The 57,671-nt window shown below is 37.7% G+C and carries 48 protein-coding genes (1 of these 48 running past the window's edge); 18 read left to right on the top strand and 30 right to left on the bottom strand.

From position 1 onward, the window contains the following. On the bottom strand, positions 1-587 hold the 5' portion of the coding sequence (locus Q0794_RS13030; protein ID WP_298942583.1) for a CoA-acylating methylmalonate-semialdehyde dehydrogenase. The gene continues 922 nt to the left of window position 1, outside the view; 587 of the gene's 1,509 nt are visible here — the first part of the coding sequence; the start codon lies at positions 585-587; the stop codon falls past the left edge of the window. Positions 588-722: 135 nt separating this feature from the next. After that, a complete protein-coding gene (gene iolC / locus Q0794_RS13025; RefSeq protein WP_298942581.1) occupies positions 723-2,660 on the bottom strand; it encodes a 5-dehydro-2-deoxygluconokinase in 1,938 nt (645 codons plus the stop codon). Positions 2,661-3,093: 433 nt separating this feature from the next. On the opposite strand from iolC, the gene Q0794_RS13020 reads away from it, so the two are divergent. Then, positions 3,094-3,930 carry a MurR/RpiR family transcriptional regulator gene (locus Q0794_RS13020; RefSeq protein WP_298942580.1) on the top strand — a complete coding sequence of 279 codons (837 nt, stop codon included), beginning with the start codon at positions 3,094-3,096 and terminating at the stop codon, positions 3,928-3,930. Between the two features lie 185 nt (positions 3,931-4,115). Here the strand turns inward: Q0794_RS13020 and Q0794_RS13015 are convergent, their stop codons facing one another. After that, on the bottom strand, positions 4,116-4,757 hold the full coding sequence (locus Q0794_RS13015; RefSeq protein WP_298942578.1) for an RpiB/LacA/LacB family sugar-phosphate isomerase: 642 nt from the start codon (positions 4,755-4,757) through the stop codon (positions 4,116-4,118). A gap of 302 nt (positions 4,758-5,059) precedes the next feature. Between Q0794_RS13015 and kdgR the strand changes: the two genes are divergently transcribed. Continuing rightward, positions 5,060-5,845, top strand: coding sequence for a DNA-binding transcriptional regulator KdgR (gene kdgR, locus Q0794_RS13010; protein ID WP_298942576.1), 786 nt, complete (start codon positions 5,060-5,062; stop codon positions 5,843-5,845). Between the two features lie 114 nt (positions 5,846-5,959). Here kdgR and Q0794_RS13005 read toward each other — a convergent pair whose 3' ends face one another. After that, entirely contained in the window at positions 5,960-7,120 is a 1,161-nt protein-coding gene (locus Q0794_RS13005; protein WP_298942574.1) for a zinc ABC transporter substrate-binding protein, read from the bottom strand. Positions 7,121-7,259: 139 nt separating this feature from the next. Here Q0794_RS13005 and znuC point away from each other — a divergent pair, with 139 nt between their 5' ends. Both znuC and Q0794_RS12995 read left to right on the top strand, forming a co-directional pair. After that, positions 7,260-8,051 (top strand): zinc ABC transporter ATP-binding protein ZnuC, encoded by a 792-nt coding sequence (znuC, locus tag Q0794_RS13000; RefSeq protein WP_298942572.1) that lies wholly within the window; start codon positions 7,260-7,262, stop codon positions 8,049-8,051. Beyond that, a complete protein-coding gene (locus Q0794_RS12995) occupies positions 8,044-8,829 on the top strand; it encodes an iron chelate uptake ABC transporter family permease subunit (protein WP_298942570.1) in 786 nt (261 codons plus the stop codon). Before znuC ends, Q0794_RS12995 begins: the two co-directional genes overlap by 8 nt. A 116-nt stretch (positions 8,830-8,945) precedes the next feature. On the opposite strand, the gene Q0794_RS12990 is transcribed toward Q0794_RS12995, so the two are convergent. The 7 genes from Q0794_RS12990 to Q0794_RS12960 form a co-directional block, all read right to left on the bottom strand. Continuing rightward, the gene (locus Q0794_RS12990) at positions 8,946-9,668 is read right to left on the bottom strand and encodes a sulfite exporter TauE/SafE family protein (protein ID WP_298942569.1); all 723 of its coding nucleotides are present in this window, start codon (positions 9,666-9,668) and stop codon (positions 8,946-8,948) included. A gap of 173 nt (positions 9,669-9,841) precedes the next feature. Next, on the bottom strand, positions 9,842-10,507 hold the full coding sequence (locus Q0794_RS12985; RefSeq protein WP_298942567.1) for an HAD family hydrolase: 666 nt from the start codon (positions 10,505-10,507) through the stop codon (positions 9,842-9,844). Position 10,508: 1 nt separating this feature from the next. Beyond that, entirely contained in the window at positions 10,509-11,528 is a 1,020-nt protein-coding gene (locus tag Q0794_RS12980; protein WP_298942565.1) for an ABC transporter ATP-binding protein, read from the bottom strand. Then, positions 11,528-12,313, bottom strand: coding sequence for an ABC transporter permease (locus tag Q0794_RS12975; RefSeq protein ID WP_298942563.1), 786 nt, complete (start codon positions 12,311-12,313; stop codon positions 11,528-11,530). The genes Q0794_RS12980 and Q0794_RS12975 overlap by 1 nt, the downstream gene beginning before the upstream one ends. Continuing rightward, complete coding sequence (locus tag Q0794_RS12970) at positions 12,306-13,229, bottom strand: ABC transporter permease subunit (protein WP_298942561.1); 924 nt, start codon at positions 13,227-13,229, stop codon at positions 12,306-12,308. The genes Q0794_RS12975 and Q0794_RS12970 overlap by 8 nt, the downstream gene beginning before the upstream one ends. 14 nt (positions 13,230-13,243) lie before the next feature. Next, entirely contained in the window at positions 13,244-14,047 is an 804-nt protein-coding gene (locus tag Q0794_RS12965) for an alkaline phosphatase family protein (RefSeq protein ID WP_298942559.1), read from the bottom strand. 11 nt (positions 14,048-14,058) lie between these two features. Further along, positions 14,059-15,114, bottom strand: coding sequence for an ABC transporter substrate-binding protein (locus Q0794_RS12960; protein WP_298942557.1), 1,056 nt, complete (start codon positions 15,112-15,114; stop codon positions 14,059-14,061). A 203-nt stretch (positions 15,115-15,317) separates the two neighbouring features. On the opposite strand from Q0794_RS12960, the gene Q0794_RS12955 reads away from it, so the two are divergent. Further along, positions 15,318-16,034, top strand: coding sequence for a UTRA domain-containing protein (locus tag Q0794_RS12955; RefSeq protein ID WP_298942555.1), 717 nt, complete (start codon positions 15,318-15,320; stop codon positions 16,032-16,034). 117 nt (positions 16,035-16,151) lie between these two features. Here the strand turns inward: Q0794_RS12955 and Q0794_RS12950 are convergent, their stop codons facing one another. The 4 genes from Q0794_RS12950 to Q0794_RS12935 are packed head-to-tail and all read right to left on the bottom strand — an operon-like array spanning position 16,152 to position 22,982. Next, a complete protein-coding gene (locus Q0794_RS12950) occupies positions 16,152-17,192 on the bottom strand; it encodes a zinc-binding dehydrogenase (RefSeq protein WP_298942533.1) in 1,041 nt (346 codons plus the stop codon). Positions 17,193-17,207: 15 nt separating this feature from the next. Continuing rightward, positions 17,208-18,611 (bottom strand): TolC family protein, encoded by a 1,404-nt coding sequence (locus tag Q0794_RS12945; protein WP_298942531.1) that lies wholly within the window; start codon positions 18,609-18,611, stop codon positions 17,208-17,210. Further along, positions 18,604-21,807 carry a multidrug efflux RND transporter permease subunit gene (locus Q0794_RS12940; protein WP_298942529.1) on the bottom strand — a complete coding sequence of 1,068 codons (3,204 nt, stop codon included), beginning with the start codon at positions 21,805-21,807 and terminating at the stop codon, positions 18,604-18,606. Before Q0794_RS12940 ends, Q0794_RS12945 begins: the two co-directional genes overlap by 8 nt. Before the next feature lie 2 nt (positions 21,808-21,809). Then, a complete protein-coding gene (locus tag Q0794_RS12935; protein WP_298942527.1) occupies positions 21,810-22,982 on the bottom strand; it encodes an efflux RND transporter periplasmic adaptor subunit in 1,173 nt (390 codons plus the stop codon). 162 nt (positions 22,983-23,144) lie between these two features. Between Q0794_RS12935 and Q0794_RS12930 the strand changes: the two genes are divergently transcribed. The 7 genes from Q0794_RS12930 (at position 23,145) to Q0794_RS12900 (ending at position 29,483) form a co-directional block, all read left to right on the top strand. Next, the gene (locus tag Q0794_RS12930) at positions 23,145-24,116 is read left to right on the top strand and encodes a LysR family transcriptional regulator (protein ID WP_298942525.1); all 972 of its coding nucleotides are present in this window, start codon (positions 23,145-23,147) and stop codon (positions 24,114-24,116) included. Positions 24,117-24,480: 364 nt separating this feature from the next. After that, positions 24,481-25,035 carry a BON domain-containing protein gene (locus Q0794_RS12925; RefSeq protein ID WP_298942523.1) on the top strand — a complete coding sequence of 185 codons (555 nt, stop codon included), beginning with the start codon at positions 24,481-24,483 and terminating at the stop codon, positions 25,033-25,035. Positions 25,036-25,105: 70 nt separating this feature from the next. Beyond that, a complete protein-coding gene (locus tag Q0794_RS12920) occupies positions 25,106-25,267 on the top strand; it encodes a DUF1328 family protein (RefSeq protein ID WP_298942521.1) in 162 nt (53 codons plus the stop codon). Positions 25,268-25,285: 18 nt separating this feature from the next. Beyond that, positions 25,286-25,480 (top strand): hypothetical protein, encoded by a 195-nt coding sequence (locus Q0794_RS12915; protein ID WP_298942519.1) that lies wholly within the window; start codon positions 25,286-25,288, stop codon positions 25,478-25,480. A 123-nt stretch (positions 25,481-25,603) separates the two neighbouring features. Further along, positions 25,604-26,035, top strand: a complete 432-nt coding sequence (locus Q0794_RS12910; protein ID WP_298942518.1) for a hemerythrin domain-containing protein — start codon at positions 25,604-25,606, stop codon at positions 26,033-26,035. A 111-nt stretch (positions 26,036-26,146) separates the two neighbouring features. After that, complete coding sequence (locus Q0794_RS12905; protein ID WP_298942516.1) at positions 26,147-27,766, top strand: diacylglycerol kinase family protein; 1,620 nt, start codon at positions 26,147-26,149, stop codon at positions 27,764-27,766. Between the two features lie 370 nt (positions 27,767-28,136). Then, entirely contained in the window at positions 28,137-29,483 is a 1,347-nt protein-coding gene (locus tag Q0794_RS12900; RefSeq protein WP_298942514.1) for a sigma-54 dependent transcriptional regulator, read from the top strand. A 187-nt stretch (positions 29,484-29,670) separates the two neighbouring features. Here the strand turns inward: Q0794_RS12900 and Q0794_RS12895 are convergent, their stop codons facing one another. From Q0794_RS12895 to Q0794_RS12855, 9 genes are all read right to left on the bottom strand, one after another. Further along, positions 29,671-30,870 (bottom strand): AI-2E family transporter, encoded by a 1,200-nt coding sequence (locus Q0794_RS12895; RefSeq protein WP_298942513.1) that lies wholly within the window; start codon positions 30,868-30,870, stop codon positions 29,671-29,673. A gap of 163 nt (positions 30,871-31,033) precedes the next feature. Further along, positions 31,034-31,318 carry a hypothetical protein gene (locus Q0794_RS12890; protein WP_298942511.1) on the bottom strand — a complete coding sequence of 95 codons (285 nt, stop codon included), beginning with the start codon at positions 31,316-31,318 and terminating at the stop codon, positions 31,034-31,036. Continuing rightward, positions 31,284-31,871 (bottom strand): phage holin family protein, encoded by a 588-nt coding sequence (locus Q0794_RS12885; RefSeq protein WP_298942509.1) that lies wholly within the window; start codon positions 31,869-31,871, stop codon positions 31,284-31,286. The genes Q0794_RS12890 and Q0794_RS12885 overlap by 35 nt, the downstream gene beginning before the upstream one ends. 25 nt (positions 31,872-31,896) lie before the next feature. After that, a complete protein-coding gene (locus Q0794_RS12880; protein WP_298942507.1) occupies positions 31,897-32,145 on the bottom strand; it encodes a hypothetical protein in 249 nt (82 codons plus the stop codon). A gap of 583 nt (positions 32,146-32,728) precedes the next feature. Then, a complete protein-coding gene (locus Q0794_RS12875) occupies positions 32,729-33,667 on the bottom strand; it encodes an alpha-E domain-containing protein (protein WP_298942505.1) in 939 nt (312 codons plus the stop codon). A gap of 1 nt (position 33,668) precedes the next feature. Then, positions 33,669-35,123: a circularly permuted type 2 ATP-grasp protein gene (locus Q0794_RS12870; protein WP_298942503.1), complete on the bottom strand. Its 1,455-nt coding sequence runs from the start codon at positions 35,121-35,123 to the stop codon at positions 33,669-33,671. 54 nt (positions 35,124-35,177) lie between these two features. Beyond that, positions 35,178-36,056, bottom strand: coding sequence for a transglutaminase family protein (locus Q0794_RS12865; RefSeq protein ID WP_298942502.1), 879 nt, complete (start codon positions 36,054-36,056; stop codon positions 35,178-35,180). Beyond that, positions 36,053-38,581, bottom strand: a complete 2,529-nt coding sequence (locus Q0794_RS12860) for a circularly permuted type 2 ATP-grasp protein (RefSeq protein ID WP_298942500.1) — start codon at positions 38,579-38,581, stop codon at positions 36,053-36,055. Before Q0794_RS12860 ends, Q0794_RS12865 begins: the two co-directional genes overlap by 4 nt. Positions 38,582-38,689: 108 nt before the next feature. Continuing rightward, positions 38,690-42,001 carry a transglutaminase family protein gene (locus tag Q0794_RS12855; RefSeq protein ID WP_298942498.1) on the bottom strand — a complete coding sequence of 1,104 codons (3,312 nt, stop codon included), beginning with the start codon at positions 41,999-42,001 and terminating at the stop codon, positions 38,690-38,692. A gap of 885 nt (positions 42,002-42,886) precedes the next feature. On the opposite strand from Q0794_RS12855, the gene Q0794_RS12850 reads away from it, so the two are divergent. Together Q0794_RS12850 and Q0794_RS12845 are read left to right on the top strand one after the other, a co-directional pair. Then, positions 42,887-43,702 carry an SHOCT domain-containing protein gene (locus Q0794_RS12850; RefSeq protein WP_298942496.1) on the top strand — a complete coding sequence of 272 codons (816 nt, stop codon included), beginning with the start codon at positions 42,887-42,889 and terminating at the stop codon, positions 43,700-43,702. A 267-nt stretch (positions 43,703-43,969) separates the two neighbouring features. Next, entirely contained in the window at positions 43,970-45,166 is a 1,197-nt protein-coding gene (locus tag Q0794_RS12845; protein WP_298942494.1) for a putative zinc-binding metallopeptidase, read from the top strand. A 96-nt stretch (positions 45,167-45,262) separates the two neighbouring features. On the opposite strand, the gene Q0794_RS12840 is transcribed toward Q0794_RS12845, so the two are convergent. The 4 genes from Q0794_RS12840 to Q0794_RS12825 form a co-directional block, all read right to left on the bottom strand. Further along, complete coding sequence (locus Q0794_RS12840) at positions 45,263-46,069, bottom strand: HAD-IIB family hydrolase (protein ID WP_298942492.1); 807 nt, start codon at positions 46,067-46,069, stop codon at positions 45,263-45,265. 15 nt (positions 46,070-46,084) lie between these two features. Further along, positions 46,085-47,368, bottom strand: coding sequence for a TRAP transporter large permease (locus Q0794_RS12835; RefSeq protein WP_298942489.1), 1,284 nt, complete (start codon positions 47,366-47,368; stop codon positions 46,085-46,087). An 8-nt stretch (positions 47,369-47,376) separates the two neighbouring features. Next, complete coding sequence (locus Q0794_RS12830; RefSeq protein WP_298942487.1) at positions 47,377-47,853, bottom strand: TRAP transporter small permease; 477 nt, start codon at positions 47,851-47,853, stop codon at positions 47,377-47,379. 271 nt (positions 47,854-48,124) lie between these two features. Continuing rightward, on the bottom strand, positions 48,125-49,153 hold the full coding sequence (locus tag Q0794_RS12825) for a C4-dicarboxylate TRAP transporter substrate-binding protein (RefSeq protein ID WP_298942485.1): 1,029 nt from the start codon (positions 49,151-49,153) through the stop codon (positions 48,125-48,127). A gap of 324 nt (positions 49,154-49,477) precedes the next feature. Between Q0794_RS12825 and Q0794_RS12820 the strand changes: the two genes are divergently transcribed. Beyond that, positions 49,478-50,191 (top strand): glycerophosphodiester phosphodiesterase family protein, encoded by a 714-nt coding sequence (locus tag Q0794_RS12820; RefSeq protein ID WP_298942483.1) that lies wholly within the window; start codon positions 49,478-49,480, stop codon positions 50,189-50,191. Further along, positions 50,188-50,919: a DeoR/GlpR family DNA-binding transcription regulator gene (locus tag Q0794_RS12815; RefSeq protein ID WP_298942481.1), complete on the top strand. Its 732-nt coding sequence runs from the start codon at positions 50,188-50,190 to the stop codon at positions 50,917-50,919. Before Q0794_RS12820 ends, Q0794_RS12815 begins: the two co-directional genes overlap by 4 nt. Positions 50,920-51,275: 356 nt before the next feature. Here the strand turns inward: Q0794_RS12815 and Q0794_RS12810 are convergent, their stop codons facing one another. Then, a complete protein-coding gene (locus Q0794_RS12810; RefSeq protein ID WP_298942479.1) occupies positions 51,276-52,895 on the bottom strand; it encodes an FAD-dependent oxidoreductase in 1,620 nt (539 codons plus the stop codon). 705 nt (positions 52,896-53,600) lie between these two features. Continuing rightward, the gene (locus tag Q0794_RS12805) at positions 53,601-54,527 is read right to left on the bottom strand and encodes a LysR family transcriptional regulator (RefSeq protein ID WP_298942477.1); all 927 of its coding nucleotides are present in this window, start codon (positions 54,525-54,527) and stop codon (positions 53,601-53,603) included. A gap of 167 nt (positions 54,528-54,694) precedes the next feature. On the opposite strand from Q0794_RS12805, the gene Q0794_RS12800 reads away from it, so the two are divergent. After that, positions 54,695-56,152 carry an NAD-dependent succinate-semialdehyde dehydrogenase gene (locus tag Q0794_RS12800; protein WP_298942475.1) on the top strand — a complete coding sequence of 486 codons (1,458 nt, stop codon included), beginning with the start codon at positions 54,695-54,697 and terminating at the stop codon, positions 56,150-56,152. Positions 56,153-56,241: 89 nt separating this feature from the next. Further along, positions 56,242-57,531 carry a 4-aminobutyrate--2-oxoglutarate transaminase gene (gene gabT / locus Q0794_RS12795; protein WP_298942473.1) on the top strand — a complete coding sequence of 430 codons (1,290 nt, stop codon included), beginning with the start codon at positions 56,242-56,244 and terminating at the stop codon, positions 57,529-57,531. Positions 57,532-57,671 lie beyond the last annotated feature (140 nt).

The raw sequence follows: 57,671 nt of genomic DNA, 5'->3' as shown, positions 1-57,671 counted from the left end.
TCAGGTAACCCTGCTTCTTTGAGCATTGCTGCAAGTTGTAATGCTAAAGAAGGATCTTTCTCTGAAGGTTTAAGCACAAAAGTATTGCCCGTTGCGATAGCAATAGGAAACATCCACATTGGTACCATCGCAGGGAAGTTAAAAGGCGTTATACCGACACAAACCCCTAACGGTTGCATCAATGAGTGACTGTCTACACCTGTGCCGACATTCGCTGAATGTTCACCTTTTTGTAGATGAGGAATACCACAAGCATATTCGACCACTTCTAATCCACGTGTAATTTCGCCAATGGCATCCGAAAAAACCTTACCGTGTTCATTGGAAATTAAGCGCGCTAATGTATCTTTATTCGCTTCCAATAAGGCTTTGAAAGCAAACATCACACGTGAGCGCTTTAATGGCGATGTTTTTGCCCAGCGAGGAAAAGCAAGTTCAGCCGCTGTAATGGCAGATGCAGTTTCTAATTCGTCACTCAATACCACTTGTCCTGTTTGTTGACCCGTTGCAGGGTTGAATATCGGACTAAAACGTTGGCTATTACTTTCAGTGATTTGGCCATTAATAAAATTTTGAACGGTTTCCATGACTTACTTCCTTACAGACTTAATGGTGAATAATATTGCGTACTCTTACAATGAGTACCTGTGGCAACATTGACTTTATAGTTGCTGAACACGCTATTTGTGGCATGACTTTTCTTTTGTTGAACAGCATTGTTATTAAACGGCCTTACTTAACTGCTTTTTTGCTAAGCTACGCTGCTGCCAAAATTGAATCATGTTGCAGTAATTACTTTTAATTTGTTGAATTAGCATGTCATCATCAATTTTATTGGCTAACCATAGACGCGATGGCTCAGAAAATATGGTTCTTCCTACAGCAAAACCTTTTACCCATTTGCATGTTGACGCTACATTAAAACCTTCTTTTAATTGCTCAGCAGGTGCATTTAATCCGAGTAATACAACACCACGACAATGCGGATCATTCGCTTCAATTAAGGTACTCACTTGCACCCATGAAATGCTATTTAGTGGCGGTAATTTCCACCAATCGGGTTTGATATTCAAACTATAGAAACGTGCTAATAATTGAACATAATGCACATCACTATGAGGGAGCTCTTTCGGTAAAATCACTTCTAAAAGCAACTCATGCCCGGACAGACAACACGCTTCGTACACTTCTTTAATGGTTTTTTCTTGTGCCGCTTGCATTGCAGGGTCGTCATCTGGATGACAAAACACTAAACATTTAACAATATGCTCTAACGGCCAAGTGACTAACTGTGAACCAATATTGCCATGCTCTAATAATAAAGGGCGAGATCCGGGTTGCTCTATCGGACGGGCAATCCAACAATCGTTTCCAGTGGCTTGATTGAGCACTGATTGTCCGAAACGGCTATCGCATAATATGCCTGTTTTACCGATTAAATTAAGCTCTTTTGAAACCGCTTGGCTGGCATTAAAAATCAATTCTTTTAAGAGTGGAATTCGCCCAAGATCCGTACCGAACTCCTCTGCCATCTCAACTAACTGACTACGATGGTCAAAGGCTAAAATACACAAATCATCCCATTGCTTTCTGCGCGTTGTCACACGATGTAAATGATTTAATTCAGGATCTAAATCTGGGCGAGGTACTTGACCCGCTCGACTTAAGTAGTTATCTAGCTCTTCTTTTGAAGGCATAGCAGGGGCACAACCATGACGAGATACCACTAACGCTCCACATGCATTTGCATAGGCACATGATTTCTCCCAACCTTCACCATTTAAATAACCACGTAATAAGCCAGACATAAAGGCATCGCCAGCACCCAGCACATTTAACACATCAACGCGTACACCTTCAATGGTGATGCCTTGATCAAGTGAATTCGGGATGCTATCGGAAAAAACAGAACAGCCTAACGGACCGCGTTTACATACCAATTCTGCTTGACTCACTTCACGAACATGACGAAGAGCTGACAATGTATCGGTTGAACCACCTGCAATATGGAACTCTTCTTCTGTTCCCACCACTAAATCAAATAAATGCAGCACCTCTTTAAGTTGCTCCGTTACAGGGTCTGAGGCGATAAAGCGTGTTTCACCATCCCCTAAAGAAGTCAGCCCCCATAAAATAGGACGATAATCGATATCGAGTGCGGTCTTCACACCATGTCGACGGGCATATTTTAATGCAGTGAGTACCGCTTCTCTCGTTTGAGGATTAGATAAGTGAGTGCCAGTGATCGCCAAACAACGCGCCGAAGCAATATATTCTTCATTGACATCTTCAGCGGTGATCGCCATGTCTGCACAATTATCACGGTAGAAAATCAATGGAAAAGTTTCAGTGTCTTTAATACCTAATACTACTAATGCGGTTAATCGTTCTTTATCTTTAATCAGGTAACTAGTATCGACTCCCACAATATCTAGTTCTTCTTTTAAAAATCGTCCCATATGTTCATCACCAACACGCGCTAGCATTGAAGACTTCAAACCTTGTCGAGCAGTACCATAAGCAACATTACCTGATGAGCCGCCTAAGTATTTTGAAAATGACCCCATATCTTCAAGCCGAGCACCAATTTGCTGGCCATAAAAATCGACGGCTACACGTCCCATACAAATTAGATCAAGTTTCTTGTTTTTAGCTTGCATTATGTTGTGCTCCATTATTTTTCAACTTTTTAATTCACTAACATATTGATAATAAAAATCAGCGGCCCTGCTGTTAGTGACTCAAAATATGTTCTTTTCTTAACCATGAAAGCATCATATGAAATAAACGTTTCATTTTCAATGAAAATGAAAACTTTATTTCATTCTAGTTAAAGAAAATGTGATGTACATTTAAATTAGCTATATAAACCATAAAAATAAACAACCAAAAACCAGCAATAACAAGGCGATAACAAAGAAAAACCTTTAAAAATAAAAGTGAACTATTTATTTCATTTAGCATGAAAATTGAAATAATATATTCATCCTCTAGGTATCTGGGCTCATTATCCCTATAATCAGGTGAATAATTAGGTTAATGAATACGCCAATATGAAATGAATGTTAATAAAGTGAAACAAAGGAAAGTAAGATGTCAGTAGCCACTAATATTATCCAACTACAGCAGCAAATTCGTTTTCGCTATAATGATTTGAGTAAACGACTACAACAAGTCGCATCTTATGTTTTAGACAATAACAACAGCTTAGCTTTTGATACGATAGCCGTCATCGCGAGACAAGCTGATGTACCGCCTTCTACTTTAATTCGCTTTGCAAAAGCCTTTGAGTTCAGTGGATTTAATGAAATAAAACAGTTGTTTAGAAGAGACTTAATCGAAGAAACAGCAAGTTATACCGATCGCGCTAGATTATTGAAAGAACATGAACCCGAGCAGACCGGTCGCGGTAAACCATTACATATTTTACAACAGTTTGCGCAAGTGAACTCTCAAGCAATGCATCAATTAGCAACTCAAACATCACAACTGCAACTAGAAATGGCCGTTGATATGCTTAGTAAGGCTGACAATATTTATATTATTGGCTTGAGGCGATCTTTCAGTATCGCAACTTATCTAACCTATGCATTACGCCATGCAGAGCGTCGTGCATTTTTAATCGATGGGTTAGGCGGTATGTTTAGTGAACAGTTATCGATGGTCAGCAAAAATGATCTTGTCCTCTCGATTAGCTTTAGTCCATATGCAGAAGAAACCGTCATGCTGAGTGAAGTAGCAGCCAAAGCAGGCGCGCAGCAAATCATTATTACTGACAGTCAAATTAGTCCACTAGCGGATTATAGTGACGTCTGTTTTGTCGTAAATGAAGGGAAAGTAGATGAATTTAGATCTCAATCAGCTTCGTTATGTTTAGTACAATCTTTAGCCGTTGCGTTAGCGTTTAAACAAGAAAATACACATCAATAAATAAAGCCGACACGCTACTGCATAATTTGCATTAGCATATCGGCTTTGAGCTATGTCATTAAAATTAACAAGAACAAACAATCAGGTGAAAACCGATACTAATTAAAATAGCGTTAATAAAACACTACTAATAAAACTACATTAATAGCTGTGCTGAAAACTACACTAATAATTATGCTGAAAAGCTATGCTAACAATGATTCCACGTATTGTTTAATCTCAGTATCTTGGCAATGTTCAAAAAAGCATTGTTGAAAACGCTCACCTGATACAGCCGTTTTAACTAGCGTTTGATCAATCGATTTTAACGTATCTAAATAATTATCTTTCATCACCGCTGCTTTAACATCATTCAAAATACTGGCATTACTTTGTTGCGGAGCTGCACGTTCTAATGGGTAACCTTGTCCACGCTCGCCTGTCGTGAACGCTTTTTCAAAAATATAACGTACATTTAATTCAGCTCCCCAACCAAACCCTTTAGCAAAAGCTAACGCCAATGCATTACCGTTGTTAATTTGATTAAATAAATACGCATCGGAAGGTTCTAGACAATAACCACAAACGACACCAGGATGGATATTTAACGACATCATCGCACCTTGCCCAGTACCACAACCCGCCACTACAAAATCAACGGCTTTAGCGTTAATCAAAATACTCGCCATGATCCCTAAATGTATATAGGTTAAATGGTGATCATTTTCATCACTCATTCCGACGTTATAAACAAGATGGTTAAGTGGATCTACAACGGTTTTTAGCTCATTTAACACCGATGCATTTTTTCCTGCTTGGCTGTTCTCCATCATTAACGCTATTTTCATTTGTATCTCCTGCAGCGACGCTGCTATTAATTCAGTTAAAGATCATTATTTTTGTCACAATTAACACCAATATACCTAGAAAAAAATCGCTTGCAATAATTTATGAAACATCGGTTTATAAATTTATATGTATATCAAAGATATTCTTCATCAAGAGCGGGCACTTTCAAATGTTATTGCCTCAAATATTATTCTTTTCACAGGTTAATGTTTTCAAATTTTTAAAAAGGCTTTTTAAAAATACTGCACTGGCAATTAACTCAGGTTATGATGTGCGTAAATAAAAATGATAAGGAAAGGCAATGGATAAACCAACTCAACCAGAATCAGTCTCATCAGTATTAAAAGTATTTAGTATTTTACAAGCACTAGGTGAGCAAAAGAACATTGGTGTTTCAGAGCTTTCACAACGTTTAATGATGTCTAAAGCAACTACCTATCGTTTCCTACAGACAATGAAAACATTAGGTTATGTCACGCAAGAAAATGAAGCTGACAAATACTCACTAACACTTAAGTTATTTGAATTAGGCGCTAGATCTTTAGAATATGTAGATTTAATTAGTTTGGCTGATAAAGAGATGCGTTTGATATCAGAGCAAACGAATGAAGCATTACATTTAGGGGCATTAGACGATAATTCAATTATTTATATTCATAAAATTGACTCTAATTACAGCTTAAGAATGCAATCAAAAATTGGTCGTCGCAATCCTCTTTATAGTACGGCAATTGGCAAAGTCTTATTGGCAGGTCGAGATGAAGCTTTTGTTCGTGAGACGTTATCCGATGTAAAATTTATTAAACACACTGAAAAAACATTAGAAAATACGAACCAATTGTTATCTGAATTAAAAGTGGTTCAAGAACAACATTACGCAGAAGATAACCAAGAACAAGAACCTGGTTTAAGATGTATTGCAGCACCAATATTTGATCGATTTGGGTGTGTGATCGCCGGTATCTCGATTTCCTTTCCGACCATTCGTTTCGATGAACAGCGCATGTCGCATTATGTAACGCTATTACAAAAAGCAGGTAAGAACATTTCATCTGAATTAGGTTATAAAAACTATCCAATTAAATAGTTTTTAATTTTCTAAAAGAAAAAAGGCCTAGTTAATTACTAGGCCTTTTTAAATAATCCAAAAATAATATTCAGATTTTAAAATATTACTTTAAAACCGATTACTTAAAACCAGTTACTTTAAACCAATCACTAGGTTATTAGCTAGATTATTCAATAAGATAAAGTATGCATCAGGTCCTTGCTCTAAGTCTGAACCAAGTGGATCTAGTACGCCTGTTGTTGCGCCAGTTCCTTCGATAATTGTTTCGACTAGGCTTGATTCAAATTGTGGCTCACTGAATACCGCACGAGCACCTGTATTTTTAACTCTTTCACGTATCTCGCTGATACCTTTTGCACCAGGTTTTCTATCTGGGTCAATCGTAACAGAACCAACTGCATTTAAATCATAAGCGACTTCAAAGTATTGGTAAGCTGAATGAAAGGCAAGATAAGGCGTCTCTTTCACTGGTGCTAATTTTTGTTTTAATGAGGCATCAAGTGCGACTAGTTTTGTCGTTACTTTAGCTGAGTTAGCTTGATATTGAGCTGTATGTGCAGGGTCGATATCGATTAGCATTTTAGTGGTTTCAGCCACTACTTTTTGCGCTATTTTAGGATCTAACCAAAGGTGCATATCATTTACACCGTGATGATGTTCTTCGTGATCCGCATGTTCCTCATGACCTTCATGTTCTTCGTCAGTTGCTTCATGATCTTCATCGTGTTCTTCGTGAGTCGCATGTTCTTCATGGCCTTCGTGCTCTTCATCATGATCTTCATGAGTCGCATGTTCTTCATGGCCTTCGTGCTCTTCATCATGATCTTCATGAGTCGCATGTTCTTCATGACCTTCGTGCTCTTCATCATGATCTACGCGAGTTGCATGCTCTTCGTAGTCTTCATCATGCCCTTCGTGATGTTCGTGCTCATCCCACTCAATACCGCTACGCGTTTTTAATAGTGAGGATTCAAGTACTTCAGCCAGCTCCAACTGTTTAGAATTTTCTGCAACCGTTTCTAATGGTTTTTCAAGAAAGCTTTCCATCTCATGTCCAATCCAAATTACTAGATCTGCACTGGCTAATGCTCTCGCTTCTGAAGGACGTAAAGTATAAGCGTGTGGAGAACCTTTTTTTACTAATAAAGTTGGTGTAGCAACCCCTTCCATTACTGCGCTGACTAATGAATGAAGTGGTTTAATACTAACCACGACTTTCGGGCTTTCATCTGCCATCAATGTCTGCAATGGCAGTACAAATATAGATAAGCAAATAAATAATAGTTTTTTCATGTTTAGTCCTTTAAGATAGTTGATTAACGTAATGTTATATTATAACATTTAGAGTTGTCAACTAGCTATAGAAGATATTAAAAGTGATTAGCGTAAGCACTAAAAAAGACATCATTAAAATAAAGGTAATGTGTTAACAATGTTAGCGATCAATAAAGACAATAACAGTCAACCTCTACTCACCTTAAGTAATGTAAATCTACAAATAAGCGGCCGTTCGTTACTTGAATCAGTGGATTTACAACTTAAACCCGGCGAAATAGTCACGGTTGTAGGGCCTAATGGCGCAGGTAAAACAACCTTATTACGAGTGGCGCTTGGTTTACAAAAACCAACATCAGGCAAAGTAGAAAAAGCCAAAGATGTAACCATTGGTTATGTGCCACAAAAGCTTCACATCGACCCTACCTTTCCTATTACTGTTCGACGTTTTTTAGCATTAGCAAAAGGACATGACAAAACAAAATTTGTGCCTTTATTAAAAAATGTTGGTGCGGAGCATGTTATTGATTCGCCATTACAAGGTCTGTCAGGTGGTGAGTTACAACGTGTGCTGATGGCTAGAGCGTTAATGCGTGAACCTGATATTTTAGTGTTAGACGAACCCGTGCAAGGAGTTGATGTACATGGGCAAGTTGAATTATATGACTTGATCAGTCGTGTGCGTACCGAGCGTGGCTGCGCCATTTTAATGGTGTCTCATGACTTACATTTAGTAATGGCTTCTACGGATCGTGTATTTTGTTTAAACAAACATATTTGTTGTAGCGGCACACCTGAAGTCGTCGTGAATGACCCTGCTTACACCGCTCTTTTTGGTCCATACGCAGCAAGACATTTGGCATTTTATGTACATGATAAAGAACACCAGCATGACCATGAGCATCATCATGAGTGTTGTGGGAACGAGGAAGATAGCAACAATGGATGATTTTTTATTAAGAGCACTGTTAGGCGGATTAGGTGTTGCCTTAGTTGCTGGGCCTTTTGGTTCATTTGTGGTGTGGAGACGTCTAGCGTATTTTGGTGATACCTTGGCACATTCTGCTTTATTAGGTGTTGCGCTTGGTTTTATTTTGCATATCAACCTGACATTAGGCATTTTTATTATTTGCCAAATTTTAGCAATTTTACTGTTTATAAGTCAGTACCAACGTCAGCTCGCCAGTGATACGTTATTGGGAATATTCTCCCATGGCGCACTGTCGCTTGGGTTAGTGGCATTAGCCTTTATGGATAATGTAAGAATCGACTTAGTGAGCTATCTGTTCGGTGATATTTTAGCGATTGGTTATGATGATTTATATTGGATTTATGGCGCAGGTGGTGTCGCATTATTAGGGTTGGTTTGGATCTGGAAGCCTTTATTATCGATTACCATTCACGAAGATTTAGCCCGTGTTGAGGGATTACCCGTCGACCGTATTAACTGGTTATTTTTAGGCTTAATTGCATTGATTGTAGCGATTATGATGAAAGTGGTTGGCATGCTGTTAGTAACTGCTTTGTTAATTATCCCAGCCGCTACCGCAAGGCGCTTTGCAAATACGCCTGAAAGCATGGCATTAATCGCCATGGTGATTGGTGCATTGAGTGTGGGATTAGGACTATGGGGATCTTTTGAATATGACACGCCATCAGGCCCAACCATTGTGGTGGCTGGCTGTATTTTGTTTATCGGCAGTATTTTATTACCGAGAAGACATTAAAAAGTAGTTATTGCTCAAAGCTATACTATAAAGCAAGACAACCAAGCTATACCACAAAGTAGGTCAGTGAAAAAAGGAAGCAGTCAATGACAGCTTCCTTAATAACCTATATCCAATTAATACTCGAAAAACACACCAATAATCATTTTCAATGCGAGTAATGTTAATAGTATTTTGATGATAGAAAACCAAGAGTCATTATTGGTTTTTTTACGTAACCTGACTCCAATGAATGATCCTATAATTGAACCCAACACCATATAAACAATAATATGAATATGAGCTATCAAAGAAAAGCCTAACAACATGAATACAGGTACTTTCGCTAAATGACTAATGCTCATAAAAATAGCGCTTGTTGCTATAACTTCATCTTTATTATCTAACTCTTTGGTTAAAATACTCAGTGATAATGGCCCCGTCGCCCCTACCAATAACCCTAAACCTGTTTGTACAAAACCAATAAGATAATAGTTTTCATATCGACGAAGCAAAGTAGAAAAACGAATGCTCCACATGTTAAGAAGAATATAACTACCAATGGCGAGAGGAATGTAAGTAACAGGTAAACTTGCAATTAAAAAACCAAATACAAAAACGCCAATGATCGATCCGATTAAAAAACGTGGCAATAGTTTCCAATGAACATTCTTGAAGGAGAAGATGACCCTCGAGCTATTACTGGCTAATTGTGTAAGCCCATGGATAGGAATAATAATGCTTGGAGGTAAATATAAAGATAAAATAGGAAGCAGTAATAACCCTCCCCCAAACCCCAACACACCAGAGATAATGGAAGTGATTAAAGAACTCAGAAAAAGTATGACGTCTAATGCCAAAGGAATCTCTTATCTAATTATATTGAAACTTATTAATAACACTACTCAGTATTGATACCAAAATATTTATTCGTTTAGATGAAATATAAAAGAAGTTAAAAATCTAAGTTTACCCTTAACTTCTTTTTCTGTTTATTTTTAAATGCTCTACCTTTAAGAGCAATAAAGGTAAGTCATTCCCCCCAATTGAAGATTGTCCATTCAGGATGTTTTTTAGCTTCTGCAGATAAGCGCTCACAAGGGTTCACTAAATATGCATAATCGGCATATTCACATAATGGCAAATCGTTAATTGAATCACTATAAAAGTGAATCGCCTCAACGCTAATTTTTTGTTCAGCAAGCCATTGTTCTAGTCGCAATATTTTCCCTTCACGATAGGTAGCAATGCCAGTGACTTGATTAAGGTAACAACCATTTTCAATGACCAGATCAATACCTAACGCATCTTCTATAGCGATGGCTTTGGCGACTTTTTTAACAATAAAAGTAACCGTGGCCGAAATCACTAAACATGGAATCCCTTTGGCATTTAAAGCCTTGACTAGCGTAATCGCTTCAGGGAAGACTAAAGGAAGAATTTTCGTGCTGACAAATTCATCTACCAAGTTATCTATCTCATGTTGCGGAATAGTTGTTATGGGTGCGAGGGTATAGAGGATATATTCCTCCATATCTAGCTCACCTTTTGCATACTTCACCATTAATGCTTTATCAGTCGCTAAATAATCAGGATCAGTAACGATCCCTTGTTCAACTAAAAATGCACTCCACAAGCTGGCACAGTCTCCGTTGACTAAGGTTTCATCCATATCAAATATATGCAGTGATTTTTCCATATTATGCTCTCACTGGTTGTATTTCATTGAGGTTAAACATCAGCTCAAGTGAACTGCCTTTGGCCATCAACCGTTCCGATGAGCGGTTAAGCAAATCAACCGTTAACTCATTCTCTTCAACCTTTACGTTGTAACGAATCACATTACCTAATAGCTGATGAGATACGATAGTCGCTGGCATTGGGGCTGATATATGTTCACCGTACTGTCGCCCTGCTTCTCGAATGTAAATAGACTCAGGACGAATCGCTACTTTTTCTTGGCTAGCTAAGTTAAACCATTGATTAGCGGTGTCTGCTTCAATTAAATTGTAATGTCCCATAAATGAAGCAACAAACTCATTGACCGGTTTCGTATAGATCTCTTCTGGCTTACCTTGCTGAACAATTGAACCTTGATCCATCAAGAAAATCCTATCCGATAACAACATCGCTTCTTCTTGGTCATGTGTTACAAATACGGTCGTTAGATTTAACTCTCGTTGAATATTAAGAATTTGCTGACGCAGACTTTTACGTATTTTTGCATCGAGCGCAGATAGAGGTTCATCTAATAATAATATTCTAGGCTTAACCACTAAAGCCCGAGCCAGTGCAACACGTTGACGTTGGCCGCCGGACAGCTCGCTAGGATAGAACTTTTCTTTGCCGTCTAATTCAACTAAATCAATCATTTTTTTTACTTCTGTTCGCGCTTCAGATTTACTAATCCCTTTCATTTTTAAACCAAAAGCCACGTTATCTTCAACGGTCATATTAGGAAACAAAGCGTATGACTGGAACACCATACCAATTTCTCTTTGTTGAGGAGAGACATCGGTAATATTTTCACCATCAACCCAAAGTTCACCATTATCCACCTGGTTTAACCCAGCAATACAACGTAATAAGGTTGATTTACCACATCCACTTGGCCCAAGTAAGGTAATAAACTCGCCCTTTTCAATCTCAAAATTAATATCCTGGAAGACGTTTACATCACCAAAACTCTTAGCCAATTGACTCACTTTAACGTAGCTCATTATTGATTCCCTCTACTGAAACGGGTTGCTAACCATGTACAAACAAAAATAAAAGCAAAATAGGTCATCACTAAAGCAGATGTAAAATGTCCACTGGTTTGACGCATATTATATAAATATATCTGTAACGTTTCATAACGTGTGCCCACTAATATATTGGCAAATACAAATTCACCTAATAAAAATGAGAAAGAAAGAAACGCAGAGGCTAATAAGCCTTTTTTCAAATTTGGCAAAATAATTAACAGATAAGCTTTAGTCGTACTTGCCCCTAAAAGGTGTGCGGCATCAACCAAATCTCTTAAATTAATAGTGGTAAAACTGTTGGAAATAGCACGATACATAAACGGCAAGGCAATAGTGAAATAGGTACCAATTAAAATCCAAGGTGTCCCTACCAATTGAATTGAGCTATCAGCGTAGAGTTGTAATAACCCCACAGATGAAACCACAGGCGGCACAGCAAAAGGCAGTAAAATCAGGATATTCATGACCTTATCCAAAGCAGGATAATAATAAAAAATAACAAAGATCATCGGTAACACTAGCACCATGGCTAATAATAAAGAAGCAATACAGATAAACAGTGAACGACCAAAAGCATCTAAAAATCGAGGATCAGTGAGTAGTTGAGAATACCATTTCAATGAAAACCCATCGGGTAAAATAGTGGCGCCCCAACTTGATGAAAAAGAGTAAAGTAAGGTAGCAAAAATTGGGATAAATAATAAACCAGAGATACCATATACAATCGTTTTATGAAGCGTTAAATTCGAATTATGCATGGTAGCTCCTTGAAATTAACCACTGGTTAACAGCAGTAATAATCGCGAGTAATAACATTAATAAAGCAGAAATTGCTGCGGCTAAATTGGGCTCTAAGAATAAATCGCCAGACACTAAACTCGCTATACGAATCGTTACCATATTGTAGTTACCAGAGGTCAAGGCATATACGCTTGCATAAGCACCAATGGCATTAGCGAACAAAATAATAAAGGTGCCTAATAAAGCAGGCGACAAAATAGGTAGCCCTATCTTCATCCAGTATTGACGAGAGTTTGCTCCCAATAACATAGAGGCTTCATAGGCATCTTTTTTTAAAGCGTCAAAGGCGGGATATAAAAGAAGCGCGCCGAGTGGAATTTGAAAGTAGATATAAAGCACTAATAAACCAGAGCTACTATATAAATCAAAATCGCCTAATATTCCCCATTGTCTTAATAACAAGGTAACGGCGCCATTCGTGCCCAAAATAATAATAAAAGCAAAGGCCAGTGGTACGCCTGCAAAATTACTGCTCATATTAGTAAAGGCAACAATAGCATCACGAATTTTACTATCTAAATGTCTTAATGATGAAACAAGAATCGCTGCAAGAGCAAGCCCAACCAAACTAGACCAAAAAGCAATCCAAAGGCTATTACTAAAACCCTGCAAGATAAAAGCAGAGTCTATAATTTCGCTATAATTTTCTAACGTCCACTCCCCTTCATACAGAAAGCTATTTACTAGCACCCACACCATCGGTGCTATTTGAAAGAGATAATAAAAAACAATAAAAGGGATTAACCATAAGACGGGTTTATATTTACCTAACTTCGCTTTAAAAGTAGGCTTTCCTTTTGTCGAGTTTATAGAGGCCGCTTTAATGGTGTTAACATTACCATGTGCGGCTTCGATGGGTTTCGTCGTTATCATGCTGCAATCCTTATTTATACTAATACATCGGCAGCAAATGCTTTTTGATGTTCTAAACCAAGTAGCTCACAGACCAAACCACATATTTCAGTTTGTTTTATCGACACATCACAATGACTAAAACGATCGCCAATTAAATACAAAGGGACTTCACGCTCTTCAGCTAACGTACCACCGTGCGATCGATCATTGTTCATACCGTGATCACTGGTAATTAATATCTGGTAGCCTTCTTCAATCCATGCAGGTAGAAAGTCAGATAAAATAACATCCGCCTGACGTGCACTATTACGGTACTCGGCAGAATCTAATCCAAACTTATGCCCTGCATCATCAATATTCATTGAATGAACAAGTAAAAAATCCGGGTCAAACTCCTGTCGTAGATATTCACCATCTAATAACAAAGCTTGATCAGGATAATGATCCCAATGATAAAAAATACCATGTTGAATTTGCAGACTTTCATTATGAGTATGACGGTCGCGTATCGCATCATATGGAGAGCGATTATATAACTCACTCACCCAATGATAAGCCGCAGCAGCTGTCGCTTTCCCTTGGCTTTGCGCTAAGCTAAAAACAGAGTCAAAGAGGGAACGGCGAGTGACATTATTGTGTACGATCCCACTTTCAACAGGCGTAATACCCGTTAATATACATTCGTATAAAGGGCGGGAGAGTGATGGTAGTTCGCTATAAAGCGAATATTGGCTTGCTTTCTTGTGCTCTACTAAACCATTTAAGTAGCCCAAACAATCTTGAGCTACTTTTAGATTTAAGCCATCAAGAACAACAAGGATAACCTTATCATTCATCTTAAATCCTTTTAGTTTTGGTAGATAAGAACGCCTTCTTGCCATTGACGTGGCAATTTACGTGCAGATTTTTCCCAAGCTGAGAAGTCAGAGATTGGGTGAACAGATTTATATTGTTCGTTTGGAATTAGCTTTGCTTGGATTGCTTCTGGTAGTTTTACACTGGTGCGAATCGGACGTGCATAACCATCAGCTAAGTTAATCTGCCCTGCATCACTAAAGATGTATTCACGTGCTAGTTTTGCAGCGTTAGGATTTTTAGCGTATTTATTGATGATAGTGGTGTAACCAGAAATGACTGAACCATCTTGTGGGATATTAACGGTAAAACGACTACGGTCGATTTGGTCGCGGTAACTCAGTGCATTAAAGTCCCATAAAATAGCCACTTCAACTTCGCCTTTTTCTAAGTTAGCGACACTAGGGTTAGTAAATGATAAACGCCCTTGTTTAGCTAATTTCCCAAAGAACTCAATCGCAGGGTCAAGATTACTTTCATCTCCACCATTAGCAATCGCAGCAGCTAATACGGCGTTATTCGCCTGTGAAGCAACACCAACATCGCCAACGGTGACTTTATAACTACCTTCTAATAACTCTGCCCATGTGGTTGGTGCGTCTTTTACTAGATTATTGTTAGAGATGAATGAAATCGTCCCAGTGTAAGCTAATGCCCAATGTCCGTCTGCATCTTTAGCCCAATTAGGCACGTCATCCCATGTACTTGGTTTATAAGGCTGTGATACCCCTTTCTTAACCGCAACACGTGCAAATGCGAAACCAACATCGCCAATATCGGCTGTTGCATTAGATTTTTCCGCGTCAAATTTCGCAATTTCTTGTGCAGAACTCATATCAGTATCTTGATGTTTAATACCGTAATTGTTCTTCAGGTCAGCCCAAGTATCCTTCCAGTTTGCCCAACTATCTGGCATCCCGATACTGTAAACTTGACCTTCTTTTTGAGCGGCAGCTACAAGCGAATCGATATTGACTGATTCAGCAGCATAAAGTGATTGTGATAGAGAAAGTGCAAGAAGTGTTGTTGTAACTTTAAATGTATTCATTTTACTGCCATCCTTTGGTCTAGTTCAGTGAGTTCATTTTTCATACTACAAGAGAAACATTACAGTTTTTTGACAAAGATTCAAAACATTTTTTAGTTTTGTTATCTAATCCACCTATTTTAATAACAAGAAAACCATTAATTATTACTTTTAATGTATATTAATTACTTATAACTCCAAAATATTGGACTAGACCAATTAAAATGAAAAACAAAACTGACATGCCGTTAAAGATGAAAGATGTATTGCGAGAGCAGATTTCCGGAGGTTCACTACTTCCGTTACAGAAGCTGCCTTCTGAACGGGATCTTAGTGATTTATTTTCAATTACACGTATCAGCGTTAAAGATGCACTCGCGTCATTAGAAACGGCTGGATTAATTTATAAGGAAAACCGTCGAGGTTGGTTTGTTTCGCCACCACGAGTCGAATATAACCCGCTATCACGTTCTCATTTTCATCAAATGGTGACAGAACAACAACGGATTGCCGAAACACAATTAATCAATATCAGTACGATGATGGCCCCCAGTCATTATGCTAAAACTTTAGCACTGACTGAATTAACAGAGATACACGTTATCGAACGATTACGCTTTATTGATGGTAGAGCCGTTTTATTTGTTGAGAACTGCTTAATTAGCCATTTTTTCCCAAACATTATTTCAGAAAATTTAACGCAGTCTCTGACAACGCTTTACCAAACTAAATATAATTTCACCACCAGCCGATCGCGCTTTGATGTTATTCCAGCAGCAGCCCCTGCACACGTAGCCAAAGCATTAAACATCAGCCCAGGTCAGCAAATATTAAAAATCTGCCGTGTAAACTACAATCAACACGCACAAATAATCGATTGTGAATTTGAATATTGGCGACCAGATGCGGTCATGATCAGTATTGATAGCATTGAACATTGAGCATTAAGCATTAAGTATTGATAAGGTTAGAGCAGGCTTTGAAGCAATCTGAATCTCAGTACGAGATTCGCTAAAAGATCTAAAAAATAAGTCGATTAATAGAAGCAAAAATGAAGACTAATCGCTTACTTTTACTATTTGCTTACCAGTAAAAGTACCGTCCATTTGGCGAGTCAAAGCCTCGCTAATATGCTTTGCAGTAAATTCGATCGAGTGCAGTATTGGTGTTTGAATTTCACCTTTAGCCACACTCTCTAACATGACCTTACTCATAAAACCCATTTTTTGTTGTGCGCATAAACTGTTGTCTAACCATGCGCCTCCTAAAGAAACGATACTGATCGTCGGCCCTTTACGATCAAGTAAATCTTGTTCAAATAAGGGTAATGGTCTTAAACAAGCAATACGTCCACAAAAACGCATCAACTCGATATTGCGAATAGTTGCTTCGCCCCCGATAGAATCAAGTACCGCATCAAAACCTTGTGGACCTAACTCTCGACGTATTTTTTCGCATAGTTTAGGATCGTGATAATCAAAAACGGCATCGGCACCTAACAGCTTCAACAACTTATGGTTGCGCTTAGAGGCAGTAGTAAATACATCTGCGCCTCGTTGTTTGGCAAATTGAATAGCAAACTGACCTACAGCTCCAGCGCCAGCTTCAATAAGAATCGTTTCACCAACTGTTATACGTAATTTTTCAAGTGAAATGAGTGCTGTCATGCCTGCACAAGGCAAAGCAGCAGCAGTCATCGCATCAATGTCATCAGGAACAACCGAAACCGCAAAATTAGGGACTTTAGCATATTCACTTAAAGCCCCTTGATCGCCCATACTGGCATGCCACATGACTCTGTCACCGACATTAGGGTAAACACCTTTTTGTGCCTTGACGACGATACCAACGGCGTCTAACCCCAAAATATGGGGATATTGCCACTGACAAAAACCAGATTTAGACAAGATCGCATCGACTGGATTTAAACCAACATACTCAACCTTTACCAACAGCTCATTATCACTACATTCAGGCAATGGTAATATTGCTTCAGACAATCTAATTGATTCATTAGGTTCAATTAATACAATCGCTCGCATCGTCAGCGGAAGGCTTAAGTCTACGTTAGTCAGGTTTACAGTATCAGTCTTTGCCATTTCTCATCCAGCTCTTTAAAAGGTTTCCAACGCGTAGCTCCAGCGGCCGTTAAATGCTTGATAAGCATTCACTTTAGCTTGCAACAATGAAATCGTCGAATCAACATCATTCTCTTCAGCACTTAATAGATCGCGACGTGAGTCTAATAATTCTAAGTAAGGTAGTTGCCCTTCTTCATACATTGCTTCAGCTTGCAAGAATGCACGATTTGAATATTGATAACGTTGATCCGCATAACGTTGTAGTGAACTCTGTTCAACAAGGCGTTGTAAAGTAAGTTCGCTTTCGCTTATTGCTTTTAAAACAACCTGTTGGTATTCACTATAAGCTGCTTCACTCAAGTATTTCTGTGCATCACGTTCCGCCAACAATGAAGGGTAACTTAATAGTGACCATTCAATTTGTGGTGTTACTTGCCATTGACCATGTGAAGTAGATAACCCTAAGCTTTCTAGGCTTAATACACCAGCAAAGGCACTTAAACTGACCTCAGGTAAAAGGGCTTTACTTGCTGCGACACTTAATGAATTTGCTTGGCTAAACTCATACAAAGCACGGCTAATATCAGGACGTAGTGCAATCGCATTGCTAGGTTCGGCGAATGCAACACGAAAGGGTAAATCAAAAATACCTTGTTCGTTTTGCAAGCTAATCGCACTGGTTAGTTGCCCTGTTAACACAGCTAAGGTCGATAAATCACTATACTCTGCGTAAGTAATTGCAGGCAGCAATGCTTCTTGTTGACTAAGTTGGGCACGGGTTCGATTAAGGTCGAGTTCGTTAGCCGCACCCTCTTCAAAAAGAGCTTCTAGTACATCTACACTTTGTTCTAATGCTTCGACTTGTTGCTCAATAATCTGTTTTTTACGTTGATACCCTTGGTAACTGACATAGCCTTTTACAACAGAAGAAACGACTTCTATCTGCAGTAAACGACGTTGTTCAGCTTGGCTCATAGCAGATGCTTCTGCTGCATCAACCAACGCACTAATTCGACCAAATAAATCTAACTGCCAGGTTAGTGATAGATAAGCACTTGATTGACGAGGTGTTGTCTCAACGACATCACCTCTTTGTGCGCCAGCGACAACACCACCTTGTGGTAAAAACTTCGCTTCTTCAACACCAATACGCGCTAACGTGCTTTGTAATTGCAATTGGCTTGTACGTAAATCATGATTCATTAACAGTGCATCATCAATCAATTGATTCAACTGTGGTGAGTTAAGATTTCTCCACCAATTAATTTCATCCTCACCGGTTAATCGCTCAACAAGGCTGCTTTTATCAATAAAAGTATAAGCTTTTTCTTGCTCATCTTTTGTATTCACTTGGCTCGCACAACCAGACAAAATGGTAGCGACTAACACAGTCGATAAAGCAACCTTAGGCTTTAAACGTTTGACTAACTTAAGCATTGCTTTTCTCCTCAACACTGATTTCTTTATCAATATTGTTGTGATCATCAAGATTTCTTTGTGCCTTATCATTCTTAGTTTTACTCACTAGCATATAAAACACTGGAGTGAATAGTAGACCAAAGATAGTTACCCCGATCATGCCTGAGAATACAGCATTACCCATCGCATGACGCATTTCCGAACCTGCACCTGTTGCAAGAATTAATGGTACAACACCCGCTGTAAATGCAATTGATGTCATTAATATTGGGCGTAAACGCATACGACACGCGGCTAAGATAGCTTCAAGGTGCGTTAAACCAGAGTCATGTTGATCCTTAGCGAACTCAATCATCAAGATGGCATTTTTAGAAGCCAAGGCCACCAATACAATCAAGGCAATTTGCGTAAAGATATTATTGTCTGACCCCACTAACCACACACCCAATAACGCAGAGAAGATAGTCATCGGTACGATTAAAATAATCGCTAATGGTAAACGTAAGCTTTCATACTGCGCCGCTAATACCATGAACACTAACAACACCACTAATGGGAAAACGTACACCATGGTATTGCCCGCAAGTACTTGTTGATAAGTGACTTCCGTCCATTCATATTCAATGCCCGTTGGTAATGTATCGGCTAACACTTTTTCAATCGCAGCTTGTGCTTGATCTGAGCTATAACCAGGAGCAGGACTACCATTCAACTCAGCACTTGGATAACCGTTATAATGCATTACACGGTCAGGGCCAATTGTAGGCGTTACCGTTAATACAGACCCTAATGGCACCATATTTCCGGAACGATTACGGACTTTTAAGTTAAGTATTTGCTCAGGATCGACACGGTATTCAGCATCAGCTTGTGCGTTAACTTGGTAAGTACGTCCAAATAAATTGAAATCATTTACATACACAGAACCGAGGTATATTTGCAGCGCATCAAACACTTGATCCAATGGGATCCCTTGAATAAGCGCTTGCTCACGGTCTACGTCTATATCCATTTGTGGTACTTGAATACGGAAGCTTGAGTAAAGTCCCATTAACGCAGGATCTTGTTGAGCTTTACCAATCACCGTTTGCAGGCTATTAAATAATGCATCAAAGCCTTTGTTTGATCTGTCTTCAATTTGCAGTTTAAACCCACCTGTTGTGCCTAAACCTTGGATTGGCGGTGGCGGAAACACTGCGACAAACGACTCATCAATAGCGGTAAAACGTTTATTTAATTCAGCTGCGATTGCCGTTGCAGATTCGCTAGGATCGGTACGTTGATCAAAGCCTTCAAGCGTAGTAAATACAATACCGCTGTTTGGCGTATTCGCGAATCCATTCACCGATAACCCAGGGAAAGCAACAGTATGTGCGACACCAGGCACTGAAAGTGCAATCTCTTGCATCTCTTTTAATACCGCTTGTGTACGGTCAAGGCTTGAAGCGTCAGGCAACTGTGCAATCGCCACTAAATACTGTTTGTCTTGCGGCGGGATAAAACCACCTGGTACGGTATCAAATAACTTGATAGTACCGCCAAGCAATACAACATAAGCAACCATTGCAAAAACAGATAAACGAATAAGCTTTTTGACTAACTTCTCGTAACCTTTTGCACCACGATTAAAGACACGGTTAAACGGTTGGAATAACCAACGACCGAATAATTTATTTAATAAACGTGTAAAGAAATCTGGTTTTGCATCATGCGGTTTTAATAATAATGCCGCTAAAGCAGGTGATAATGTTAGTGAGTTAAACGCAGAAATAATCGTTGAGATAGTAATGGTCAACGCAAACTGTTTGTAGAACTGACCTGATAATCCAGTAATAAATGCCGTTGGAATAAATACCGCACTCAATACCAATGCAATCGCAATAATAGGACCTGTTACTTCACTCATCGCAACGCGTGTCGCTTCTAAAGGTGATAGTCCTTTTTCGATATTACGTTCAACATTTTCGACCACCACAATGGCATCATCGACCACGATCCCTATCGCCAGTACTAAACCAAATAGTGACAGTGTATTAATCGATACACCTAACCATTGCATCACTGCAAATGTACCAATTAATGAAATAGGCACTGCAATTAATGGAATGATAGACGCACGCCATGTTTGTAAAAAGACGATAACAACGATAACAACCAGTACAATTGCTTCTAATAAAGTTGCAATTACCGCATCAATCGAGCCGCGTACAAAAACGGTTGGGTCATAAACGATGTCGTATTCAACACCTTTAGGGAAGTCTTTCGATAAACGTGCCATGGTTTCACGTACTTGATCTGACAGCTCAATCGCATTCGATCCTGGACGTTGGAACACAGGCATCGCCAATGCAGGTTGATTATCTAACTCAGCACGTAACGAATAGCTATCTTCACCTAAATCAACGCGTGCAATATCAGATAAACGCGTTAACTCACCTTGTTCACCGACTTTAATAATAACTTCTTCAAATTCTTCAATACTACTTAAACGACCTTTAACGTTTAATAATATTTGGAATTGACTGTCATTAGAAATAGGTTGTGCACCCAAGCTACCAGCGGCAACTTGTTGGTTTTGTGAACGTAAAGCAGTGACTACATCACCAGCCGTTAAATTACGAGCCGCTAACGCATCTGGATTCAACCAAACACGCATTGCATATTTGCCGCCACCAAATAAACGAACATCACCCACACCCGGTAAACGTGCGATTTCATCTTTAACATTTAAATCAGCGTAGTTAGATAAGTAAGCCGTATCGTGTGTTTTTTCAGGTGAATATAAATGCACTACCATAGTTAAATCTGGCGATGATTTTTCTGCGACGACACCTAAACGTTGCACTTCTTCAGGCAAACGTGGCAATGCACTGTTGACGCGATTTTGTACTTGTACTTGCGCACGGTCTAAATCAGTACCTAATGCAAAGGTAACCGTTAAGGTCATACGACCGTCACTGGTGGCTTGAGAAAACATATAAAGCATGTTTTCAGTACCGTTAATTTCTTGCTCTAACGGAGTTGAAACGGTTTGACCGATAACAGTTGGATTTGCACCTGGGTAGTTCGCGGTAACCACAACCGTAGGAGGAACTACTTCAGGGTATTCACTCACTGGTAGTTGGAATAATGAAAGACCACCAGCAATTAAAATAACCAAAGATAACATCGCCGCGAATATCGGGCGTTGTATAAAGAAATGTGAAAACTTCATTGTTATTCCTTAGTACTTGCCGTTAACGGTTCATCTACAGCTGATAATGTAAAAGTCACGCCAGCGCTATCAATATCCACAGAGTTTGGTTTGATTGGCATACCTGGACCAACACGAGCAGGACCATTTACTGCAATCAGATCACCCGCTTTTAAACCTGAAGTGATCGCACGTAAACTACCGTAACGCTCACCTAGTTCTACTAAGGTGTATTGCAGCACATTGTCTTCGCCTACAGTCAGCACAAAATTATTTTTTAAATCTGTACCGATAGCACGTGAAGGGATAACAACTTGCTCAGTCACTTTGTTTGCAGCTAATCTAACGCGCGCAAATGAACCGGCACGTAATGCTTTATTTTTCTCATCAAACACGGCGCGGACACGTAATGTGCCCGTCGCTGGATTGATACGGTTATCGATAAAATTGATATAACCAGAATAAGGGAAATCGGTTTGACCGACTTTTTGCATCACAACTTGTTGATGGCTTTCAGCAGTCACATCATCAAATGAACCATTCCAAGTACGTTCGTCAATATCAAAATAACCGTACATTTCTTTATTTGAAACAATCGACGTTAGTACTGTTTGTCCCGCTAAAATATTATTACCGCGTGTAATATTAGTACGTGAAATAACCCCATCAATTGGAGAACGTATTTCAGCAAACTCTAAATCAAGCTGTGCCGCACTAAGATCCGCTTTTAATGAAGCAAGTTGCGCTTCACCTTGACGCAATGCTGAAGCACGAGACTCAGCCTGTTCTGTCGAAATCGCTTTACGCTGAACTAAACGAACAGCACGCTGCGCTTCACTTCGTAATTGCGCTAATGCAGCTTGGGCACTGTTAACTTGTGCTTTAAGCCCGGCAACGACGGCAGTAAATGGACGACTATCTAATTTAAATAAAAGATCACCCTGTTTAACTTGATCGCCTTCTTTAAATGACACTTGCTCTATCACGCCCGAAACGCGTGGCATTAATGAAACTTGCTCTGGTGCTTCTAAACGCGTGGTGTAGGTATGCCATTTTTGAGTCGGTGTTACTAATACTTCTGCAACGTCTATCGCTTGCAAAGGTCTTTGGTTAGCTGGCTTACTTGGCTCTTCTACACAACCGATTAATGTAAGACTTGCCACACTAAAAATTGCAGCAATTAAATATTTGTTCATGGTGATGCTCCTTTTCTAATTGCGGTGAATTTTACGGAACAAACTAGTGCAAAAAAAGCATCGTTTTTTAAATTCATTAATGCCAAAATGGCACCAATAAACACTAAAAAAGTGACTTAATAATGATTAAACATCACATTTAAGCGCTATTAGGGAGTAAATATGGACATCACAAGTCGACTATTAATGCTACTTGAAGTCGTTGAGCAAGGCTCTTTTGCGAAAGCAGCAGAAATTAGAAACATAGACCGCTCAGTTGTCTCGAAGCAGATTGGACGATTAGAAGATGAATTAGGTGTGAGATTACTTAACCGATCTACTCGCTCATTTTCTTTAACGGCCGCTGGCGCAGAGATGGTCAAAAAAACAGTTGAGATACGTGATTTATTGGGCGATACACTTCGCTTAGCTGAAAATTATCACCAAGAACCACGTGGTGTATTGAAAATAGCGAGTTCATCTATTATTGGCCGACGTTATTTACAACCTGTGATTAATGACTTTCAGAAACGTTTTCCACAGGTTGAAGTTGAACTGCGTTTAGATGACCGTGTTGTCGACATTATCTCTGAAGGGTTTGATTTAGCTTTCCGAATCGGTAAACCTAAAGACTCTTCTTTAATCGCCAGACCCATCGCACGTAATCGTTTACTCATTTTAGCGGCGCCAGAATTTATTAAAAGTTATGGGCATCCCACTAAAATAGAAGACTTAGCGGACTTACCGGCAGCTAGCTTTGCAACAGCAAGCACCAGAATGGAAGAAATTAATTACTTAAATGAGTATGGGAAGCCAACAGAACAAAAAATGAAAAGTGTTTTTAGGAGCAATGATGCAAATGTTCTATTAATGAAAGCCTTATCTGGTGGTGCCTACTTCATAACACCGGCATTTCTTGTTAGTAACGAAATTAAAGATGGGTTATTAGTACCAATATTAACTGACTTAGCTTTACTAGATTATTATCCTATTTATGCTGTTTACCCACATCGAGACCTCCCCGTAAGAACTCGATTATTCTTTGATGCCGTATGTGAATACCTAGGTAAAGAAAAACCTATTTGGGAACAAGGTATTCCAAATTTTGAACAACTTTATCAAGCAGCATCAGGTAAAGATCTTAGCCCGAGATAAAGGGCTAAAAAAAGAAGGGTAAGCTAAACTGCAGTTTGCCTTTCATTTTGTATACTTTGAAATAAAAAAGATTAACGCATTAATGCAATAAACATCCCCTTCCTTTTTCAAGTTCCTACAACATTTTTTCAAGTCCCTGTAAATAATGATCAAATACCCACAACAAGTTCCTACAAATAATGATCATGCTTTAAAATTAAATAGCTCAAATCAAATCATTATTACATTTACACCCTGTAAATAATTCACACTTTTACCAGAATGTTTTTCATGTCAATAAAAATACACAACAAAAACAATAAGATAAAAACTTGGCACAGTAATCGCAATATACTGAATACACATCAAATAAAGGAGAAACAATATGAAGAGCATGAAAACAATTGCACTTTCAACTGTACTACTAACTTCATCAACGATCGCATTAGCAGATCAACAAAGTTGGAAGAATGAATCTCTTGATGCGTGGATAGATGGTAAAGCTGAAACAACATTGCTACTAAACACCAACTTAAACTCATTTGATATTAATACTGACGTTCATAGTGGTGTCGTCACCTTAACGGGCGCAGTTGATAGCAATATCGAAAAATCATTAGCTGGTGAATTAATCGCAGGATTAGATGGCGTCAAAGAGGTAGAGAATAATCTATCTATTTTAGAAGAAAATAACCAAGCAGGTTTAGATGATAAAGCTCTGTCTGCTCTAACGGATGCCAAAATTACAACCGTTTTAAAAACGCGATTATTAATGGCTGAGGACGTTAGTGCAATGGATATTGAAGTAAAAACCACCAATAACGTTGTTCTGTTAACCGGTAAAGTGGCATCAGATACAGAGCACGATTTAGCAATGAATATGGCACGTAATACAGAAGATGTATCTAAGGTTATTGATAAGCTTGAAATTATCCAATAATCCACGTTTTATTTTTATAAATGCATTTTTGTAATGCATGTAACACATCATCTAAGTAAGGAGAGACAACATGATTCGCTGGGTATTTTTATTTCTCGTGATTGCCTTAATTTCAGCTGTATTCGGATTTGGTGGTATCGCTGGCGCAGCCGCTAGTATTGCAAAAATAATATTTTATCTGTTTGCAGTGCTGTTTGTTATCTCGATTGTCGCCAATATCATAAAACGCTAGAAATAGTAGGAGAACAAAATGACTAATATAAGATCTTATAAACACTTTGCAGCAATTTCAGGTTTAGTTTTGGCCCTGAGTGGTTGTACTGAAGGCCCTGCAGAAAAAGCAGGCGAAAAGATTGATGATGCATCAACAGATATTGAAAATAGTATTGAAGATACCTGTGAAGGTTTAAAAGATACACTGAATGCAGAAGATAAAGATTGCTAATACTTGTTATCAGTAAAAGAGAGAATAAACTATCTTGATTATTCTCTCTTTTATCGCTGTTTAAACCTCAGATATTCACTGCATTAATCCGAATCCGGTAACAATATACAGAAGGAATAAATAATGAATAACATTTTTGAAGCATTACGAGAAAGTCATCAAAAACAACGAATGTTAATGGAAGCCTTACTGAAAACCTCGGGTGACTCATCAACCAGACGTGAGTTTTATGATGATTTAAAACAAGAGCTTAAACTGCATGCGATTGCAGAAGAACGTGCCTTTTATGCACCATTAATCAAAGCTGATAAAACCGTTGAATTATCACGACACGGTATCGCAGAACACCATGAAATTGATAAAATTATTGAACAATTAGATAAAACTGAATTCAGCTCACCAGGATGGCTAACTATTATGCAATCTTTACAGCATAAAGTGTCTCATCACCTTGAGGAAGAAGAGCAACGTTTCTTCCAAATGGCAGGCAAAGTGTTTACTGCAAAACAAAAGCACAATCTTGCTGAAGAATATATTGAAGAAATGGCGAGCTAATACTAAATGACTCAGATTGTATTATTAATACACAATCTGAGTTTTATTGTTAGTGCTTTTTTCATTTATTCGCCAAGTTTCATCACTAAGTTTCTTCGTTAAGGAAATTCCATGTTTATTACTAAATATTACTTATTTGGCACGTTATTAAGCTTAGCCTTAGCTTGGTTTCTTCCGATGCTAATACTGAAAATATTATTTTCATGGGTAGCCCTTTCATTAGCGATTGTCAGCGTGGCTTATTTATTTGATATTCCCTCTATTTTTAGAAAAAACAGTGATGGAAAAATACTATGGTGGATCCAATGGGCTTTCATCCCTTTTCTACTGGGCGTTAAAGCTTATAACGCGTGGGCAAGAAAGAACGATGATGTTCCTCCCATACAAAAAATAACCAATAACTTATACCTTTCAAGACGGTTATTATCGTCGGACTTAGAATATTTAAAGTCACAAAATATTGACTGTATTGTTGATGTCACAGCTGAGTTTGCTGGTTTAGAAAGTGCGATGACAGATAAAAATTTCGATTATTTAACCATTCCAGTATTAGATCACAAAGCACCTTCTTTACATAAACTACGCCATGCACTTTATTGGATTGACGTACAACTATCACAATCTCGCTCTGTGGTTATCCATTGTGCTTTAGGTCGTGGGCGTTCTGTATTTGTCATGGCGGCTTATTTATTAAGTCGAGACTCTTCGCTGAGTGTCGATGACGCACTAACTCAAATTCATTCTATTCGCAGTTCAGCTAACTTAAATAAGAAACAATACAAAGTGCTCAACGCGATTAGTAAACAACAAAAACTAAAACTACCAGAACCAACCTGGATGATTGTGAACCCTGTGTCAGGGGGTGGTAAATGGCTGCAATATCAACAACAATTAATTCGACAATTAAGTACCAAGCATCGTCTAAAAATTGTAGAAACCACGCCAGATATTTCAGCAACAGCCCTGACTAAACAAGCTAAAAGTGCAGGTGCCAAAAAAATAATTGTATGCGGTGGTGACGGAACCGTAACGGAAGTGGCTAGCCAACTCATTGAATCAGAAATAATATTGGGGATTGTGCCTTTTGGTACAACAAACGCTTTATGCCATGTATTGTATGGTTTACCAGCAAAATATTCTCCAGTAAATGCAGCTTGCAATGCTATTTTATCTGAACAAGTTCGCACGATTGATACGGCGAAATGTAATGAACAATTAATGTTGTTAGCGATGGGTATTGGTTTTGAACAGCAAATGATTTCGTCAGCAAATAGAGAGAATAAAAATGAAAATGGCCAGTTTGCTTATTTGAATGGCTTCTTTAATGCAGTGGTTTCAAGTGAATCACAACAGTTGAATGTAAAAATCAATGATGAAGCTCAACAAAATTTGAATGTTCAAAGCTTAATGGTCGCCAATACCGCTCCATTCAGTACTTTATTAGCTCAAGGTGGTGATGCACCAGAGCCAGATGATGGTAAGTTGCACATGACTTATTTAGATAATACGAATTCATTTACTGAGACAGTGATTGCGTTATCTGATTTAGCGGCTTCTAGTTTAGGGCTTCAAGATAAAGCAAACCAATTTCAATATTGTGACGGTAAGCAGATAGAAATATCTGCAGATCATGAAATAGAGTATGTTATTGACGGTGAAAATTATCGAGCGCAAAATATTAAAATAACAGTACAGCCTTCATCACTTAAGGTCTTTGCCATTTCTCAATAAAAAAGAATATTGATTGGTGCTTTAGATTTTGGATCTTCATTTTAGGTTTAGGTTTACCCTTGAATCTAAAAAATTTGAGTTCTGAGATAAATAAAGCACGTATCAAAAATAACTCTGAATATAACTATTAACACAACAACATTGACCAATAAACACACAACCAGTTTACTTATTTTAAAAAATATAAGCCCTGCTATTGTCAACAATATTCCGCATAATACCTAGCTTCCTAACAAGTCCATAGACGATTTTCTCTATATCAAATAAAAAGTATCAAGTTATAAATTTGACAAAATTACCATTCATCGCGATGATTAGCTCCCCCTCCTAAAAAATTATATGATTGATTCATTATCGTGAGAGCAAATTAATGCATAAATTAAACTTGTTATTAAGTATTCAAAATAGCTCATTACGTGACGCTATATTGAGTAATTCAGAATTGACTCAATTCGATATTATTGAATTAGATGCAAGCCAAGATTGGATATCAAAAATCAAAACAATGGCACCTACGGTTGCAATTATTGGTGTCAGTAGCTTTAGCTCTGAAGATTATGAAGCCCTATCTAAACTAGATGAATTGAATGAGATGGATTTAATCATCATCAGTTCCGGCGTTCCTAATCCAAACTTAGATAAATTAATGCAATTAGGTGCGATATTTCATTACCGCATGCCTGTTGATATAGAAATATTAGCAGAAACATTACAAGACGTACGACAATCTAATTTACCTAAAAGTACAGCTGGGCAACAAGTATCCACCAGCGATTTAGACCAATTTGGTTTATTAATTGGCTCTTCAAGCCCAATGCATCGGTTATATAGAACATTAAGACGTGTAGCAAAAACGGATGCTTCTGTATTTATTATTGGAGAAAGTGGAGCAGGTAAAGAGCTTGTTGCTCAAACCATCCATCAAGCAAGTGACCGAAACCAATACCCATTTGTTGCAATTAACTGTGGTGCTATCAGCCCTGATTTAGTAGATAGCGAATTATTTGGTCATAATAAAGGCGCTTTTACCGGTGCAGACAAACCACATGATGGGGTATTCAAACGTGCTGAAGGTGGCACTTTATTTCTTGATGAAATAACTGAAATGCCTATTGAACATCAAGTAAAGTTATTAAGGGTATTGGAAACAGGGGAATATCGTCGTGTTGGCGGAGAAACGGTACATATAGCAAATACACGCATTATTGCAGCAACCAACCGCGACCCTCAAACGGCGATTGATGAACAAGAATTAAGAGAAGATCTGTATTTTCGTTTAGCTCACTTCCCAATTAATGTGCCTCCTTTAAGAGAAAGGAATGGTGATATTATTGGTTTAGCAAAACACTTTATTGCCCATCAAAACGCTAAAGCAATAAAAACCAAAACAATATTAGATGATGCATTAGATAAAATTGCAGCATACGATTGGCCAGGTAACGTAAGGGAATTAAAACACTCTATTGAAAGAGCATTTATTCTTTCAGATGACGTTATAAAAGAGGAGCATATCGTTACAGATTCGCTTCAAATAGAAGGTGAAGATCCAACACTCAATGCATTAGTACCGGTGGGCGTTGCTTTAGTCGCAATAGAAAAAGCGGCGATAGTGAATACCTTAGATAATAATGAAGGTAATAAAACCAAAACGGCGCAAGAGCTTGGTATCAGTGTTAAGACACTCTACAATAAACTCGATAAATATGAAGTCACTTAATTAACCATCGTTACATGCCGTAAGCTTATAAAGTGACAAAAACTAACACATTGAGAACAGCAAATTATTAGTGTTCTCAATGTTGATAAGTCCACTTTGATTTAAAATATGCTAAATAATCTCAGTTTAAAAGTGCTAGTTTAGCGTGTTAATTTCAAGCAATTACTTTTATAAAACACGTTTTAAATCATCTTGCTCTTAGTACTAAATGACTTCGACCAAAAATATCTAAACGTTCTAATAAAGTGTTTAAACACACTAACAATGGCACGCCAAGTAACATCCCCATACTCCCCCATAACCATCCCCATAAAATTAACCACATGAAAATAATCAACGGATTTAGGTTAAATCGTCTTCCCAATAAAGTAGGGGTTACAAACTGACTTTCTGCCATATTAATCACTAAATAAGTCGCAATGATAATAAAGGCATAACTCATTGAGTCAAATTGTACATAAGTGATAACACCGAAGCAGATCATAGAAATAAGCGGCCCTAAATAAGGCGCAAAGTTCATAATGCCTGCGAGTGTGCCCCATAGGAATGGGTCATCAACACCGAACATAAAAAATACACAGCCGACGACGATACCCAATGCAATATTAATTAACGTTACAGTGCCGATATAACGAGACAGATCTTTTTGAATCACTCTCACTAATTCCACTGTTTTACGTTTGTTAGAGAGATGGTCAAATTGCATTAAAAAACCAGTAAACAAAGAGCGGCCATAACTGAGCATAAAGTACGCCATAAACAGTGAAATCATTAATTGAGTAATTGCTGTCGGTGTCGCTATAGCAATACTTTTAACCAGAGAAACAACCGTTGTGCTTTGAAACTCTCCGACATTAGAACTATTAACAATGGCTTCATTTAATGCAGAACTTGTACCTGCGTTATTGGTTGCATTAGTCACTTCTTGTGAAATATCTTTTACTAGTTCTGGTAGTTTCGACCACCATTGCTGAGCAGGTTCAGTTAATACTGCGACTCCTCCAAATAGAAGACCAACAATCAAAAAGATAACACTCAATACCCCTATTGTTCTGGGAATGCCGACTCTTTCCAAATAATTAACTAGTGGACTACATAACAACGCAATAAACGTACTCACTATGACAGGCAATAATATAGACTTGCCAAAGTAGATACAGCCAATAAGAACGATGATAAAAAAGAACCAAAAACCAATGGTATATAAGGTTTTTCTATCTTTTTTGCTTTGCTTTACTTGTTGGACTTCTTGGTCAGGAGAGAGAGCACTTTGATTCTCAGAGGAGTTTGAATTTGGTTTTACTGGTGAGTTAATTTGCTGTTCATTATTGATTTGAACATCTGAAGAGGGCTCGTTTACTTGCTGGTTGTTTTGCTTATCCTTCAAATCATTTATTCCTTTTTACTGCACTAGCATTTGAGCGCTTATGCGTTTTTACACTTATTGTTTGAATCCAAGGCTGTTAAACTTAACTAACTTAAATTAGTGCATTTAAACTTTTATAAGTTCTACCTAAGTTACTTTTTACTTCAAAAAAACTAATGCTAATTTACTCATTACCTTTTGGGGTTGTGCTATTTGAACTACGGTGTTGGTTAAAGTAATTCAAACCTAAAGAGGCGATAGGATAAAAAGATTTAATTTTCGTACGATATTTAGCTAATAACGCAGTCGCAACGGTTACCCCTATCGTAACGGCAAAAGGATGCTTTTGTGTTTTCTTTCTAACAGTATGCAGCAGTAAATTAAGTTTCAATTCACACTGTCTAGCTGAATCTTTACCTTCTAAGCGTTTTAAATTAATCGAATGATTTAGCTGCTTTAGAGATGACATCTGCGCCCTCCTTTAATTGAGCAATCGTTGCTTTAAAACCAAAGAATTTCATTAAGTGTTTCTGCCAATAAGCTAATCCGAGCAATACTAACCCCATTGCCAATAGAAATAGACCTACTGCAATTAACACATTATAGGTCAAACTATAAGCAATAATTCCAATGCAGATGCAAAGACTAAATATAAAAAGAATCAACAAAGGAATAAATACAAGCTGACAAACGGCAAAACGTTTAGCTGCTTCAATATTGCGTAATATTTCAATAAAGAAGAGTTTGATGGTCGACTCAGACCATTGCCCAGCTTCTTGTGCTATTTTTGATACCTTGTTAAATACATCAGTTATTTCATCAATTTTGATGCCTAACGTTTCAGCATTTAGCTGACCATCGTGTGATGCTTCAGCATCCACACTTTCATTACTTAACTTTTCAGAATCTAATTGTTCATTGTTTAACTGTTCGTTATCCAACGGTTCATTATTCAACAAGACATCTTGCTGAGTACCTTGAGAGGTTTTATTTTGATTCGACATATTTTGCTTGTTTTCCATAATAAAACCTCTCCGGTGACTTAACTTATTTTATCAATTTTGAAACCGCCCAGCCGGCTAGAAATGCACAGCCGATACTCAATAAAGGACGCTCTTTAATAATATTTTCAGCTTGGTTTGTCACCGATTTAACTTTTTCAGAACCTTCATTCAACGATTCTTGTGCTTTATTTTTTAAAGAGTGGACAGCTTCAGAAGTTGCTTCTTCAGCTAAATGATATGCTTCTTCAATTTTTTGTTGTGACTCTTGAGTTTTTGCTTTTGGTGTAGCCATTTTAAATCTCCTTAATAACAGAATGTATAATATGATTTCACGCTAAAAATAGGGTTGTACCACTGTCTATCAACTTACTAAGATAAACATCCCTAAATATTTATTATTCTCTTTTTATATTGCGAAAGCCATGCCACATTTACAAACCCCCGAACAAAAAACTTAAGTGTTTGATAAATAACACTTTAATGTAAAATTAAAATTAAAGATGAATATTATCAAAAGTAATGCTTTGTATTTTCTACCGATGTTGAGGTGTGACCATGTAAAAGTTACTTAGTAAATGTATAAGCTAATTGTAAAAAGTAATAAATGGTTTTTGATATAAATAAATGGTGTGTAGGTAAGAATATGGCACAGATTGAGATAAAAGATTATCCCCTTATGATTTGAATTAAAAAAAGTAAATATTTATAAGGGATACCTATCGCATAACTTAGATACTTAGATACTTAGATACTTAGATACTTAATAATGAAAAATGGATGATGAAGTGAGAACAAACACTTTGCTAACAAGTACTAACAGTTTTTCACCGTGTCTTTACTATACACAATGTTTGCTCGCTTCATTTAATGGTAACTTATTCTGCAACCTCAGGTGGTTTTAAGAAGTATGACTCAGCAAGTTCATTATGAATACCTGCTAGCTTAATCTGTACTTGGTCAACATAATCATGTAAATCGCCATTTTTAAGGGCCCTTACATCTTTATGTTTTAATTCATTGCTTACTTCTTCAATTAATTTTATTAGCTCTTTTGAATGAATGAGCGGTTCCATTAACTGTTTTAGTTCATATAAGCAAAAGAGAATCGACCGAGGGAATACTTCACTGTGCATAATAAACTCTATAACATCAGCTCGTTGTACTCGTACCCCCATTTGTTGACGATACATCTGATACGCACTCATTGAACGCAATAAACTAATCCATTGAATATTTTCATAAGGCTTAGCTTCTTCATTAGTAATTAACGATGCAGAACGAATATCTAAAATGCGAGATGTCATATCAGCACGTTCTATCATTAAACCAAATCGAATAAATACATAACCTTGATCATGATTGATCGTTGCATCCAGTGTGCCAAATATCATATGTGTTGATTCTATGATTTTCTTTAAATAAGCAAATCTTCCGCGCTTACTCAGCCCTTCATTTTGATTATCTTTCACATAGTAATATAACGAATTTATCTCTTCCCATACATCTCTTGGAATCACATCTCGTATAGTGCGTGCACTTTCACGCGCTGAAATAATCGAGTTAAGAATGGAAGAGTTATTATCATGTCCAACTAATAAATAGCGTAATGCCTTTGCCTCAGAAAAGTCAGTGTGATTTTCTTGGTATGCTTGTCGCACACCAATAATGTCAATGAGAGGCTCCCAACCTGTGCTAACGCCTTTAGGCAGATCCATAATCAACATATTATTAACATTAATTAAACGCGCTACATTTTCCGCACGCTCAATATAGCGAGACACCCAATATAAAGTTTCACATACTCTTGATAACATATTATTTCGCCTCTTCGTCAACAATCCAAGTATCTTTACTACCGCCACCTTGTGATGAATTCACCACTAAAGAACCTTTGACCATGGCAACACGTGTTAAACCACCTGTGGTCACTTGAGTATCTTTACCTGACGATAAAATAAAAGGTCTTAAGTCAGCATGACGACCATCAGCTTCAATCCCATCAAACGTCGGTACCGTCGATAAATCTAACGTTGGTTGAGCCACCCAGTTTCTTGGATCTGCTTTAATTTGCGCAATGGTTTCTTGCTGTTGTTTTTTAGTCGATTTAGGGCCAATCAATAAACCGTAACCACCAGATTCATTCGCAGGTTTTATCACTAGCTTATCGATGTTTTTAATCACATGGTCACACTCTTTAGGATCCATGCATTTAAAGGTGGGTACATTAGGCAATTTTGCATCTTCGCCAAGATAATACTTAATCATCTCAGGTACATAAGCATAAACAACTTTATCATCTGCAACCCCTGCACCCGGCGCATTAACTAAAGCTACATTACCTTTAGACCAAGCGCGCATTAAACCAGGAACCCCTAACTGAGAATCAGGTAAGAAAGCTTCTGGATCTAAAAACAGATCATCAATTCGGCGATAAATAACATCAACTCGCTGTAAACCAGTGATGGTTCTCATGTACACACAATCATCTTTTTCTACAACTAAGTCTCTGCCTTCGACTAATTCACAACCCATTTCTTGAGCTAGATAGCAATGTTCAAAGTAGGCGGAATTAAAGACACCAGGCGTTAATACAACCACTTCTGGTTTGTCTTGAGGACGAGGCGACATGGCGGCTAACATATCAAACAACTGGGAAGGATAATCATCAACCGGTAAAATTGAGACTTGTTCAAATAACTCAGGGAATACACGCTTCATTACCGAGCGATTTTCAAGCATATAAGAAACACCAGAAGGAACACGTAAGTTATCTTCCAATACATACATAGTGCCATTACCATCTCGCACTAAATCAGAGCCACAGATATGCGCCCATATTTTATTAGGCGGATTAATACCAACACATTGCGTGCGGAAGTTAACTGACTTTTCTAATAAGCCTTTTGGAAAGACACCATCTTTTATGATTTTTTGGTCATGGTAGAGGTCATCAATGAATAGATTTAACGCTTCAACGCGTTGCTTCAAACCGACTTCGACACCCTGCCATTCTTTTTTTCCGATAGTACGAGGTATGATATCAAAGGGCCATGCCCTATCTATCATGTTCCCTTCATCGTACACCGTAAAACTAATACCCATCTCTTTAATCGCTAAATCTGCAACCGCTCTTGCTTTTGTTAATTCTTCTCCTGACAAACTAGAAAAAAATTGAGCTAATTGCTTACCGTGTAATCTGACGTTTCCTTTTCCATCAATTAATTCATCAAAAAACCCATTTGTGTTATACGCTTTCCAATCAATTCCCATACACTGTTCCGCCTTTTCATTATTAACTTATATAAAAATATAAAGTTCTAAAAATTACTCTAATCGAATCATATCTACTGCTACATCTAATTGCTGAGAACCGCCACCAAACACAACACCTTTCAAAGGAGTGACATCAGAAAAGTCTCGTCCAACGGCTAAGGTAATATGTTGGTCTGTAGGTAAAACATTGTTAGTCGGATCGAAATCAACCCAGCCTACACCAGGGAAAAACACAGCGAACCAAGCGTGAGTCGCATCGGCACCTTCTAATTTTTCTTCGCCTTCGGGGGGCATTGTTTCAATGTATCCACTAACATACCTGCCTGCTAATCCCATGCTACGTAAGCAAGCAAGCGCAAAGTGTGCAAAATCTTGGCAAACGCCCCTTTTTTGTGCAAAAACAACACTTAAAGGCGTACTAATCGTAGTAAAACCAGGATCATAGTAGAAACCATGAAAAATTCGTGCCATTAAATGGTTACACGCATCAATTAAATTAGTTTCAGGCGTAAATGACACTAATGCATAATCTCTAATCCCATCATCTAAAGGAGTGAGCTGCGAAGGTAAGGTAAATTCAGCTGCTTTTAGCAATTCAGTGGTATTAGGCTTCGCAAGTAAATCACGTACTTCATCCCAAGGAACATCAAGGTCATTTAAATTATTATTTGCCCCAACCAATAACTCGACTTCACTGATCATAGTCACGGTCAGTATTTTATGTTGAGTAGCGATTTCAAAAACAGTCACATTGTTATTAAAATAATCCGTAAACTGACGTAAATAGTTTGTCGGAGGCGATATTTCAATTCGACTATGATGGCATATTTGTCCACGATCCGTTTTCGGCGTTAAGCGAGCTTGGTTTTGACACAAGCTTACAAAATCCGAGTAATGGTATGTGGTGGTATGTTTTATTTTATATTTCACGATTGAGCTTGTTCAATGTTTGTCCAGTTTAATTTATTAGCTGTTTGTGTATGAGAGAAGTATTGTAGTAGCAATACATCACAAAAAGTATCTAAGTTCATACGAATATTATGGCTAAACTCTATTAACTGTTGACGCTGGCCCTCTACACTCTTTTGTAGATAATCTTTCTCGGTTAAGTAACAAGTTGTTTTAGATAGCAAAATAGCTTTTTCATGTGCAGCAATTAATCCTGGTCGACGCTTAGTTGGCAGGTGCTGACAAAGCTGATTAATTTGTTCTAATTGAAATAATAACGAACGAGGATATTCTGCATCCAATAATAATAACTCTAACCCAGTTCCAATACTTTGATACATACGATAGCGACGCTTATGTGTCACCAGACTCACTTGGCAGCTTAGTACGGCCTCTATTAAACTCATCTCTTCTGGCGTCTCAAGCTCTTCGGTCAATAGCGCTGAGCTTAATGAGGTTATTTGAATGCTACGCTCAATCCGGCGTCCTATTTCTAATAAGAACCAACCGTTACTATTTGGCATACAATCAGTAATTGATCCATTAAAAGCCATGATTGAACCGATAGCCCTATCCAACATACTTTGCATTGCACGAGTCGAGATGTTCATGTTGGTATTTTTTAATAGCTGAACCTGAACGTTAATATCATTAATCATTCTGCGACTATCATGAGATAACAGTTCACGAGTTTGCACCGCAGCATTAGACAAGTATTTAAGCGTATTAATGATACTGCCAGCACATTGTTCATCGGCTAACAATTGAAAAGCGACTTGTTTAGATAACAGAGGGTCGAAATCATCTAGTGTTGAAACTTGTTCGATATAAGGATAAACAATATGCTGCATGCAGATCGCATTTGAAAAGCGACCGACGATATTACGTCGAGTTGAATCAGGGGAAATGGCCAGTTCAGTATATCTATCTATAAAAATACGTAAAATTCGGATCGTGTTTTCACATCTTTCTAAGTATCGCCCTAACCAAAATAAATGTTCGGCAGTACGACTAGAAATAACACCTTCCAACAGCGTGACATCCATTCTTTTCTTAATGGGATTAGGCACATTAAGCGGGTCTAATTCAGTTTTATCTGCAGTGTTTATCCACGTATCTTTGATCCAACCAGAGACGTTAGGGTCATTACTAATCTCATTAGAAAAACATAACGCGGAAGGCAGTACTTCTACTCCATTTTCTGTTGTTAAGGCATAACATCTAAAAACAACAGGTTTAGCAATGAGTTTTCCATCATCCCAAAAAGGCGCGGTACTAAAAATAGGTTTTTCTTGAAAATAGTAATCGTTAGGTTGTTCATTGATTAATAAAGTGATTTTTTCTGCATCAACTTCACCATCTAACTTAACCTGCTTATTTTTATAACTCACTAACTCAAGTAAACTCCAATCTAAGGTTTCAGCTTGCGCTACATTATAATAATTAGGTTCTGCGATAATCAGGGGCTTATTTAAAAGCTGTTCAGAAAGTTTAGCGAGATTACATTGAATAATAGGCGACGATAACACCCCACTACCGAATGGATTTAATACTTTAACCGAACCTTCACGTACCGCCTGCAATAAACCAGGTATACCGTGTAAGGAATATTCAGTTTGCTCTAAAGAGTCGATAAAACGGTCCGCTACCCAACGAATGATGACATTAATCTTGCCTAAACCTTGTAATGATTTTAAACAAACTTCACCATTACGCACCGTCAAATCAGCACTTTGTACTAGGGTATATCCGAAATAAGCAGATAAAAATGCATGTTCATTATAGTTAGGATCTTCAATACCTTGAGTTAAAATAACCACTCTAGGGTCATCCATATATTGAGTATATTCATTAATGCCTTCTTGGAATTTTTTCAAGAAACCTTTAATTTGTTGCACATTACACTCAGCAAACTCTTCGGCCATAATACGTCGAGCAATAATACGGCTTTCAACTAACAACCCCATACCCAATGGGCATTGGCAATGGTCCGCCAGCACTTTAAATTCGCCAGAAGGCGTACGATAGACATCAAGTGCGGTGAAAAATAGCTTTAATTCTTCAGGAGGAAGGCTAAAACCTTCTCTAAGATAATTACTATCTTGGTATAATTTTTGAGCAGGGATATGGCCATCAAGTAATAGCTTTTGTTCTCCGTAAATATCCTGTTGGATTTTATTTAATAAGATTGTTCTTTGTTTAATTCCGTCTTCGAGTAAAGTCCACTCAGCCTTAGAAAACATAAAAGGTAACGGATCAAAATGCCACTGTGATCGACTTTCAATATTAGTGCTACCATTTTGTAATAGTTGACTAATCTCAATCGCACGACTGCTAATATCTTCAGCGGTTAAACTGTCTAATCGGTTAAACAAGGTATCCCATTGTTCAGGAGAATCCCCGCCATGATTAGCTAGCTCATCGTGAACATGAGGTTTTTTAAGATATAAGGATAGCCATTTAGGCAATGCCGACATTGAGTGGTTTTTAATATACAAGCTGAACATGCTCCATTTGATAGCGAATAACTATCATCAATATGATGGAAGTGATAAGTCATTGAATCACTCTACCTTAAATAATCTAAGGGTAGAGTGATTTAGGTCCCTACCTTTTTATTTAAAGGTAGGTTGTCGACGTAAGTCTAAGGTATTTGGATAGTCTTCATTCACACTTTCTTCTTCAGGAATAACAAAGTCAGTCACTGCTTCTGCAGATTGGAAACTATGCTTAACAGCCGATGGCGTCCAAGCAGCTTCATCTGATGCTAATAAAGATGGCGTATGCCCATGCTCCCAAAAACGTGCCACTCGACGTCCTTCTGCTTCAAACGCATTAACCGGTAAAGTTTCAGGATTACGTCCACCAGCATGACTCACATGATAAACAAATCCACCTATCGAACGGCCCACCCATGTATCGATTAAATCAATGACTAATGGTGCATGTACGCCGATGGTTGGATGCAACGCTGTTGGCGGTTGCCAAGCACGGTAACGAATACCTGCGACCATTTCATCTTTAGACTTACCTTTAACCGCTTTAAGAGGCACACGACGTCCATTACAGGTAATAATATAACGATCGCTGATCATACCTTTCACTTTGATCTGCGCTCTTTCTAACGATGAATCAACATAACGCGCAGTACCAGAAGCACTCGCCTCTTCACCTAATACATGCCAAGGTTCGATTGCCGTTCTAAGCTCTAGTGTAATGTTGTCTATTTCGCGCGTTCCACACACTGGGAACCTAAATTCAAAGAATGGATTTAACCAGCTAAGTTGGAAATTGAAACCAGCTTGTTGCAGGTCACGAGCAACTTCGCCTAAATCGTTTTCAACATATTGTGGTAATAAGAACTTATCATGCAGTTCAGTGCCCCAACGTACTAGTGGCTTATGGTAAGGCGTTTTCCAGAACCAAGCTAATAAAGTACGTAGCAATAGCATTTGTACCAAGCTCATTTGTGAATGAGGCGGCATTTCAAAGCCCCTAAATTCAACAATACCTAAACGACCGGTTGCAGAGTCAGGTGAATACAACTTATCGATACAGAACTCAGCACGGTGTGTATTACCCGTTAAATCCACTAATAAGTTACGTAATAATCGGTCAACTAACCAAGGTTCTGGTACTTCACCCATTGGCATATGTGAGAAGGCAATTTCTAATTCATATAACACTTCGTCTCTGGCTTCATCGACACGTGGTGCTTGGCTTGTTGGGCCAATAAATAAACCAGAAAACAAATAAGATAACCCAGGATGATGCTGCCAAAAGGTAATAAAACTTCTTAAAATGTCAGGTCGACGCAAGAAAGGACTTTGATCCGGCGTTTCGCCACCTAAAGTTACATGGTTACCACCACCGGTGCCCGTATGACGGCCATCAGCCATAAACTTATCAGTGCCTAAACGGCATTGTTTTGCGAGGCCGTATAAGGTTGTGGTTCTTTCAACTAATTGTTTCCAAGAAATGGAAGGATGGATATTAACTTCTATGACACCAGGATCAGGTGTGACTGCGTATTTTTCAACACGACTATCTTTTGGTGGCGTATATCCCTCAATAACAACAGGAATCGTTAATCCTTTAGCAACTTTTTCAATGGCCGTTAATAAGCCCATGTATTGTTCAAAGTGACTGGTTGGCGGCATAAATATATACATACGCCCTTCTCTCACTTCTAGTACTAGAGCCGTTTTAACCATCTCTTTGCCGATAAATCCTTTTTTAACTCTGCCCGGTTTATCAAAGTCTTCAGGAATATCAAAGGGGTCACGATCAATAATATTTTCAGTCCAATCAAGACTGTCTAGAGGTAAGCGATAACCTAATGGGGATTCACCTGGCAATAGGAAACAATGCCCACGTTTAAACTCCCAAGTACATGACTGCCAACACCTTTTACCATCATTCCATTTTAAAGGTAATGCATAACCAACCGGCTTCTCTATCCCTTTTTCCATTTTTGCTAACAAACCTTTACGGCTCATTGCATCCAGTAACTCAGGTTGTTCAGGATTAAGCTCGACGGGTAAAGAAGCTTCTTGCCACATATGATAAAGAATATCTTCATAGGCGGTTGTTAAGGCTTTATCACTAAGACCTAGTGCGCCACACAGCTTATCTGCAAATTTCTTAGTATCGGTATGATCTAATTTATAATCTTTATTCGGGTCAGCTAATAATTTGGCATCTTTCCATAATGGCACGCCATCTTTACGCCAGTAACATGCATACTGCCAACGCGGTAAAGGTTCGCCAGGGTACCATTTACCCTGTCCATAATGCGTAAAGCCACCCACCGTAAAGACTTTATTCATTTCTACAAATAAGTCTTGAGCTAATTCTCTTTTTTGTTGCCCATCGGCCTCAGTATTCCACTGTGCATGTTCCATATCATCAATGGAGATAAATGTAGGCTCTCCACCCATGGTTAAATGGATACCTTCTTCATCGTAAATATTGTCAACTTGCTGACCTAATCGGTTAATAGCAGCCCATTGCACTTCAGAATAAGGCTTAGTTACACGAGGGTCTTCATGAACACGTGTCACTTTATTGAAGAAACTAAATTCAGACTCACAATCGTCGATGCCACCTGTTACTGGTGCTGCAGAGCTTGGCTCTGGTGTACAGGCCAATGGTATATGCCCTTCACCAGCGAATAAACCTGAAGTTGGGTCAAGTCCAATCCAACCTGCCCCAGGAATATAAACCTCAGTCCAAGCATGTAAATCAGTGAAATCTTCTTCCGGGCCACTTGGGCCATCTAATGATTTTTGATCAGACGTTAATTGCACTAAATAACCCGATACAAATCGAGAGGCTAAACCAAGGTGACGGAATAATTGCACCAATAACCAAGCCGAGTCTCGACATGATCCCGTCGCTTTAGTAATCGTTTCATTAGCGGTTTGAACCCCCGGTTCTAAACGAATACCGTAACCCACTAGCTCATAAATAACTTGATTGACTGCGACTAAAAAATCAACACTACGAAGCGGCTCTTTTGGACGTAATGATTCAATTAACTCAAGGAATTTTGGGCTCGCTTTACGTTTTTTTAAATAAGGCGCAAGCTCAGATTTTGATAAGGAGTCATAAACAAAGGGGAATTCTTCTGCGTATTCTTCTAAAAAGAAGTCAAAAGGATTAATAACCGTCAGTTCTGCGACTAAATCAACAGTAAAGCTAAATTCTGTGGTGGGTTTATTAAACACAACCCTCGCTTGATAGTTACCAAAAGGGTCTTGTTGCCAATTTATATAATGATCTTCAGGTACAATTTTTAAAGAATAACTTTTAATTTTAGTGCGGCTATGAGGTGCAGGGCGTAAACGAAATATATGCGGCCCCATCTTAACTGAACGGTCATATTTATATTCAGTATGGTGTGTAATACCAACAGTAATGGTCATCAACTAATCCCCTTTAATGATACGCAGCTATATAAATAACATGAAAATGTTATTGAGTGTTGATTTTATTTTGTGCAATATTTATTCCATATACTTAAAAAAAAACAAAATAAGAGCTTGGCCCTCATTAATCCTCTAAATCAGTCAAGTTACAGAATATATCCGCTATAAATACCATCAAAAAATGGTGTTTTACATAATTGATGGTGCAATAGATGCACTAAAATAGTACTTAAAAACAGCAAGGTAATTGTCTAGTGTAAACTTAATACTCAATAAATAATGAAAGATAAAGCAGAAAAACAACCTCTATTTTTAATTAGTCTTAACGGAAAATATTGATAATTAAATCCATGAATCAACAATAGTTCTTAACGATTAAAACACTGGATAATAGTTAAATAATGGAGATGAAAGTCAGAAAAAATGCAATTCAAAGCATATTATTTTATATGAATGATCAATTACGCTACTTTCTTAACTGAAACATAACTGATATTAGATGTATTTAATTGATTAAAATGCTAAAGAAATTAACACTTCATAGTATAAGTGCTTATTAAAAAAGAGATTAATCTTGCTTAGCTAACATCTTAACAAGTGTCAAAAAAAGTTAACGATAAACCTGCTAGAAAGGTTAATAAAGATGCTATGATAGAACATCTTTTGAGCACTTGTATAATAGTAAAATGAATACGTTTGATTAGGATAAAATAAGCAATGTTGAGTGACATTTATTCATATGCTTACCTATGTACCATAAAGCTCAAAAAGTATCATAATGCTCAAAAATATTAATGATGAGCAGTAAATAATGCACACCAAATGGCCCGTTTTCTTCGGTTCAATAACATCAAAGCAATTTACCTAATAGGATAATTTCATATGCAAAAGCTAACAGATATTGGTGAAAATTTCGTCAATGATATAGCATCACGTTATGGCTTAAGCCACGATGCAGTAGTCCACATGTTAGTAGCAGTGAACAATGGTGGCTGCTCCATGGCACAATTTAACTGCCCTGAATTAGGTGGCTCTGGTCAATGGATGCGTGGCGGTATGACTATGGTTGGCGATATGTTTAATAATGGCCTGAAAACGACTGTTGATAATATATGTAATGAACTATCAAATATACTCAGTAATAACCAAATATTTCCAATGATACCTGCAGGAACGCCTGGCAGTAGTCAATGGTGGCCAACGAATTTAGGTACTCCTTTTAGTAGTGGCGCACAGAACAATAGTCGTTATGCCGTCTTCCCTAACCGATTAGCGGTTGAGTTAAATGGTCAAGTTTCTGTATACGACACTCTAGATCATAATATTGGCGGTGTTAGTCAACAGCAAGGCAGCAATGATTCTCTCTCTTTTAGCAGTCAATTTGGCACTCTGAGTGTGAATAGTTTACCTTTAGTCTCTGGCCAAACAATGCCGCCTGCACCTCAAACGAATTTTGCACAACAAGCTAACATTACAGAATCAAACTCTTTTACAGAACCAAATAACTTTGTAGAAAAAAATACGATATCTGATTTTGTGCCAACTAATGTTAATGAATCAGTAAACAATAATGTTAATACAGAAACAACACATCAAACACTAGAAATTATCGCCAAGTTAGCTGAATTACGAGATTTAGGTGCATTAACAGACGATGAATTTAATACAAAAAAATCTGATTTATTACAGCGAATCTAATTGAACACATCGATTCAAATAATAAAATGCCATTATTATAGTTTTGTCATTTAATAATTCACAAAACAAACAATAGTGGCATTAATTTTAATATCCTCATTAATTTTTAAACTGCATCGTTATTTTTAAATAGTATGGTTACGTTAAAGTACATAATAATTTTTAAACTCTATAGCGGCAGAAAAATATGCTTGGCATTTATTACCTTCAAGACGATACTCAGTAATAAGCACAGCCTTTTCAACCCTTTATTCATTCGGTATTAATATGAAAACATTCCAATGCAACTGCCAAGATAAACCTATTTTATTTTTTGAAAGTACTCACTGTGTTGCTTGTTCAAGAACCGTTGGATTGGATGACCAATTTGATCAAGTAGAACCTTATGAACTTGATCAAAAAAGTGGGCTATTTTTTAAAGCTGCAGAACCATCTGTTCATTACAAAAAATGTGACAATAATGAACAATTTAATGCCTGTAATGGCATGGTTAATTTAAGTACTTTCGTACCTAATCCTGATAATGAAGAAACGTTGTGCTTTGGTTGTCGCTTTAATGAAACGGTTCCCGACCTCAATATTGTTGAACATATTCCTTTATGGAAAAAGATGGAAACCGCTAAACGCCGTGCGCTTTACACGCTAAAAGCCTTACCTGTCCCACTACAAACCATCAGTGAAAATACTGAAACAGGTTTAAGCTTTGACTTCATCGCAGACAGAGATGTAAACGACCATTTTAACAGCCCACTAATTGGACATGAAACAGTATTCACAGGACATGATTGTGGCCACATCACTATTAACTTAGCAGAAGCTGACGATGTAGCTCGCTCTCAAACAAAGCATGCGATGGGAGAGCGGTACCGCACCTTGCTTGGCCATTTCCGCCACGAATTAGGCCATTATTATTTTGATCAACTCGTTGCAAATGCACCAGAAAAACACGCTTTATGTAAACAATATTTTGGTGATGATGAGCTAGACTATCAAGAAGCACTTAATCAACACTATGAACAAGGTGCACCGAAGAATTGGCGTGATACCTTTATCAGTGAATATGCAACAATGCACCCTTATGAAGATTGGGCTGAAACATGGGCGCATTATATGCACATTATCGATACCTTAGAAACGGCACAAAACTTTTCAATGGCAGGCTCCACTTCTGGTGTTGAAGCTGATGCAGAAGAACTGGGGGAATTAAATTTACCTCAAGATACTTCTTATTTTCGAGGACAAACCGATATAAATAGTATTTTAGATACATGGATGGACTTTTCAGTAATGCTTAACTCATTGAATAGAAGCATGGGCTTATCTGACGCTTATCCCTTTGTATTAACGCAAGCAGTGCGCACTAAATTATCTTTCATTCATCATGCAATACATAATAAATTACACCTTTTACCGCCTATCAAAATAACGGCGCAGAAGAAGAAAAAAGCCAATAAAAAAGTTTAAAGTCATAATATCTAATTCCAAATGATAACTTATTCAAAGCGATTATTTAATCAGCTTTCAGACAAGAAATAGCGTAGTTAAAACTTATTAACTACGCTATTTACTTGAATACTCTACTACTTTAATCGCTAATAACTGTTTCACAAACTCTGCAAAACCATAACCACCAGATTCAGTCATAACAAATTTTGGATGGTGCTGAAGTTTATCCCAATACTTTTTAATGTTAGCCACTCCCACACTTTTAGGTAATGTCGCAAACATGAATTCATCATTTAACGAGTCACCAACATAACAAGCTTGAGAGGTTATTTGGGAGTCTGATAAGCCTTTTTCATGCAAAAATGCTAATGAAGTAGCTTTCTTAGAATGCTCTCCATACCAGCTATTAATATGAATAGAGCTTGCCGTCGCATTCGCCCCTAACTGTTTAATTTTAGAAACAACTTCAGCAATTATGTCTGGTGATACCGATTCTCGATTTTGCCCAATATCAATAGCCACTTCACACAAACGATATGATTGATCTAAGGTTAGATTTAAATCAGGGTACGTTAATAACAGATCAACAACTTGTTGCTTTAACTTAGCTTGATTATCAACGATAGTTGACATTGGTGCGCCAGAACGAAGCGTTAAGTGCCCTTCTTTTTTCTCCATAATGAATGCACCGTTTTCACCAATCACCGCATCAACAGGCCAAAGTTGTGCAATATGATCACACCACCCTGCACATGCACCAGTCACAGCAACCACTTTCAGACCTGCCTGTTGTAACGCAGACAATGCCATTAAAGTTTCTGGCGGTAACTGACCGTTCCAAGTTAACGTATCGTCAACATCAGTTAATACCCACTGCACTTCTTGCCAATCATTTGTTAAGGTACTTTTTGGTAATTTCATCATATTCCCTAACATTTATAGTAAGTTCGGCAAGAACATCACTAAACCTTCTGAATAAGTTAACAACATTAATACAACTAATAATGCGAATAAGAGAGGCAATACCTCACGAACGAAGTCCACCAGTTTTACTTTAAGTATCGAGCATACCGTAAACATCATCGAGCCAAATGGCGGTGTGACTCCACCAATCATAATATTAACAATCACGATAATACCGAAGTGAACGGGGTTAACGCCTAGGTTTAATACGGCAGGTAGTAATAGCGGCGTTAAGATGATCATTGCCGCCCCACCTTCAATGAACATACCAACAATTAATAGTAATAGATTGATGAGCATTAATAAGACGAGCTTGTTATCAGTGACTAAAATCAAGGCAGAAGCCACATTCTGAGGGATCTGTTCCAACGTCATGTAATAACCAAAAATCATCGCGCCAATGATAATGAACATCACACTACTCGTCCCCTGAATTGTCTCTTTGAAGATCGCAGGGAAATGACTCACTTTTAGCTCTCGGTAAACAAACAACCCAATAATGGCACACAATAAAACAGCAATCGCCCCCGCTTCAGTCGGTGTAAATAAACCAAAACGCATCCCTAAAATAATGCCAAATGGAATTAATAAAGCAGGAATTGCTTTGCCTAAATAATGTAGACGTTCTTTAGCAGGTGCAGCTTCTGTTCTTGAGGGCGCATAATTTCGTCGTCTCGCGATGATGGCGATAGTGACCATCAAAGATAACGCCATCATGAACGCAGGCACGTAACCGGCAATAAACATTTCATGTACTGACACATTAGCTAATAACGCGTAAATAATAAGATTAATACCAGGTGGGATAACAGGGCTAATACTTGATGACGCTGCGGTGATTGCTGCTGTAAAAGGTAAGTCATAACCACGTTTAGTCATTTCAGGTGCAAGTATTTTAGACTGCATTGCCGCGTCCGCATTAGCAGATCCAGAAATGCCACCCATTAAGGTACTTAATGCAACGTTCACATGTGCAAGACCACCAGTTTTATGCCCAATCAATGAATCTGCAAGCGACAATAGACTGCGACTTATTCCAGAATAATTCATCACTGAACCCACCATAATAAAGAAAGGTATCGCCAATAACGGAAATGATGAAGCTGATGAAATAAAGCGTTGCATCACTAAGCTAACTGGAATCGAGGTATTAATAAATAAAAAATAAACCAACGAAGAAGCGATTAATGAAAATGCGATGGGAACGTTTAATAAAAATAAAACGAACAACATAATAATGGGAAGATAGATTTCCACGGTGTCACCTATAGAGTATTGGGTTGTTTTTTAAATAGCTGTTTTAAATCACTTCGAATGAAGTTTACGGTATGGATCGTCATCAATGAGAAACACAGAAACAACACACCGTTAATCGTAAAGTAAGACATACCCATCACTGGAGAAACTTTATTAGAAAGCATCATGTAGTCGTAACTTAAGTAAGCAAGAATCACATTGATTACTAATAAGAATGATAAAACCACGAGATTAAACGGGACTTTTGCTTTTTCAGGAAGTAATGCGATAACAACATCTACCCCCATGTGTAGCTTATGCTTGTAACAAGAACTAATGCCAAAATAGACAGACCAAATAAAACAGATAACGGCTAACTCTTCGCTCCATGGCACAACAAAACCAAATCCATAACGAAGGAATACATTAATAATGACCATTAAAATGGTAATGGATATTGCAATGGATGCGAGTATCTCTTCAAAATTTTTAACTAAGAAGCCCATGACTTCTCCTACTGATTAACTAATTAATACAATGGTTTTTTATTAAAATTTATTATCATTACTATTGTTAAGCATATTCACTCAATATAAGACGCAATAAAATGGTCTTCTTAAACCTTCAAAACAACGATTCGAGACTAATTATTGAAGTAATGGCTAATGGTATGAATGAAATTTTAGTAATAATTATCTAGCATTAAAAAATAACTGCCTTATTGAAAATACAATAAAGCAGTTACCTGATAGTACTTTTTAAACCTTATTTTTCGGCTTATTCAGCAGCACGAATTTTTTCAAGCTCTGCACCAATTCGGCTACGGATATCGTCACTCCAAGCTGGGAATTGATTATAAACATCAGCTGTTAGCTTACTGAATTCAGCGCTATCAACTTCGTTAAATTTAACACCTAGATCTTGTAGTTTTTGAGTATATTCACTGTCTAACTTAACTAATTCAGTAGTGTTTGAAATCGCACCAGCCGCTAACTCTTCGTTAATGATTTGCTGTTGCTCAGGTGTAAATTTATCCCAAACTTTAGGTGAGATATAAAGACCTACAGTGCCTAAGAAATGTTTAGTTAATGACATATTTTTCGCCACTTCATACATTTTAGTTGAGTACATAGTCAAAATTGAACCTTCAAGCCCATCAACAACCCCTTGTTGAACACCAGCGTAGGTTTCAGGGAAAGGTAATGATGCAGGTGCAGCGCCCATAGATGTTAATGTACTAATGAATAATTGGCTACCAGGAACACGAATACGCATGCCTGACATATCTGCAGAGTTTTTAATTTCTTTATTCGTGATCATATGACGGAAACCAAACATGTAATCAGCGTTTAATACTTTAATGCCTTTCTTTTCAACTTCAGCTGTTAAATCAGCAACTAGCTTAGTATCCATCATTGCGAGATATTCATCGTAAGAGTTATATAGCATTGGGCCGGCTAACGCAGCAAAGTCAGGAACATAATCACCAAGGTAACTTAAATCTTCTACAGCAATCCAATCGGCGCCATTCACAACTTGCTCAAGGTTATCTTTATAAACGGGTAATTGACCACCAGGGTAAACTTTAATGTTCACTCCACCATCAGTACGTTCGCGAATTTTATCAGTCGCTTTGATCAGCTCTTGCGTTAATAATTCGTTTTGAGTAAATACCAAACTCATGTTGATATCGATTGGCTCAACTGTTTTTGCAACGTCTGCGCCTTTCGTTGTTTCAGCAGGCTTTTCGCCACAACCGACAAGCAATGCAACAGCTGTTAATACGGTTCCGATTACCTTTATCATAAATAGTACCTTTGTTTATAAAGTTAGCTTTAATAAATCAGTTCGTTTATTAAAACAAAAAATAGTGAAATAAGTTGTATGGGCTTTTTTTGTTAACTCATACAACATTATTCATATGAACATTTGTAGAATCATATGAAAATCATTATCGTGCAAATAGTAGGTTACAAAAATGTAGACCAGAACGTATAAATACCATTGTATTGTTAAGTTTATATGACAGTCTGTTGTATTTTTAAGCCTTTTATATTTTCTAAAATACATTATCATTAACCTAGCTATTAACAAGTCATTAACGTTCAAGTGAACATTACAGGTAAATTTATGATTGCAGGTCATCGTGGGGCAGCTTCACTAGCGCCAGAAAATACGTTATCAGGTTTCAAAAAAGCACTTCAATCTGGTGCTAAATGGATTGAGTTAGATACACAACTTAGCGCAGATAAAACACCGGTCATCTTCCATGATGAAACCGTTAACCGCTGTACAGATGGTGAAGGTTTAGTCGCTGATTTAACATTTAGTCAATTACAAGCGTTAGATGCTGGAAGTTGGTTCTCAGAAACGTTTATTGGTGAGCAGATAATCTCGCTTGAACAGACTTTATTATTCTTCATGGAGAATGATTTGAGTATGAACCTTGAGATTAAGATTCATCACCCGCATCAAGCTGAGCCGCTAGTGAATGAGATAGCAAAGGTATTAGCTAAAGTGAGCTTTCCAAATGAAAAGATCATCTTATCTAGCTTTTCTGAATTAGCACTAGAACACTGTCATCAAGTCATGCCAGATATTCGACTAGGCTATATTACCGAACATAACCCACTAGTCACGTTAGAAAAATTAAAGCCTCTGAACCTGTATAGCGTACACCTTGATCATAAAATATTAGATCAAACGATGGCAAAAACAATCACAGATGCAGGACTTACACTGGTTATTTGGACACTTAACGATGTCACACAAGCTGATAAATTTAGATCTTGGGGTGTCGACATTATTATTACTGACAAACCAGATGTATTTGTTAACGCATGATAAAACTTAACGCTCGTCAGCAAAATATTTTATTGCGCTTACGTAAAAAAGAAGATGTTCAGATAGAAACGTTGTCTGAACACTTCCAAGTGACCACGCAAACTATTCGCCGAGACGTTAATCAACTTTGTAAAGCAGGTTATGCTCGCCGCATTCATGGTGGTGTAGGGTTACCAGCGCAATTGACCAATAGCAGTTATCAATATCGTAGTGATATACAGTTTGATGTCAAAGATCAAATAGCTAAAAAAGTCGCCAATGCGATTCCCGAAGGTTCAACCATTATAATGGGGATAGGCACAACAGTGACGCGTATTGCCTATTATTTAAAAACCAAACATCGAGTGATCACCAATAACTTACAGGTTGTTCGTATTCTAGAAATGAACCCTGATATTGAGGTCTATATTGCAGGCGGATTATTTCGTTCACAACAACAAGATGTGGTTGGCAATAATGTCACCGCGTTCTTCAATGATTTTGAAGCAGACATCGGCATATTAGGCTGCGCAGCAGTGACGAGTAGCCATTCAGCCATGGAACATGAAACCGCTGAAGCAGAAATATCGAGATGTATTGTAAAAAACTCACGACAAACTTGGCTAGTAGCCGATGCAACTAAATGGACAATTTCCGCTTCAGTGAAAGTCGCTTCATTATCTGAGTTTGATAAAATTTATAGTAATCACCCCCTTCCCTCAGATCTTCCGCTCGTCTCTATTAAATAAAGCCTACTGCTTGATATAAGATTAATGAGTAATACATACATTTACTGCACGTAAGAGCTGAAGAGTCGCTAAAAATAAAGTTAAAAATAGAGTGAGTATAAGAATAGAGTTATAAATCAGATTAGCAGTAAGAAGTGTTTTTAATGGGCTTTTGAAGGCTGGTGTATTGCTTGTAGTGGTACAGTTTCAGAATATTGTGATTACGATTATTTATTGAAGCTAATTTAGCCATTTTGATTGATACAACAATCAAACGAACATTAGGAAAGTAATACGAACATTACTTTCCTAAATAAACCACTTACTTCATTATATTTTAACGAGATATACATCAGTAAGTAAAACGGCTTTAACGGTTATATGCGGTTAAAATTAGTTCGAGCACGGAACTCATCCATTTTTTGCTGTGCATCATCACCAAACAAACGTTTACTTACCGCTTCTAGCCCTTCTGCATTGTCTAAGAGTTCTTTGCGAATCACTAATGTTGCTTTTGAACGTCGACGAAGTAAATCATCAAGGTTAACAATCATTTCATTCTCAGCAACCCAGTCAATTTCAGCCCAAGTAAACTCAGTATGTTCAAGTGCAAGATTCGCTTTAGCTGGATTCTGTTTAATCGCTTCAACTAACACGAATGCATCTTCTCCATAACGGCGCCAGAAACGGCTAGATAAAGGTTCAAGCGCACCTTTTGGTGTTAACTCATCAATATTAAACTCTTCAATCTCACCCATAAATTTCGCTTTAACTTGATCAGCAGGTTCGCCGTACCAAAGTGCATCAGATCGGTTCAATGGAATGTCTAAATCTTCAACAATATCAGCAACTTCATCACCTACATTGATACAATCTGTTAATTTCCCACCAAAAATACTAATGTGTTTATCAGCTTTATTCACATCTATAGCATGCTTACGAGATAGTGCGACCCAATCAGCAACGCCCTCTTCCGCTTCAATCGCTAATGGGCGTACGCCGCATCGTTCAGCAATAATGTCATCTTTAGTTAATGGTTTATCTAAATCTAATAACGTATTCGCATTATCAAGAATGAATTGACGATCTTCATCAGTCACTGATGTTTGATGACTTTCAACTTGGTTATCCGTTGTACCGATACACGTTTTAGATCCCATTGGTAATACAAAGAACAAACGTCCATCACTCGCAAAAAAGGCTAATACGCGATGTTCTTTCGAAATACGGTCAACTGTTAAATGTACACCTTTAGAAAATAAGTGATGATGCGATGTTTTCTGTTTCGTGCCTTTATTAACTTGGTCAACTAACGGGCCACACGCATTTATGAGTGTTTTTGCTTTAATAGTAAATGCTTGATCATTGGTTTTATCTTTTGCTTGTATAACCCATTGGTTATTTTCACGTACAGCGTTAACCGACTCTACATAGTTTGCAACAATAGCCGACTGTTTTGCAGCAGCAGTAATAAAGTTGAATACAAAGCGCGAATCGTTATCTTTTAAGAAAGCATCTGAGTATTCGAAACCTGCTTGCGCACCAGCCACTTTAATACATGGTTCAAGTTCTTTAATCGTATTACGTGTCAGATATTTAGGCGCCATAGTGAATAGGCGACCAAATAACCAATAAGCTAGCGTGCCCATGAATACAAACCACACAGGGAAACGGAAGCCTTTTTGAATCGTCGTTAAGAAACGAACCTCAGTCACTGATGATGGGTAATGTTTCATTAAGTTGTTACGACTTTTACAAAGTTTATTCACTAAACGATATTCATGGCTTTCTAGGTATTTAATACCGCCCCATGCGAGATTTGATGAATTAGAGCTAGTTGCTCCTGCAAAATCTCCTTTATCGATGAGTCCAACTTTAACGCCTTTAGCAGCCAAAGATGCAGCAGCAACAGCACCGTTGATACCACCACCTAAAATAAGGACATCTAACTCTTCTTCAGCTAGCTGTTTAATATTGTCTGTTCTATTGAGGCTCATTTCGTAATCCTTGATATAAATGTTCGATAGCGCACTTTAATGTTCACATTAGAACATATAGTTTTTATAATTAATACGATCATTCGCACTTTACTTATAAAAAATATAGCTAATTAATAACTTAAAAAAAGAAATTAGTTGGCATAGCTATGAAATAAAAAGAGAAATAAAAAAGACAAAGCAAAAATACAAAATGAAACAAAGAGTGGTTAACTGATAATAGTAAATTTCTATTATTTATAATGAATTATTTACCCCGTTTACTCCGAATTTACATAAAAGTTATTCTATGAATTTTCTTTTGTATTTCTCTCATTAACTTTGTTGCAGTCAATTTAATGAAAATATTAATAACCGTTGATTTATCCACCAGCTTCAATGACTTTATACATGAAGTTGAAATAACCACTTATTATCGAAAAATAATTACAGGGAACAGCTAGAAGGAGATGAACATATTTGGACTAAAAATGAAAAAATGCTTTTAAGGTTATCTTTGAAGGGGAGTGTTTAGATCTCACGCTAAGGAAATGTTTAATTGTACAATGTTCAAAAAAGAGTGCGTATAATTAATCACCTTCCTCATTCAGAAATTAAGCCCAAAATAATAATAAAAAATATCCCTAAAACAGCCTCAGCTTTAATTTATATAGTAGGAAAAATGATAACAAGCCAGAATAAAATCGATGTTCTGACAAAACACATTTAACTTAATTTAAATACTTGATTAAAAGCGCTTTGTAACAGCGCGACTTTACTGGCCTCTCTTGGTGACTTATTACTCACCAAAGATAAATCAAATTGATAAGTTAATATACTTGGTTGGATGATCCTAATTTCACCCATATTCAACTCCTGCTGAATATAACTCTGTGGCATATAACCTAAGTATCGGCCCGATAAAATCATCGTTTTACGCATATCAAATGCATATGCTTTAGCATTTAAATTTAATTTCTTTAATTGTTCTCGACCTTTACCTTGAATGTCGATACCGGGATGAATTGTAGAAGCAGAAGCCAAATCTAACGCAGTGATTTGCGTATCCACCTTATTAAAAAAGGGATGTTTTTTACTACAACAAAGGTAAATAGCTTCGCTAGTCAGCGGCGTATAATTTAGCCCTTCAATTTGTTGAAAAACAGGGAAAACACCTACATGTGCTTTATCCTTTAACAACAATTTCTCTATATTTGAAATTGAATCACCATCTAACGTGATATGCAAATTCGGTGCTTTTTGATTTACGATTTCAATCGTTTCTGCTAGTTTTTCCTGTTTCTTTTTATCTAATTGATCAGCACATAAAACAACTAGTTCGCCACTTAGCTCTTTTCCTAACGTCCCTACCAATAAAGAAAAATCGTTCAATGATTCAAATAGATTAATCACTGCACGATAAACGGTATGACCATCTTCTGTTAATGCAAAACCTCCACGGCCACGTAAACATAGCTTTAGTTTCATCCGTTCTTCTAAATTTGACATATGTATACTGATAGTTGAACGCGTGATCCCTAAAGCGGATTCAGCAGCAGAAAAACCACCATTTTCTACAACAGAAACAAAGATACGCAATAAACGTAAATCATATTCTGCGATGGGTTTAGGTATTATAGATGACTGTTTCAAAGTTTTATCTACCTCAAACTTATTGTTTAATGTTTTGTATTTAACATTATTTAGAATTGTTATTCAATGATGCAACAAGAACAGTTTAAAAACATAACCTACTATTCATCTCTTTCATTTGAATATGTTAAGCCACTTTAAAATATGCAATAACATTGGAGATAACCATGCACGGTATTAAAGATAATCAATTACTCAAAACATTTTCGTATATAGATGGTAGCTGGCATAGCAGTGAATCTTTTTTTAGCGTAACCAACCCTGCAACAGGGGAAGAGTTAGTAAAAGTATGTAATGCCGGTGTGGCTGAAGTTAACCTAGCGGTAAAAGCAGCTAAAACAGCGTTGAAACAATGGTCTGCTAAATCAGCTAACGAACGTTGTACTTTAATGCGTAATTGGTTCGACTTAATGATTCAACACCAAGATGACCTTGCTCGTATTCTTACGTTAGAGCAAGGTAAGCCATTTGCAGAAGCAAAGGGTGAAATTGGTTATGGCGCTGCGTTTATTGAATGGTTTGCAGAAGAAGGTAAACGTGTCTACGGCGATACTATCCCTGCTCCATCTGGCGACAAACGCATTGTAGTGGTAAAACAACCGGTTGGTGTTGTTGCTTCAATTACCCCTTGGAATTTCCCTAATGCAATGATTGCACGTAAAGCCGCGGCCGCTTTAGCTGCTGGCTGTACCTTTGTGGTTCGCCCTGCAACCTTAACGCCATTATCTGCTCTTGCAATGGCTGAACTTGCTGAAAGATCCGGTATTCCAGCTGGTGTCTTTAATGTGGTAACAGGTGAAGATGCAGCAGGCATGGGTAAAGTATTAACGCAACATCCTGACATTGCTAAATTTACTTTTACTGGTTCAACCGCTATTGGCAAATTATTAATTGAACAATGTGCATCAACCGTTAAAAAAGTATCGATGGAATTAGGCGGTAATGCCCCATTCATCGTTTTTGATGATGCTGATATTGATGCAGCAGTAGAGGGTGCAATGGCCTCTAAATATCGTAATGCAGGTCAAACGTGTGTTTGTACTAATCGTATTTTTGTACAAAACGGTGTGCTGGAAGAATTTACTGAAAAGTTCAAAACAGCAGTCGCTAACCTAACGATTGGCGACGGTATGACTGATGGTGTTCAAATTGGCCCTATGATTTCATCAAATGCGGTTGATGGTGTAGATAAATTAGTGACTGACTCTGTTGCATTAGGCGCAAAAGTTTTATTAGGAGGTCAACGTGATAGTACCGGTAATACTTTTTACCAACCTACTATTTTAACCAATGTGACTAATGATATGCCTATTGCACGAGATGAAATATTTGGTCCTGTCTCACCAATCATAGCTTTTGAAGATGAAGATCAAGTACTTGAAATGGCGAATGATTGTGAAGTGGGTTTAGCGGCTTACTTTTACTCTCGCGATATTGGCCGAGTATGGCGCGTTGCTGAAGGCTTAGAATATGGCATGGTCGGTATTAATGAAGCGATGATATCTAATGCAGCAGCACCTTTCGGCGGTGTTAAACAGTCAGGTAGTGGTCGTGAAGGTTCAAAATATGGCCTAGATGATTACTTAGAAATTAAGTATTTATGCATGGGTGGTTTAAATAAATAACGCATTAACACTAACAATTTAAGTGAGCGCTATAAGTTAACTATCAGCATGAACATTAAACAATATATTATCTATTAGGATCGAACATCATGACAAATCAAAGCTTACAAAGCAGAAAAGAACAAGTATTCCCACGTGGCCAAGGTAATATTTATCCAGTGTATGTTGAACATGCAAAAAATGCTGAAATCTGGGATGTTGAAGGCAAACGTTATATCGACTTTGGAACAGGCATTGCTGTGTGTAATACAGGCCATAGTCACCCTAAAGTTGTTGCAGCAGCAAAAGCACAAATGGATAAATTCAGCCATACTTGCGTAATGGTAAATCCCTATGAAGTAGCCGTAACGTTGGCTGAAAAATTAACAGCAGCAGCGCCTGGTAACTCACCTAAAAAAGCCATTTTTGTTACAACAGGTGCTGAAGCTGTTGAAAACTGTGTGAAAATAGCACGTGCTCATACAGGGCGTCGCGGTGTAGTCGCCTTTAATGGTGGTTTTCACGGCCGTACTAATTTAACGATGGCATTAACGGGCAAAGTCGCTCCGTATAAAAATCTATTTGGGCCGTTCTCTTCTGATATTTTCCATATACCATTCCCAATGGCTCATCACGATGTAACTGTAAAAGATTCACTAAAAGCATTACAAAATTTATTCAAAGTCGATCTTTGTCCAACAGATGTTGCAGCGATTATTATTGAACCCGTTCAAGGTGAAGGAGGATTTTATGCAGCACCACCAGAGTTTTTACAAGCACTACGTGAAATCTGCGACCAACATGGCATCGTATTAATTGCCGATGAAATTCAATCAGGTTTTGGTCGTACCGGAAAAATGTTTGCTTTTGAGCATTCTGGTGTAGAAGCTGATTTAATGACCATGGCAAAAGGTATTGCTGGTGGCTTTCCTATTTCAGCGGTTGTTGGTAAAAGCGAAATAATGGATGCGCCTTTACCAGGTGGTTTAGGAGGTACTTATGGTGGCTCTCCTGTCGCTTGTGCAGCAGCATTAGCAGTACTAGAAGTCATTGAAGAAGAAAATCTAATACAACGATCTGTAGAGATTGGTGAATTATTTAATAAACGCCTCAGTCAATTACAACAACAATATCCAGATACTATCTTAGAGGTCAGAAATCAAGGTGCGATGATTGCGATTGAATTTGTTAATAATGGCGATCCTGAACAGCCAAATACGAAATTAACACAAGATATTATTGCTAATGCTGCTCAACACGGCTTAGTACTTCTCGCTTGTGGTTTTTATGGCAACGTTATCCGCTTTTTACCTGCATTAACTATTTCTGATGATATCGCCAATGAAGGTTTAGATAGCTTTATTACGTTATTTGAAGGCCTAGTAGGTTCGTCAAAGTAAGCGTTTATTGTAAACTAACGTAACTCAAAAAATGCAAAAGCCCTATTAAGTACTTAATAGGGCTTCATAGGTTGGATCTTAAGAAAAAAATACATTGAAAACATGCTCTGAATTTGATCTGATAGTAATCGCCAAACCAA

Source organism: uncultured Psychromonas sp. (assembly GCF_947489755.1).
In the GTDB taxonomy this organism is placed as follows: domain Bacteria; phylum Pseudomonadota; class Gammaproteobacteria; order Enterobacterales; family Psychromonadaceae; genus Psychromonas.
The sequence above is the reverse complement of the archived record's forward strand: the minus strand, read 5'-3'. Positions and strand labels throughout refer to the sequence as shown.

Bases quoted from the DNA above. Each gene is read 5' to 3' on its own strand.
- iolC (WP_298942581.1), bottom strand. From the start codon at position 2,660: ATGCAAGCTAAAAACAAGAAACTTGATCTAATTTGTATGGGACGTGTA.
- Q0794_RS13020 (WP_298942580.1), top strand. From the start codon at position 3,094: ATGTCAGTAGCCACTAATATTATCCAACTACAGCAGCAAATTCGTTTT.
- Q0794_RS13015 (WP_298942578.1), bottom strand. From the start codon at position 4,757: ATGAAAATAGCGTTAATGATGGAGAACAGCCAAGCAGGAAAAAATGCA.
- kdgR (WP_298942576.1), top strand. From the start codon at position 5,060: ATGGATAAACCAACTCAACCAGAATCAGTCTCATCAGTATTAAAAGTA.
- Q0794_RS13005 (WP_298942574.1), bottom strand. From the start codon at position 7,120: ATGAAAAAACTATTATTTATTTGCTTATCTATATTTGTACTGCCATTG.
- znuC (WP_298942572.1), top strand. From the start codon at position 7,260: ATGTTAGCGATCAATAAAGACAATAACAGTCAACCTCTACTCACCTTA.
- Q0794_RS12995 (WP_298942570.1), top strand. From the start codon at position 8,044: ATGGATGATTTTTTATTAAGAGCACTGTTAGGCGGATTAGGTGTTGCC.
- Q0794_RS12985 (WP_298942567.1), bottom strand. From the start codon at position 10,507: ATGGAAAAATCACTGCATATATTTGATATGGATGAAACCTTAGTCAAC.
- Q0794_RS12980 (WP_298942565.1), bottom strand. From the start codon at position 11,528: ATGAGCTACGTTAAAGTGAGTCAATTGGCTAAGAGTTTTGGTGATGTA.
- Q0794_RS12975 (WP_298942563.1), bottom strand. From the start codon at position 12,313: ATGCATAATTCGAATTTAACGCTTCATAAAACGATTGTATATGGTATC.
- Q0794_RS12970 (WP_298942561.1), bottom strand. From the start codon at position 13,229: ATGATAACGACGAAACCCATCGAAGCCGCACATGGTAATGTTAACACC.
- Q0794_RS12965 (WP_298942559.1), bottom strand. From the start codon at position 14,047: ATGAATGATAAGGTTATCCTTGTTGTTCTTGATGGCTTAAATCTAAAA.
- Q0794_RS12960 (WP_298942557.1), bottom strand. From the start codon at position 15,114: ATGAATACATTTAAAGTTACAACAACACTTCTTGCACTTTCTCTATCA.
- Q0794_RS12955 (WP_298942555.1), top strand. From the start codon at position 15,318: ATGAAAAACAAAACTGACATGCCGTTAAAGATGAAAGATGTATTGCGA.
- Q0794_RS12950 (WP_298942533.1), bottom strand. From the start codon at position 17,192: ATGGCAAAGACTGATACTGTAAACCTGACTAACGTAGACTTAAGCCTT.
- Q0794_RS12945 (WP_298942531.1), bottom strand. From the start codon at position 18,611: ATGCTTAAGTTAGTCAAACGTTTAAAGCCTAAGGTTGCTTTATCGACT.
- Q0794_RS12940 (WP_298942529.1), bottom strand. From the start codon at position 21,807: ATGAAGTTTTCACATTTCTTTATACAACGCCCGATATTCGCGGCGATG.
- Q0794_RS12935 (WP_298942527.1), bottom strand. From the start codon at position 22,982: ATGAACAAATATTTAATTGCTGCAATTTTTAGTGTGGCAAGTCTTACA.
- Q0794_RS12930 (WP_298942525.1), top strand. From the start codon at position 23,145: ATGGACATCACAAGTCGACTATTAATGCTACTTGAAGTCGTTGAGCAA.
- Q0794_RS12925 (WP_298942523.1), top strand. From the start codon at position 24,481: ATGAAGAGCATGAAAACAATTGCACTTTCAACTGTACTACTAACTTCA.
- Q0794_RS12920 (WP_298942521.1), top strand. From the start codon at position 25,106: ATGATTCGCTGGGTATTTTTATTTCTCGTGATTGCCTTAATTTCAGCT.
- Q0794_RS12915 (WP_298942519.1), top strand. From the start codon at position 25,286: ATGACTAATATAAGATCTTATAAACACTTTGCAGCAATTTCAGGTTTA.
- Q0794_RS12910 (WP_298942518.1), top strand. From the start codon at position 25,604: ATGAATAACATTTTTGAAGCATTACGAGAAAGTCATCAAAAACAACGA.
- Q0794_RS12905 (WP_298942516.1), top strand. From the start codon at position 26,147: ATGTTTATTACTAAATATTACTTATTTGGCACGTTATTAAGCTTAGCC.
- Q0794_RS12900 (WP_298942514.1), top strand. From the start codon at position 28,137: ATGCATAAATTAAACTTGTTATTAAGTATTCAAAATAGCTCATTACGT.
- Q0794_RS12890 (WP_298942511.1), bottom strand. From the start codon at position 31,318: ATGTCATCTCTAAAGCAGCTAAATCATTCGATTAATTTAAAACGCTTA.
- Q0794_RS12885 (WP_298942509.1), bottom strand. From the start codon at position 31,871: ATGGAAAACAAGCAAAATATGTCGAATCAAAATAAAACCTCTCAAGGT.
- Q0794_RS12880 (WP_298942507.1), bottom strand. From the start codon at position 32,145: ATGGCTACACCAAAAGCAAAAACTCAAGAGTCACAACAAAAAATTGAA.
- Q0794_RS12875 (WP_298942505.1), bottom strand. From the start codon at position 33,667: ATGTTATCAAGAGTATGTGAAACTTTATATTGGGTGTCTCGCTATATT.
- Q0794_RS12870 (WP_298942503.1), bottom strand. From the start codon at position 35,123: ATGGGAATTGATTGGAAAGCGTATAACACAAATGGGTTTTTTGATGAA.
- Q0794_RS12860 (WP_298942500.1), bottom strand. From the start codon at position 38,581: ATGTTCAGCTTGTATATTAAAAACCACTCAATGTCGGCATTGCCTAAA.
- Q0794_RS12855 (WP_298942498.1), bottom strand. From the start codon at position 42,001: ATGACCATTACTGTTGGTATTACACACCATACTGAATATAAATATGAC.
- Q0794_RS12850 (WP_298942496.1), top strand. From the start codon at position 42,887: ATGCAAAAGCTAACAGATATTGGTGAAAATTTCGTCAATGATATAGCA.
- Q0794_RS12845 (WP_298942494.1), top strand. From the start codon at position 43,970: ATGAAAACATTCCAATGCAACTGCCAAGATAAACCTATTTTATTTTTT.
- Q0794_RS12840 (WP_298942492.1), bottom strand. From the start codon at position 46,069: ATGAAATTACCAAAAAGTACCTTAACAAATGATTGGCAAGAAGTGCAG.
- Q0794_RS12830 (WP_298942487.1), bottom strand. From the start codon at position 47,853: ATGGGCTTCTTAGTTAAAAATTTTGAAGAGATACTCGCATCCATTGCA.
- Q0794_RS12825 (WP_298942485.1), bottom strand. From the start codon at position 49,153: ATGATAAAGGTAATCGGAACCGTATTAACAGCTGTTGCATTGCTTGTC.
- Q0794_RS12820 (WP_298942483.1), top strand. From the start codon at position 49,478: ATGATTGCAGGTCATCGTGGGGCAGCTTCACTAGCGCCAGAAAATACG.
- Q0794_RS12815 (WP_298942481.1), top strand. From the start codon at position 50,188: ATGATAAAACTTAACGCTCGTCAGCAAAATATTTTATTGCGCTTACGT.
- Q0794_RS12810 (WP_298942479.1), bottom strand. From the start codon at position 52,895: ATGAGCCTCAATAGAACAGACAATATTAAACAGCTAGCTGAAGAAGAG.
- Q0794_RS12800 (WP_298942475.1), top strand. From the start codon at position 54,695: ATGCACGGTATTAAAGATAATCAATTACTCAAAACATTTTCGTATATA.
- gabT (WP_298942473.1), top strand. From the start codon at position 56,242: ATGACAAATCAAAGCTTACAAAGCAGAAAAGAACAAGTATTCCCACGT.